Annotated in this window: 44 protein-coding genes and 5 pseudogenes; 18 read left to right on the forward strand and 31 right to left on the reverse strand. The window is 66.3% G+C overall.

Features of this window, described 5'->3' with window-relative positions; genetic code table 11:
- Positions 1-153: 153 nt before the first annotated feature.
- The 3 genes and pseudogenes from HLK59_RS17595 to HLK59_RS17605 all read right to left on the reverse strand — a co-directional run.
- Positions 154-297, reverse strand: coding sequence for a DUF5713 family protein (locus HLK59_RS17595; protein ID WP_206327254.1), 144 nt, complete (start codon positions 295-297; stop codon positions 154-156).
- 125 nt (positions 298-422) lie between these two features.
- The gene (locus HLK59_RS17600) at positions 423-2,717 is read right to left on the reverse strand and encodes a DUF3376 domain-containing protein (protein WP_171142391.1); all 2,295 of its coding nucleotides are present in this window, start codon (positions 2,715-2,717) and stop codon (positions 423-425) included.
- A 213-nt stretch (positions 2,718-2,930) separates the two neighbouring features.
- A pseudogene (locus tag HLK59_RS17605) lies at positions 2,931-3,203 on the reverse strand (transposase); the annotation flags it as partial.
- 505 nt (positions 3,204-3,708) lie between these two features.
- On the opposite strand from HLK59_RS17605, the gene HLK59_RS17610 reads away from it, so the two are divergent.
- The 9 genes from HLK59_RS17610 (at position 3,709) to HLK59_RS17650 (ending at position 14,094) form a co-directional block, all read left to right on the forward strand.
- Positions 3,709-4,767: a hypothetical protein gene (locus HLK59_RS17610; protein WP_171142392.1), complete on the forward strand. Its 1,059-nt coding sequence runs from the start codon at positions 3,709-3,711 to the stop codon at positions 4,765-4,767.
- The gene (locus HLK59_RS17615) at positions 4,764-6,650 is read left to right on the forward strand and encodes a hypothetical protein (RefSeq protein WP_171142393.1); all 1,887 of its coding nucleotides are present in this window, start codon (positions 4,764-4,766) and stop codon (positions 6,648-6,650) included. Before HLK59_RS17610 ends, HLK59_RS17615 begins: the two co-directional genes overlap by 4 nt.
- Before the next feature lie 8 nt (positions 6,651-6,658).
- Positions 6,659-6,982, forward strand: a complete 324-nt coding sequence (locus HLK59_RS17620) for a CU044_2847 family protein (RefSeq protein ID WP_171142394.1) — start codon at positions 6,659-6,661, stop codon at positions 6,980-6,982.
- Between the two features lie 19 nt (positions 6,983-7,001).
- Positions 7,002-9,344 (forward strand): hypothetical protein, encoded by a 2,343-nt coding sequence (locus tag HLK59_RS17625; RefSeq protein ID WP_171142395.1) that lies wholly within the window; start codon positions 7,002-7,004, stop codon positions 9,342-9,344.
- Between the two features lie 48 nt (positions 9,345-9,392).
- On the forward strand, positions 9,393-9,701 hold the full coding sequence (locus tag HLK59_RS17630; RefSeq protein ID WP_171142396.1) for a hypothetical protein: 309 nt from the start codon (positions 9,393-9,395) through the stop codon (positions 9,699-9,701).
- 373 nt (positions 9,702-10,074) lie between these two features.
- Positions 10,075-10,863, forward strand: a complete 789-nt coding sequence (locus HLK59_RS17635; protein ID WP_171142397.1) for a serine protease — start codon at positions 10,075-10,077, stop codon at positions 10,861-10,863.
- A gap of 362 nt (positions 10,864-11,225) precedes the next feature.
- Positions 11,226-11,912, forward strand: a complete 687-nt coding sequence (locus HLK59_RS17640) for a PAS domain-containing protein (protein WP_171142398.1) — start codon at positions 11,226-11,228, stop codon at positions 11,910-11,912.
- Positions 11,913-11,923: 11 nt separating this feature from the next.
- Positions 11,924-12,931 carry an ornithine cyclodeaminase family protein gene (locus tag HLK59_RS17645; RefSeq protein WP_206327255.1) on the forward strand — a complete coding sequence of 336 codons (1,008 nt, stop codon included), beginning with the start codon at positions 11,924-11,926 and terminating at the stop codon, positions 12,929-12,931.
- Positions 12,928-14,094 carry a DSD1 family PLP-dependent enzyme gene (locus HLK59_RS17650; protein ID WP_171142399.1) on the forward strand — a complete coding sequence of 389 codons (1,167 nt, stop codon included), beginning with the start codon at positions 12,928-12,930 and terminating at the stop codon, positions 14,092-14,094. The genes HLK59_RS17645 and HLK59_RS17650 overlap by 4 nt, the downstream gene beginning before the upstream one ends.
- Before the next feature lie 276 nt (positions 14,095-14,370).
- On the opposite strand, the gene HLK59_RS52400 is transcribed toward HLK59_RS17650, so the two are convergent.
- The 5 genes from HLK59_RS52400 to HLK59_RS17675 form a co-directional block, all read right to left on the reverse strand.
- Positions 14,371-14,697, reverse strand: a complete 327-nt coding sequence (locus HLK59_RS52400; protein ID WP_171142390.1) for a polyketide synthase docking domain-containing protein — start codon at positions 14,695-14,697, stop codon at positions 14,371-14,373.
- A 118-nt stretch (positions 14,698-14,815) separates the two neighbouring features.
- Positions 14,816-15,094 (reverse strand): hypothetical protein, encoded by a 279-nt coding sequence (locus HLK59_RS17660; RefSeq protein ID WP_171142400.1) that lies wholly within the window; start codon positions 15,092-15,094, stop codon positions 14,816-14,818.
- Positions 15,094-15,651, reverse strand: a complete 558-nt coding sequence (locus HLK59_RS17665) for a transposase (protein WP_240982475.1) — start codon at positions 15,649-15,651, stop codon at positions 15,094-15,096. Before HLK59_RS17665 ends, HLK59_RS17660 begins: the two co-directional genes overlap by 1 nt.
- Before the next feature lie 53 nt (positions 15,652-15,704).
- Positions 15,705-16,187 carry a winged helix-turn-helix domain-containing protein gene (locus HLK59_RS17670; RefSeq protein WP_171142401.1) on the reverse strand — a complete coding sequence of 161 codons (483 nt, stop codon included), beginning with the start codon at positions 16,185-16,187 and terminating at the stop codon, positions 15,705-15,707.
- A 703-nt stretch (positions 16,188-16,890) separates the two neighbouring features.
- On the reverse strand, positions 16,891-17,850 hold the full coding sequence (locus HLK59_RS17675) for a hypothetical protein (protein WP_171142402.1): 960 nt from the start codon (positions 17,848-17,850) through the stop codon (positions 16,891-16,893).
- Positions 17,851-18,149: 299 nt separating this feature from the next.
- Between HLK59_RS17675 and HLK59_RS17680 the strand changes: the two genes are divergently transcribed.
- From HLK59_RS17680 to HLK59_RS17695, 4 genes and pseudogenes are all read left to right on the forward strand, one after another.
- Positions 18,150-19,004, forward strand: coding sequence for an IS5 family transposase (locus HLK59_RS17680; protein ID WP_171142403.1), 855 nt, complete (start codon positions 18,150-18,152; stop codon positions 19,002-19,004).
- Positions 19,001-19,399: a hypothetical protein gene (locus HLK59_RS17685; RefSeq protein WP_171142404.1), complete on the forward strand. Its 399-nt coding sequence runs from the start codon at positions 19,001-19,003 to the stop codon at positions 19,397-19,399. The genes HLK59_RS17680 and HLK59_RS17685 overlap by 4 nt, the downstream gene beginning before the upstream one ends.
- Positions 19,400-19,798: pseudogene (locus HLK59_RS17690) on the forward strand (transposase); the annotation flags it as partial.
- A gap of 201 nt (positions 19,799-19,999) precedes the next feature.
- Positions 20,000-20,614 carry a hypothetical protein gene (locus HLK59_RS17695; protein ID WP_171142405.1) on the forward strand — a complete coding sequence of 205 codons (615 nt, stop codon included), beginning with the start codon at positions 20,000-20,002 and terminating at the stop codon, positions 20,612-20,614.
- A gap of 53 nt (positions 20,615-20,667) precedes the next feature.
- Here the strand turns inward: HLK59_RS17695 and istA are convergent, their stop codons facing one another.
- Positions 20,668-21,696 carry an IS21 family transposase gene (istA, locus tag HLK59_RS17700; protein ID WP_171142406.1) on the reverse strand — a complete coding sequence of 343 codons (1,029 nt, stop codon included), beginning with the start codon at positions 21,694-21,696 and terminating at the stop codon, positions 20,668-20,670.
- A 235-nt stretch (positions 21,697-21,931) separates the two neighbouring features.
- Here istA and HLK59_RS17705 point away from each other — a divergent pair, with 235 nt between their 5' ends.
- The gene (locus HLK59_RS17705; protein WP_346779751.1) at positions 21,932-22,207 is read left to right on the forward strand and encodes a hypothetical protein; all 276 of its coding nucleotides are present in this window, start codon (positions 21,932-21,934) and stop codon (positions 22,205-22,207) included.
- 10 nt (positions 22,208-22,217) lie between these two features.
- Here the strand turns inward: HLK59_RS17705 and HLK59_RS17710 are convergent, their stop codons facing one another.
- From HLK59_RS17710 to HLK59_RS17720, 3 genes are all read right to left on the reverse strand, one after another.
- Positions 22,218-23,396 carry a hypothetical protein gene (locus HLK59_RS17710; RefSeq protein ID WP_171142407.1) on the reverse strand — a complete coding sequence of 393 codons (1,179 nt, stop codon included), beginning with the start codon at positions 23,394-23,396 and terminating at the stop codon, positions 22,218-22,220.
- Positions 23,393-23,929, reverse strand: coding sequence for a hypothetical protein (locus HLK59_RS17715; protein WP_171142408.1), 537 nt, complete (start codon positions 23,927-23,929; stop codon positions 23,393-23,395). Before HLK59_RS17715 ends, HLK59_RS17710 begins: the two co-directional genes overlap by 4 nt.
- 386 nt (positions 23,930-24,315) lie before the next feature.
- Positions 24,316-24,588: a hypothetical protein gene (locus tag HLK59_RS17720; RefSeq protein ID WP_171142409.1), complete on the reverse strand. Its 273-nt coding sequence runs from the start codon at positions 24,586-24,588 to the stop codon at positions 24,316-24,318.
- A gap of 863 nt (positions 24,589-25,451) precedes the next feature.
- Here HLK59_RS17720 and HLK59_RS51990 point away from each other — a divergent pair.
- Complete coding sequence (locus HLK59_RS51990; protein WP_346779752.1) at positions 25,452-32,063, forward strand: RHS repeat-associated core domain-containing protein; 6,612 nt, start codon at positions 25,452-25,454, stop codon at positions 32,061-32,063.
- A 206-nt stretch (positions 32,064-32,269) separates the two neighbouring features.
- Here the strand turns inward: HLK59_RS51990 and HLK59_RS17730 are convergent, their stop codons facing one another.
- Together HLK59_RS17730 and HLK59_RS17735 are read right to left on the reverse strand one after the other, a co-directional pair.
- On the reverse strand, positions 32,270-33,193 hold the full coding sequence (locus tag HLK59_RS17730) for a hypothetical protein (RefSeq protein WP_171142411.1): 924 nt from the start codon (positions 33,191-33,193) through the stop codon (positions 32,270-32,272).
- A gap of 2 nt (positions 33,194-33,195) precedes the next feature.
- On the reverse strand, positions 33,196-33,741 hold the full coding sequence (locus HLK59_RS17735) for a hypothetical protein (RefSeq protein ID WP_171142412.1): 546 nt from the start codon (positions 33,739-33,741) through the stop codon (positions 33,196-33,198).
- Positions 33,742-33,830: 89 nt separating this feature from the next.
- Here HLK59_RS17735 and HLK59_RS17740 point away from each other — a divergent pair, with 89 nt between their 5' ends.
- Together HLK59_RS17740 and HLK59_RS17745 are read left to right on the forward strand one after the other, a co-directional pair.
- Complete coding sequence (locus tag HLK59_RS17740; RefSeq protein WP_171142428.1) at positions 33,831-34,061, forward strand: hypothetical protein; 231 nt, start codon at positions 33,831-33,833, stop codon at positions 34,059-34,061.
- A pseudogene (locus HLK59_RS17745) lies at positions 34,061-34,332 on the forward strand (hypothetical protein). The gene HLK59_RS17740 and the pseudogene HLK59_RS17745 overlap by 1 nt, the downstream one beginning before the upstream one ends.
- A gap of 126 nt (positions 34,333-34,458) precedes the next feature.
- Here HLK59_RS17745 and HLK59_RS17750 read toward each other — a convergent pair.
- The 5 genes from HLK59_RS17750 to HLK59_RS17770 form a co-directional block, all read right to left on the reverse strand.
- Positions 34,459-35,370, reverse strand: coding sequence for a transposase family protein (locus HLK59_RS17750; protein WP_346779753.1), 912 nt, complete (start codon positions 35,368-35,370; stop codon positions 34,459-34,461).
- Positions 35,371-35,709: 339 nt separating this feature from the next.
- Positions 35,710-36,015, reverse strand: a complete 306-nt coding sequence (locus tag HLK59_RS17755) for a transposase (protein ID WP_171142414.1) — start codon at positions 36,013-36,015, stop codon at positions 35,710-35,712.
- Between the two features lie 94 nt (positions 36,016-36,109).
- Positions 36,110-40,426 carry an NACHT domain-containing protein gene (locus HLK59_RS17760; protein WP_171142415.1) on the reverse strand — a complete coding sequence of 1,439 codons (4,317 nt, stop codon included), beginning with the start codon at positions 40,424-40,426 and terminating at the stop codon, positions 36,110-36,112.
- Complete coding sequence (locus HLK59_RS17765; protein WP_171142416.1) at positions 40,423-41,328, reverse strand: hypothetical protein; 906 nt, start codon at positions 41,326-41,328, stop codon at positions 40,423-40,425. Before HLK59_RS17765 ends, HLK59_RS17760 begins: the two co-directional genes overlap by 4 nt.
- A 60-nt stretch (positions 41,329-41,388) precedes the next feature.
- Positions 41,389-42,651 carry a P-loop NTPase fold protein gene (locus tag HLK59_RS17770; protein WP_171142417.1) on the reverse strand — a complete coding sequence of 421 codons (1,263 nt, stop codon included), beginning with the start codon at positions 42,649-42,651 and terminating at the stop codon, positions 41,389-41,391.
- A gap of 234 nt (positions 42,652-42,885) precedes the next feature.
- Between HLK59_RS17770 and HLK59_RS51085 the strand changes: the two are divergent.
- A pseudogene (locus HLK59_RS51085) lies at positions 42,886-43,231 on the forward strand (transposase family protein); the annotation flags it as partial.
- 28 nt (positions 43,232-43,259) lie between these two features.
- On the opposite strand, the pseudogene HLK59_RS17780 reads toward HLK59_RS51085, so the two are convergent.
- The 12 genes and pseudogenes from HLK59_RS17780 to HLK59_RS17835 form a co-directional block, all read right to left on the reverse strand.
- Positions 43,260-44,448, reverse strand: a pseudogene (locus HLK59_RS17780) (IS3 family transposase).
- Positions 44,449-45,172: 724 nt separating this feature from the next.
- On the reverse strand, positions 45,173-45,946 hold the full coding sequence (locus HLK59_RS17785) for an aldo/keto reductase (RefSeq protein ID WP_171142418.1): 774 nt from the start codon (positions 45,944-45,946) through the stop codon (positions 45,173-45,175).
- Positions 45,943-46,536: an AAA family ATPase gene (locus HLK59_RS17790; RefSeq protein ID WP_346779754.1), complete on the reverse strand. Its 594-nt coding sequence runs from the start codon at positions 46,534-46,536 to the stop codon at positions 45,943-45,945. The genes HLK59_RS17785 and HLK59_RS17790 overlap by 4 nt, the downstream gene beginning before the upstream one ends.
- Positions 46,533-47,138, reverse strand: coding sequence for a 3'-5' exonuclease (locus tag HLK59_RS17795; RefSeq protein WP_171142419.1), 606 nt, complete (start codon positions 47,136-47,138; stop codon positions 46,533-46,535). The genes HLK59_RS17790 and HLK59_RS17795 overlap by 4 nt, the downstream gene beginning before the upstream one ends.
- A complete protein-coding gene (locus HLK59_RS17800) occupies positions 47,135-48,325 on the reverse strand; it encodes a radical SAM protein (protein ID WP_171142420.1) in 1,191 nt (396 codons plus the stop codon). The genes HLK59_RS17795 and HLK59_RS17800 overlap by 4 nt, the downstream gene beginning before the upstream one ends.
- A gap of 23 nt (positions 48,326-48,348) precedes the next feature.
- Complete coding sequence (locus tag HLK59_RS17805; protein WP_346779755.1) at positions 48,349-49,398, reverse strand: nucleoside-diphosphate kinase; 1,050 nt, start codon at positions 49,396-49,398, stop codon at positions 48,349-48,351.
- Positions 49,395-50,417 carry a thymidylate synthase gene (locus tag HLK59_RS17810; RefSeq protein WP_240982472.1) on the reverse strand — a complete coding sequence of 341 codons (1,023 nt, stop codon included), beginning with the start codon at positions 50,415-50,417 and terminating at the stop codon, positions 49,395-49,397. Before HLK59_RS17810 ends, HLK59_RS17805 begins: the two co-directional genes overlap by 4 nt.
- A 252-nt stretch (positions 50,418-50,669) precedes the next feature.
- The gene (locus tag HLK59_RS17815) at positions 50,670-51,935 is read right to left on the reverse strand and encodes an acyl-CoA dehydrogenase family protein (protein ID WP_240982473.1); all 1,266 of its coding nucleotides are present in this window, start codon (positions 51,933-51,935) and stop codon (positions 50,670-50,672) included.
- 52 nt (positions 51,936-51,987) lie between these two features.
- Positions 51,988-52,554, reverse strand: coding sequence for a GAF domain-containing protein (locus tag HLK59_RS17820; RefSeq protein WP_171142421.1), 567 nt, complete (start codon positions 52,552-52,554; stop codon positions 51,988-51,990).
- Between the two features lie 86 nt (positions 52,555-52,640).
- A complete protein-coding gene (locus tag HLK59_RS17825) occupies positions 52,641-53,231 on the reverse strand; it encodes an ATP/GTP-binding protein (RefSeq protein ID WP_171142422.1) in 591 nt (196 codons plus the stop codon).
- A 34-nt stretch (positions 53,232-53,265) separates the two neighbouring features.
- Entirely contained in the window at positions 53,266-53,652 is a 387-nt protein-coding gene (locus tag HLK59_RS17830) for a DUF742 domain-containing protein (protein WP_171142423.1), read from the reverse strand.
- A complete protein-coding gene (locus tag HLK59_RS17835) occupies positions 53,649-54,143 on the reverse strand; it encodes a roadblock/LC7 domain-containing protein (protein WP_171142424.1) in 495 nt (164 codons plus the stop codon). The genes HLK59_RS17830 and HLK59_RS17835 overlap by 4 nt, the downstream gene beginning before the upstream one ends.
- Between the last annotated feature and the right edge of the window lie 17 nt (positions 54,144-54,160).

The following is a 54,160-nucleotide window of genomic DNA, read 5'->3' on the forward strand; positions in this document are numbered from 1 at the left end:
GGATGTGCTCGCGAAACACCCGTCGCTCCGCGGTCAGCCCACCCCCTTGCGGATACCTCATATGACCGGCCTACTGCGAGAACCAACGCTTGTCAGCCCCTGCGACATCACGCCAACAAGGTCAGTAACCGGAAGCGGCCTTCCCGTCCTCGTTCACCAGTCCTGGCCTGAGGTCAGCTTCTCCGCGTCCGCGTCCACGAACCGGTATGCCGACGCGACGAAGCAGAACTCGTCACAGATCCACTCCCGTGCCACCGTCACGAACCGCGAGGATTCCCGATGACTGACGATCTTCACCGAAGTCATCCACCCACGACCGGCACGAGTGTCGAGAACCCTGCATACACCAAACCCGTGACCTGCAACTTCACGATGCACACTGCCCATTGGGTAGTCCGCCGAAATGCAGTTGGCAAAGTTCGTCAGAAGCCCTTGTGCCGCAGCCACCACCGGAGTGGCTTGTGAACATGGGCGAGGATGTGAGCGGGGCGCCGCAGGACAGGCGGGTACTCCAGGTGGGCGAGTCCGTCGGCTGCGGAGTCCACGATGTTGCGCACCAAGTTGCGCCCACGGTTGTCGGGGAGACTCTTCAGGTCGCCGAGGAGTCCGGGCGATGAGGCGTCCAGCATGGATGCCATCTGCGCCGAGAGGGTCTCGCGATTGACCTTCTCGCTCGTGAGCACCGCCAGCTGTGTCTCTCGAATCCAGTCCTCGTTCTGCCCAAGCACATGACCGAGGTGGGCAACGGCATCCAGACGACCGATCAACCAGTCCCAGTCCCGCCAGCTCGCATCGCCGAAGGCACCGAAGTGGGCAAGTTGGGTCCCGTAGAGCTTGTGTTCGGCGCTTTCCCGGGCTTGGGCTCTCAATGGGGTGTTGAGTACGGGCATATCCACATCCGGGCCGAGCCGCAGGAATTCGAACGGCGCAACAGCGCGCGATGGGGAACGGGCTTGGAAGGCACGAGAGATCACTTCGACGTTCAGGGCACATTGCACGACCTCGTCGTGGCCGAGTCCGGGCATGGCCGCCTCACAGTAGGACGTCGAGGCTTCGCCGACGAGCCAGGCCAGGGTGTTGCGCGTACGGAGTTCGTCAATGACTTCGTTGACGATGGCCGCGATGTCCCTGGCCTGGGCCTCGCCCGACTCATCCAGCCTCTCCCGCAGGGTGTCAGTAAAAGCCTGTTTCACGGCGTCGATCCGTGGGAGCCATTTGGTGCTCAGCTCGAAGAGACCTTTGGCTACATTGGCCTCTCCAGGAGCGTCTTCCAGGCGCTGCCGCAGGTCGCGTACGAGCAGGCGAACCGTCCGCTCCGCTCCGGCCACCCCCCACTGCCAATCGTCCTCTGCCAAGCCGATAGCCCCTACTTCTGGCACCCATCGTGGGACTGTGCCGCCTAGGTCTTCGGAAGTTTGTGCTGTTTGCGTTGGTGCCAGGGATGCGGTCGCAACCAGTCGACGAGCGTCAAAGATGCCACCGATGATCCGCCCGCCGCGGTAGGTGGGCAACAGCAGTTGGGCCGTGGCCGTTGCCTGTTCGCGTTGGTCAGGATCGTTGAGCAGGGTGGCAAAGAACTCCTGGCTGTCCACGCCGAGCCCGTCCGCTTGGCCAAGGAGCGATTGAATGGCCTCCACGTCGGTCCGCAGGTCTGCTTCCCGTGGAAGCTGGATCGCCGAGCCCAGGACATGAGTCCATCGTGGTTCGGAATACTGGTCCGCGGCTGGGGTCAGAACACCGGCGGAAGGGACCACGTACGCCAGAAGGCGCCGCACGCGACCGGAAAGCTCGCGCTTGGCAATGGCCTCCAGTACCGGCCCGAAGGGCGCGTTGTCCAGTACACCGCCGTCCATGAGCCACGACGGGCGGCCGACTCCTCCCGTCCGCAAGGTGGCGGGCAACTCCGACTCGCAGACCGGCGCGAAGGCCAGGGGGTAAGCAGCGGAGGATCGTGCGACCGAAGCGAGCGCGTTCGGGAATCCGGTGGCCTGAGCGAAGTCGTCACGGGGAGTGGCTGTGAATACCTCCTCCCAGGGGCGCTGCCCCTCCGCATCAGCTCGGTAGGTGTACTGACCGGCGCGCTTCTCAAAGCAATAGACCCGACGATGGTCTGGGCAGGCCATGGAGTTGCCGAAGGCATCCAGATACAGCTGCGAGTCCGGCCCGGTCGAGGTCGCCGTTACAAACAGGGTGACCGGCGGCGAGAGGCGCGGTTCGTCTGGCTCCTGAATGCTCTTTAGCACTCGGTCGACGGCATGGGCGAAGAAGGTTCCGTCCAGGATCGAGGGACGCGGCCCGGCGCCCGGCCGCGGCAGGAGCTTGTCGAACTCCAAGGCCGCGTCTTCTCGCCAGATATTTTTGAGCTTGGGTGAGGCTGCCTCTGGACCCGATGCGCCTGCGTCGGATGCCGGGTCCAGTGCGGTACCTCGCGCAATCGCAGTGGCCAACAAAGTGCCGTTCAGGCCTCCGGCGCTCGTACCTGCCACCACGTCGACGATGACCCGACGCCGCAGGCCCCCCAGCGGGGAGTCGCACGCACCGCGCCACCGTTTGAAGACCGGCTGGTCGTTCTCACGCACCATCCCAGGAACCACTTGTAGATCGGAGGCGCGCCGCAGTAGATCGATCTCGTGCGTGACCCCGCCCATCCAGACCGCGAGGCTGACACCCCCGTTCATCACCAGCGCAACGCGGATCTCTTCCTCGTGTTCCGACATGTTCACCACTCTGGCTCAGCGGCGCTTGTGCCGCGCGTTGGCCAGCACCAATAGGGTTGGGCTGGCGCTCGGCCCTGGGGCTATTCTCGGTACTTCAGCATCCCCTGTGGAGGGTCACCGTTTGGGTTCAGGCCGTGATTGAGTGAACGCTGACGCCCGCCGCGGGTGCTCGGCCGGCACCGCCGAACAGTCCCGTACAAGCGGCATGTCAGACGGCCCAAACATCGGGGGTTCTGCCCGCAGCATGCCGATGTCGGCCAGGCAGTCTCCGCCGAGTGCGACGGCCAGTGCCACATCCAGCGGGATCTTGCCCGGGTCGTGCACCGCCCGCGTCCTGCGCCAGGGCGCGAGCGCCGCCGATATCGCGGTGTCCAGGCCGGACTTGCGGATTGTCTCGACCAGCAGCACCGACCCGGTCTGTGAGACCGCCCCACGGCCGCCGCCCTCGACACGGACACGCGGGTACGACCCGCTACGCCTCTTCATCTGGAGAGTGCTTCTTTCCTTGCACCTGACAGGCCCCTCGATAAGTCCCATCGTTGCAGGTCAGCAGCACTCTCCACTTATTTGATCAACACCCGGACGGTCCCACTCGCGGCATCCGATCGAGGCATGACTGTTGCCCCGCGCAGCTCCCCGGTCGGCGTCCGTAGCAGCCGTTGCACACACCCCATGATTCCCGCGTCGTCCTCCTCCGCAGCGACCAGCAGCCAGGGCCCTTCGGCCTTGGCGAAGCCGGTGTGGGACAGGGCATGTTGCACAGCGGCATGAGAGTGTCGGGCATCGGAGGCTTCCAGCGGACGCGGAGGGTGGGCGTCCCTGCCGGCAGGGACGCCCTGGCGCGGGCGCAGGGGTCCTTGGACGACGGGGCGCCGGGTCAATGGTCCCGGATTTACGAGCATTCCCAGAGAAGGACGGCCCCTTGACTTACCCCCGAGCGGGCGCGTTGATGGACTCTAACTGCCCTCCGACATCAGTGAGTTGATGCGCAATGGTGGTGCGGAATCTCTTCAAGTTCGTCTCGGTGCGGCCACCGGCCCCGGCGGCGGCCGACGACACCTGCAGCCTGGTCAACAGGACGGCGGGCGATGAGTTCGTGAAAGAAGTCGAGGCCTGGCGCAAGGCGCACCAGGGGACGTCGCTCCGCCAGGCCCGCCGGACTGTCTCCGCCGACCTCATCAGGTCCTCGCAGTACTTTGCCCGTAGCGACGTCTGGAAGGATCTCCGCCCGCTGAGCAAGAACATGCGGGACTACCTCGGCCGACTGTGCCGAACAGAGGGCCAGAATTGGGTGGAGAGTAGAGAGAGCTCAGCCGCCGTGCTGCGCGAACAGGTCCGTGCCCTGATCGACGACCCGGATCGGTTCGCCGAAGCCAAGCGCATCGTATGGCGCAGCTACTACGCGAACGCCCTGGCCCCTGAGATCCGCCCTGGCGACCGCCCCGAACTGCTCGACTGGATACGCATCCTGGCCGCCGTGGAACGGCTCCGCCCGCCCCAGGACGAGGCCGACTGGCGATACGATGCCGAGGGCTGCGCCTGCGTCGCACGGCTGGACACGGCCCGCGTGAACCTGCCGCACGAGCTGTTCGTCGAGCCGCCGGGCGCAACTCCCGTTCCGGAAAAGCCCGACGACTCCCTCGAGGAGGACATCGCCCGGCTCGTCGAGTCCATCGGGCGGCTGCGCGCGGCCCGGCGCAACCTCGACCAGTTCTACCGGCGCAGGATCGGCCGCCTGCGGCTCGACCCGCTGCCGGATGACGACGACGTGGTCCTGCGCCCGCCTTGGTTGCTCACCGGCGACGACGCCGACCCGCTGCGCGACGTGGCCACCGAGCTGCGCCGCCTCGGCCTCCCCTTCGAAGGGGCGATCGTGCCCGAGGTGGCCCAGGTCCTGGACGAGGAGATCGCCGCCGACACGGCCGCGCTCACCGTCCTGCAGACTCGCGTCGAGGTCCGGGGCATCGGCGCGCAGGCCCTGGCCCGGCGCACCGTACGCGGTCTGCACCCGCCCACGGTGGGGGAAACGGCGGGAGAAAGCGCCTCATGAAACCTGCCATCACCCCGCTCGGCATCGGGGACCTCAAGGTCACCAAGCAGCGACTGGTGCGCTACGTTGCGAGCGAGGTGGCCCACATCGAGAACGTGCTAGCCCGCGAGCGCAGGGGCCGAGAGCACCGTCGGCTGCGACAGGTCGAGGAGACCCTCACCCTCGAACACGAGCGGGAGGAGGAGAACCGGCGCGACCTCCAGAGCACCGAACGCTTCGAGATCGAGGCCGAATCGCAGCGGACCATCACCTCCGAGACCAGCCTGGAGGCGGGCCTCGAACTGTCGGCGGGATACGGCCCGGTGCAGCTCAACGCCTTCGCCAAGTTCGCGGACAACACATCCAAGGAAGAGGCCGACACCAACTCCACCAAATACGCCAAGGAAGTCGTGGAGAAAACGGTGTCACGCGTCCTTGAGCGCGCCCGTGAGGAACGCCGCACCCGCACCTTGGAGGAAGTCGAGGAGACCAACACTCATGGATTCCGCAACGATTCGGCGGAGCACGTCACGGGCGTGTACCGCTGGGTGGACAAGGTGTACCGGCAGAAAGTGGTCAACTACGGCAAGCGCCTGATGTACCAGTTTTCGGTCCCCGAACCCGCCGCCTTCTACATCTTCGCGCAGCGGCACCACCACGAGAACAAGGTGCTTCCGACGAAACCGCCAGTGCCGAGCATCTTCGGGTTCGGGGACGGTTCGCCGCTGATCCCGTCGCAGATCTCCCGCGTCAACTACCGCAGCCTGGTCGCGCTCAGTGGAGCAACCGGGGTGGAACCACCACCACCTGCGAGCGTCATATTGACCACCGAACTGTCACGCGAGATACCGACAGCGGCGGGCGGCCTTCCACCGCCTTTCGCCTTCACTCACGAGGGCATCACCATTCCCAAAGGCTATTGGGCCGTGAACGGCTGGTACACGAGGAGCCTTCGTGCCGAGGTCTGGGCGACATTCAACCTCATCATCGGAGGAGACCTGAAGACCAGATCCGCACCTGCGCATTTCGCTCCGTTCGTGTGCAACAACTCGGAGGGAAAGCTGGGAGTCACCGGTGAAGGGGTGGGCGTCCACGCCTTCGCGGTTTCCGTCTTGCTCGAATGCCAGCTGACCCCCGAGGCCTTCCATACATGGCAACTGGCCACCTACCAGGCCATCATGAACGCCTACCGCGAACAACTCCTCGATTACGAGGAACGCGTCGCCGTCACCGAGATCCAGCAGGGTGTCGCGATCGGCGGCAACAATCCGCTGCTCAACCGCGAAATGGAGAAGGAAGAACTCAAACGCGCCAGCCTCACCCTGTGGGCGGGCGGCGCGACCGACCTCGCGGACGGGGTCCAGGACATGGCCACGCATTCCCGGCCCGACCTTCCGCCGGTACTGCTGCGCGACAACGCGGTGGCCAACGCGACCGCCCTCGACTTCTTCGAGCGCGCTTTCGACTGGCGGAACATGACCTACACCCTGCACCCCTACTTCTGGGGCCGGGAATCGACTTGGCTGGACCGGGCCTCCATGAAGAGCACTGATCCGCTGCTCGAACGCTTCCTCAAGGCCGGTGCGGCCACCGTCGTCGTGCCCGTGCAGCCCAGCTTCACTGAGGCCGTGCTCTGGTACCAGCTCACCGGCGAGATTTGGACCGGCGGCCCGGTCCCGGAACTCAGCTCCACCGACGACCCCGACGCCGCGCTCTACAACAGCTATCTGAGCGAGGTCGAGGACGAGACCGACCTCGTCGACATCGACCGCGAGGTGGAGATCGACAAGGACGACCCGGACTCCTGGACGGTACGCCTGCCCACCACGCTGGTGTGGCTCCAGCCCGGACCGGAACTCCCAGACCTGGAACCCGAACCGGACGACAAACTGGTTGAGGAGTAGCGGCCGCCATGGCGACGACGTACCGGAACTTCAGCGACGTACCGGGCCTCCAGGTCGAGGTCGATGACACCGGGGGAGCGGCGGCCGACCCGAGCCTGTCCGGGCTCCTCGACGGCGTGCGCACCCTCGTCGTGCAGGCGGCCGCGCGCCTTGGGGAGCTGCCGCCCGAACAGCGCCCGACCGAGCTGGCCCTGGCGTTCGGCCTCAGGGCGGTGAACGGCGGCTTTGCCGTCGGCCAGGACGCCGAGCGGGCCAACTTCCGTGTGTCCCTGTCCTGGTCGCAGCAGCCCGCCGCGCCGGAGCATGAGATACCGGGCTTCCCCGGTGCGTGAGCCCATGAGTGCCTGAGCCATGTGGACCTACGTGATCCCCCGGAGCACGACGCTCTACGAGGCGGTGCTCACCGAGATCAGGGGCCGCCGTGCGGCCGTGCTGAGCTTCCGGCTCAACCAGTTCGACCACCGGCCGCGCCGCGTCCTGCTGATTGAGGAGGAACGGGTCACGGAGGATCAGCCCCTGCCGTTCGTCTGGGGCTTCTCGCACGGGTCGCACGCGTCTCCTGGATCGCCGCCCGGCCCCCCGGTCCTGAAGGTTGTCGCCGCGCCGGGGGCCTCTGTACAACTCGACGGGTTCCCCGACGCCTGGACCCCCGGACCCGGAATGCCGGACCTGCACCTGTACCGGGTGCAGCATCCCGAAGTACTGCCCCGCCTGGCCTCCGACATCCCCTCGACGCACCTGGTCGGCACATACGAAGTGGCCAAGTACACGGTCATGGGGACGCTACCGGGCGCCACCCCGGAGGATCCGCCCCGGCCCTACTCGATGGCGCTCGACCAGAGCCGACGCTTCGTCGTACGACACGATCTGAACGGCACCGTGATCCACCACATGGACACCGGCGACGAGTGGACCATCACCGTGCCCGCGCTGTCCCGGGACCCCCAGGCCGCGCTCGACGCCAAGGCCCGCTACACCTTCGAGATCGACCTCGACGCCCAGCCACGGCCCGTGCTTCGGCTCGTCACCACACCAGGTGTCACGGTCACCCTCATGTCGCCGTCCTGGCCGCCGTTGTTCCGGTACCCGGGCGAAGAACGGCCCGCGCCGCCGCCCCTCACGTACTCCTGGGAACGCTGGGAGGTCGACCGCATCCGTGACGTGCCGCCCCTGGGCGCGCCGCTCGAACCGGGCGCGGGGTGGCGCGCCGGCTCCGTGGATCTCCCGGCGGAGCTGCGGACGCAGATCCTCGCGGCGCAGCTGGCGTTCGACGTCACGATCGGATTCGTACCGGTCCTGGGCGACGTGGTCGACATTGCGGAACTGCTGTACGGAGTGACCGCCGGCCGCGACAAATGGGGTAGGCGTCTCGACGCCAAGGACCTGGCGTTGCTCGGCGTCGGCGCCGTACTGCCCTTCGTCGGCGGCGCGGCCCTCAAGGGCGCGCGCCGCCTGGTGCGTCATTTCGCCGAGCACGCCGACGACGCGGCCGACCTGGCCCGGCGCGTCCGCGAGGCCGGCCTCAGCGCCGAGGACTACGCGGTGATCTCGAAGATCCAGGCCATGGTGAAGGCCGGAAAGCGGCCACCGCACGAAATGTGGAAGCAGGCTGTCGCCATCCTGGACCGCATCCCTGGCTCCGAGCCTTCCATCGCGACGCTGCTCAACGCGAACGGCAGCGGCTTCGCGCACGTGCAACTCCAGGAAGCGTATGAGCGTTACGCCGCCAGACAGGGCCGCAAGAAGAGGCCGAAGCAGGACCCCGTGGAGTGGGCCCGCAGCGTCACCCACGGCGAGGCCAGAGACCTCTTCGTCACACTGCTCGGAAAGGACTACGCGAAGCTCCGTGCCGTCGGACAGGCGCCTCCGCTGAACCTCCTCGACATCCCCCGCCCCGACGGCTACACCGACGAACTGCTTCAGGCCCACCTTGACCTCGTACGGAAACACCCCCGGCTGTGGGAGCGCCTGGGCAAACTGCTGGCCGAGGGACCGGACGAGGGCGCGGCGAGCATCGGACTGCTGCGTCGAAAGGTGTCGGCGGGCCGCTTCCGCATCCTCAAAGGGAATGTGGCGGAGATCTTCTCTGAGGCCATCCAGCACACCGAACTCAAGCGAATCGCTCAGTCGGACAGGAAATACAGGAGCGCTGTGCTCGTCAGCGGAGTCAAGATCCGCCTGAAGGACGGCAAGGAACTGTCAGCGGCCAAGCTGTTCTCGGACAACATCATCGTTGTGAAGCACGGCAACCGCGTCCAGATCCTCGCGGTCTTCGAGGTCAAGTCGGGCTTCAAGGGCGGGGAAGAAGTCGCCGAACAGATCTTCGAGTGGATCGAGGGGCGACTCACGGACGGCAGCCAGATCGTCTTCCCGAAGGGCACCAAGTTCACCTCGGCCAAGGGACGGAGCTGGACCACCCGGAGCGAGATCGCCTACACGTGGAACCCCGAGAACCCCGACGTTCCCACGATCACCGGCCTGGCGGGCGCCGGTCACCGCCACCTGATCACCGCGCGCGGTGCCTCGGCGCTCGGCGTCGACTCGGGCACGCGGACGTCGTCGAGAGTGACGACCCACCAACTAGACCAGACATCAGTCCAGTTGGACTTCCTGTGCGCCGAGGTCCTGCTCGACCGGACGGCCCTGTCCCTGCCCTTGCCCAAGGGGCCCCTGGTACCGCCCGCGGCGCATTGACCGGGGCCCGTTCTGTGCCGCACCGCGGCCCGGCTCATCGTGCGGCGCGTGAAGCGCCTCAACCCCAAGAACGTTCCTCAGGGCCAGGCCGAGCTGTTCGGTGTCTGGCGCCACCACGTCATCTTCACCGACAGCCGTTTCACCCTCGTCCAGGCCGAGCCGATGCACCGCGAGCACGCCGTCGTGGAACAGGTCTTCGCCGACCTGGAGGACTCCGCGCTCGGCCACCTGCCCTCGGGTAAGTTCACCGCGAACGCCGCCTGGCCGCCACCGCCTACAACCTCACCCGGGCCGCCGGACACCTTGCCTCCACCTTCCACGCCAGGGCACGCACCGGCGCCATTCGCCGCCACCTGATCAACATCCCGGCCCGGATCGCCACCGGCGCCCGCCGCGCCACCCTGCACCTGCCGCAACGCTGGCGCTGGGAAGCCGACTTCACCGACCTGTGGACGACCACCGGACAGCGCATGACCACCTGACCCACGCCACCGCACCGACGGCCCGCGACCAAGGAAGACTTCGGAGACCCCGCACCGGACGGTCACCCGTCGCAACGCGCTGCCCGCACCCGAAAAGCCACCGGAACCCTGCCCGAGATCGAAGATCAGCATTCACGCGGTGGATCGAGGGTCAAGTGAGGCGCGCAAGTGTACGGAGGCCGGGACAGCGGGGCGCTGATTCTCATCTGTGTTGTCCCTGCTACGACTTGATCTGGTCAACTTGTCCCATGTCCGTGGACCAGTCCAGGGTTGTCGAGGTCATGTCCGTTGCCTTCGGGTCCGGCTTCCGTGTCGCCCCACGCCTGGTGCTGACCTCTGGGCATGTCACCGGGCCCGTCAGTGACCGGTCTGTACGGCTGCGCTTCCTCGACGATGACACGGTCGTCGAGGGCCGAGTGGTGTGGCAGCGTGACGACTCCTGGCTCGATGCGGCGCTCATCGAACTGGACGGTGCGGAACCGGCCCCGCGGCCGCCCGTCCGGTTCGGACGGTTCACTGGCAGTTCCCGACGGGCGGACTGCGAGATCTGGGGTTTCCCGCGAGGCCTGAGGCGCCCCTTCCGCGAGGTCGTCCAGCTGGCCGGGACAGTCAACCCTGGCACGTTGGGCATCGGCCGCAGGCACCAGGTCACCCTGTCCGACGCCGTGCCCCGCAAAGGGGTAGAAGCGGACCGGTCCCCGTGGCAGGGAGTCTCCGGCGGCCCCGTCTTCAGTGACGACGGTCTGCTGATCGGGATTGTCGAACACGACCCGGTGGAGTACGACTCCGATGTCCTGGAAGCCGTCCCACTGGCCGAACTCATCCGTGACGCAGGGTTCCGCGAGACGGTTGAGCGACACCTTGACGGCCCGCTCCGACTGGAGTCGGTCGAGTTGGCTGGGCTGCTGGCACAGCCGGTTCCACGGCCCCTGAACTCACCCGGCTTCCTGATCCGGGCCGAAACGGAGGCCGTGCGGTTCCGCGGCCGGACCGGGATCCTGGACGACCTCACCGCGTGGTGCACGATGTCCGCATAACCAGGCGACAGCACATCCACGCCCAACGCCGCCGACCACGACGGCACCAGACGCACCCCCACCGGCGAGCCGACCTCGAACCGGTCCGCCTCCACCGCAGGTGCCTCGGCCTCGCCCTCCGGCTCCGTACCCGTATCCGGACCGGCTACCGCATCGTCCCCGGACAGGATCTCGCTCATCGTCTCCCGAGTGTTCTCTGTCAAGTTCAACTTGTTGGCAGCAGGCCTGCCGTCCTGGAGCCCAGCCTGCTCGTGCACACCAAGGTGCGATTGCTCTCATCGGGGGGTTGAACACGACCCAGAGAATGTCTTAGCATCATTGTCTAAAGATGGAATATAAGTCCAACATAGGAAGAGGCGACCATGGGGCATCCTGTGGCTGGTGGGCCGCAAGACGACCGCAGTGGCTCCGTGGCCGTTGATGCGGCCGAGGGCGATGAGCACCTCATCCGGGAGGCGGAGAAGATCGCTGTGGCGTTGGGCCGCATGTTTCCTGGGCTGTGTGAGGTGGTGCTGCACGACCTGAGGGATCCGCAGCAGGCGATTCGGGTGATCGAGAACAACCTTTCCGGCCGGGAGGTCGGGGATTCGGCCACGGAGCTGGGCCTGGCCCGCATCGCGGATCCGCAGTACCCGAGTGTGATCCAGAACTACCCCAACCAGTTTCCCGACGGTCGGCCGGTGAAGAGCACGTCGATCGGCATCAAGAACCGCGCGGGCCAGTACATCGCGGCCCTGTGTCTGAACCTCGACGTGTCCGTCTTGTCGCCGGTGACGCTGGTGTTGTCGAACCTCGTGGCCACCGATGTCGAGCACCGTGAGCATCCGCTGGAGAACTTGCGGGACCGCAACGTGCGCGAGCTGCGCCGAACGGTGGAGACACTGGCCGCAGAGCGCGGCGCCACCCCCCGGTCGCTGAGTCGGGACGACAAGAAGGCGCTCGTGCGGCAGTTGCAGGGCGAGGGCTACTTCGACCGGCGTGACGCCGCGCAGACCATCGCGGACCTGCTCGGCGTGTCCCGGGCCACCGTCTACAACTACGCCAAGTAAAGGGGCAGTACATGACCGACACCGGACCGGCCGCACACTCCGCACCTGCTTCTCCGCCCAGTTCCGGCCCGCTGTTGGACGCAGAGCGTGGCCTGCTGTTCGTCGCGGAGGAGCAGACGGCTGTGCTCGTGGACGAGGAGCTGGCTCTGGAAGCGGCACGCACGGCTTTCGCCGCGACGGTGGAGGGCGTGGTCTTCCCTTCTCTGGCCGTGCACGGCTCTGATCCGCGCAACCAGTTCACGCTCAAGCCGTCCGCGTCCGCGACGCATGCCGGGGTGAAGATCGGCACCTACTGGCCGGACAACCTGAAATGCGGGCTGCCACGTCACCACTCCACTTTGTTGCTGTTCGACCAAAGGATCGGCCGGATCGCCGCCGTCCTGGAGCTCGGTGCCGCGAACGCCTACCGGACCGCCGCGGCCGATGCGCTCGCCGTCGACCTGCTCGCCCCCACCGACGCCGCCGCCCTTGCCATCTTCGGCACCGGCCATCAGGCAGCCTATGAGGCGCGGGCCGTCGCCCGGGTCCGGCCGATCGGTGAGATCCTGGTCGTGGGACGTGACAAGGGCCGTGCTGCGCTCATGGCTGCCGCGCTCACCGCAGAGGGACGCACAGCACGTGTGGCCGGTGCCGAGGAAGCCTGCGCGAGCGCCGACGTGATCGTCACCGCCACCACCACACGGGCCGAAGACCCACCCCTGTTCGAGGCCGACTGGGTCCGCCCCGGCACGCACCTGTCCTGCATGGGAGCTGACGCCCCCGGAAAGCGGGAGCTGCCACCCGCCCTGTTCGCCCGCGCACGGGTCTTCTGCGACCTGCCCGAGCAGGCACGCCGCATGGGCGAAAGCCAGCACGCACCTGAGGACACCGTCCTCATCCCGCTCGGCGAGGTCCTTACCCAGCGCGCAAAAGGGCGTACCGATGACCGTGACATCACGGTCTTCGACAGCTCCGGAATCGGACTGCAGGACCTGTACCTGGCTCTGGCCCTCCTGAAGAAGATGGACATCTTCCTGTGACCACCACCCCCGCCCCCGCCGCGCAGACCCTGAATGATCCGGACACCCCGTTCGCCGTCGTCGACGTGCACAAGAGCCTGCGCAACATCGAGCGCTTGCAGGCCAGGGCCAACCAGCTCGGGGTCGCCCTGCGCCCTCACATGAAGACAGCCAAGAGCCTCGACGCCGCAGCGCTCCTGAACGACGGCAACACGTGTCCCGTCACCGTCTCCACCCTCGCCGAGGCCGAGGCGTTCGCCGACGGCGGCTACACCGACATCACCTACGCCGTCGGCATCGATCCCCACAAGCTCCCCCGCGTCATCGCTCTCCTGCGCCGCGGCGTCACCTTGCGGGTCCTGCTGGACAGCACCGAGCAGGCCGTCTTCGTCGCGGAAGCCTCCCGCCAGGCCGGCCTGCCCATCCCGGCCCAGATCGAGATCGACTGCGATGGCCACCGCGGTGGTCTCAAGCCCGACGACCCCACCCTCACCGAGATCGGCCGCATCCTGCACGACGCGGCCTGCCTCGACGGCGTGCTCACCCACGCAGGCGAGTCGTACTTCGCCTACAGCGCCGAAGAACAGCGCTTGGCCGCGCAGAGCGAACGCGACATCGCGGTTGCCGCAGCTGAACGTCTCCGTGCGGCCGATCTGCCCGTGGCCTGCGTCAGCGCAGGCTCCACCCCCACTGCTCACGCGGCCGAGGACCTCACAGGGGTCACTGAACTGCGGGCCGGTAACTACATGTTCTTCGACCTGGTGATGGCCGGCCTCGACGTCTGCCAGGTGCAGGACCTCGCCCTGTCGGTGGTCGTCACCGTCATCGGCCACCGCCCCGAGTACGGGTGGATCGTCACCGACGGCGGCTGGATGGCCATGTCCCGCGACCGCGGCACCGCTGTCCAGGCCCAGGACCAGGGTTACGGTCTTGTCACCGACCTGGCGGGCCACCTCATTCCGAACCTGGTCATGACAGCCGCGAGCCAGGAGCACGGCACCCTCACCGTCCGCGACGGCACCGACCTGCCCGACCTGCCGGTCGGCACCCGGCTGCGCATCCTGCCCAACCACGCCTGCGCCACCGCCGCCCAGCACCACGGCTACCACGTCGTCGACAGCAGCAAGGGCACGGAGCCCGCCCCGGTGATCCATGCGCGCTGGACCCGCATCACCGGCTGGTGAGCTGCCCCGGGCCCCTCCCTCTTCACCTCAAGGATCCGCCAGGACCGCCGTGTCGCTTCGAGGCGTACGCGCACGCGGACGAGGCGACGATCCTGCGCGCCGGACCCCGGCCGAGGCGAAGGCCGCCGCGAGGTGTGCCTGCGGCAGCTGACCCGGCCGCTCTTACCCGACCGCGTTCCCGGCGCCGGAGGCGATCAGCAGTCCAAGGAGGGCGAGGACCATCCGCGCGGTGAGGTAGGTGAAGGCGGCTGTGGGTGAGATTGCGGAAGTGGACGATCACATGAGGCCGGACGGCAGCGGGTGTGTGGTGTCTCCGGTGCGGGATTGCGTGGGCAGCATGCGGAGGACGCCGGTGCGGTCGGCGAGCTGCTGGCGCAGCAGACGGTTCTCCGTCATCGACTGGTTCAGGGCGCCGACCAGCGCCTCGACGTCGGTCTTCAGCCGGGCGATCTCTTCGGCGTCGGCGGCCCACAGCTCTTTGAGCTTGCGGACCTGCTGGCGCAGCCGCTTCTCGCTGGCCGGCGTCTGGCCGCGGGCCCGGACCTGGTCGTAGAAGGCGTTCTTCAGATCCGGATGGCGCCGGGTGAGCGCGTTGCGGGGCACCTGTGCCTCCGCCGCGCGCGACGATGGTCAGTGCCCCGTTGGAGTATTCCGGCCGGCCGGCCGCCCAGGATGCGGTCCATCGCCATCTGGATGCCATCGCGTTCATCGGGGGCGGGGCTCATGTGGTTGGCTCCTGGGCGTTGATGCGGTCGTGGACGTGGCGGTCGGCCAGCGCGCGTAGCTGTCCGGCGCGCTGGCACAGCCGGTCGGCGAGCGGGCCGGGCAGTGTCTCGGAGGAGGCCTGCCTCTCCAAGGTCTGGGCGTGCTGGAGGAGTTGGTCGGCGTGGTGGTCGGTGCGTGCGATGTTCGCGCAGGTCGGCTGGCAGCGGTCCAGCCGCGGGGCGTCGGCGACGTCCAGGCGGTGGTACAGGGCCCGGTCGCGGTTGTAGACGCACATTACTGACTTCCTCGGGTTGTTGTCGGCTGCTGGGTGAGGGTCAGTCTGGTGCCGGCCAGGCAGCCATCGATGAGGTCGGGCCGGAGCTGGATATGACGTAAGCCCCGGCGGAGGGTGCGTTCGAGGTGCTCGTCGTCGGTGAAGGCAACGTTGGCGAGCGGCCCGCGCCGTAACAGCGACCAGATGCCCTCGACCGGGTTCAAGTCCGGGGCGTAAGAGGGCAGTTGGACGATCGTGAGCCAGTCGTGCGCGGCCGCATACTCACGCATCCCGGCGGCCCGGTGAGTGTTGAGATTATCCCAGATCAGGACAATGGGAGCCTGGAGTTGAATGTGGGCGCGGACGATCAGATCGCGGTAGTCGCTCCAGGCGAAGGTGTCGCGGCCTTTGCCCCGATGCTTGCGGTGGCGGCGCGGCCTGTAGATCAGCCGGGACGTCTCGCCCGGCTTGTAACAGCACATCGCCGCGATCGACCAGCGGCGCCAGGAGCGGTCCCGCACCCGCACCACCGGCGTGTGCCCACGCCGGCCCCAGGTGCGAGCGCGCGGCGGTGTCATCGAGAACCCGGCCTCGTCCTCGAAGACGATGTACGCACCCAGCGCCGCCGCGGTCATTCCGCCTGCGGCCACACATCCTTCTTCCACAGACCCACCGCCTGCTCGTCACGCTCAAGTGCCGGGCGGGCCGGCGACTGCCAGGACCAGCCGTGCCGGTGCATCAGCCGCCACACCGCCGCCGACGAGCAGTCCAGTCGGAACTTCCGGGCGATCAGCTCTCTGATCCGGGCCAGGGTCCAGCGCTGGTCCTCCCAGCCATGCACGGCCGGCCCCAGCGCCAGTTCCTTCTCCAGTTCGGCGAACTGGCCATCGGACAGCTTGGGCAGTTTCGGCGGCCCCGAGGAGGCGAGCGCGTCCATTCCGCCCTCCCGCCAGGCACGCCGCCAGCGTTCCACCGACCGCTCACTCACCCGCAGATCCTTCGCGATCAGCACGTTTCTCTCACCGCGACCAAACCGCTCGCCCGCCTCGTACCGGATCCGTTCGCGTAACCGCCGCCTCTCGGCGGTCAGTCCGCCACCCTGCGCATACCGCATACCACCGGCCTACCGCAGGGATCACCACCCGTCACCACCCCCGACAACACCCCGAAGAGATCAGTAATTGGCAGCCGAGTCGTCGTGGGGCACCGGGCGGCCAATCACTGAGAGCCACAAGCGGCAGAGCTTTTTCAACCACACCCGGCGCCCCTGGGTGGGTGAACCATACGAAGGGCTCACCGCCTCCCGCAGAACAACGTAGGGATGCTTTTGCATGGCCGAGACTCATCCGGCGCCGGATCGCGCCGGTCTCTCATTCAAGGGTGGGCCGTCTATGAGCTGAACTGGGCGAAGCGAAGAGAGCGTTTTCACACGAAGCGCGCGTGCTAGCGCAGGTGATGGCTCGAACCCGTTCGGGACTTACGCACTTGAGGAGGGCTCGGCGGCCGAGCCCTGGATGATCGCCGTCCAGGGCGGAAATATCCATATCGCGAGTGCCGGAGACCGGTGCACCGTCTGCTGGGGCGGACACGGCGCTCCCTGACCGGGGAGTCATGCTCGTCTCCAGGGTGAACGCGTACTCGCTTTCCTCGTGGAGCACCCTGCCCAGGGCGGGGCGGGGTCCATGGGGAGCAGCCCTGTGGCCGTTCCTGCGTAGCGGTCGGGCTGCGCCGTCCGGCACCGAGGCCCGATGACGGTCACGCTGCGCGAAGTCCCTGCGACTGTATGAGCCGCAGTAGCGCGGAGGCCGTTCGCTGCGTCAGCTCCAGGGGTCCCAGGCGTCGTTGACGCCGGGTTGGGCGTTGTTGAGCATCTGGTCGACCGTGCGGGCGAGGCCGTGGTCCTCGTCCACGTGCGCGATCCACGGGACGCTGTTCAGGTTGTGTGCCAGGTCGTCGGTGGCAAGGGTGTCGAGGGTGGTGCGCAGGGTGTCCGGGACGGGGGTGTCCGTGAGGCAGAGCCAGGCGAGCGCGGCTGGTACTCGAACGTGCGGTGGCTGCGAGGTGTTGGACCACAGAGCGTGAGTCCAGGCGACGGCGTGGATGCGCGTGTCGCCGCCGTGTTCACGGGCGAGTTCGGCAATGGCCAGGACGAGGCTCGCCCGGACCGCCGGAGTCTGTTCTCGCTCCAGGCAGGCGTGCAGGGTCTGAGTGATGCGGCTGGCGTTGCCGCAGGCAGTGGCCAGGGCGTAGCAGACGGAGATGCGGACGCCGGGGAGGGGATCGTCGAGGAGGGGGAGGAGCAGGCCCATGTCGGCGGTGATGGCGTTGCGGGAGGCCTGGATGGACCAGTTCATCGCGTAGCCGCTGCAGTCGTAGAACCAGCCCGGGGGCGTCACTTCGAGGAATGTAGTGCGTGTGCCGTATCCCCAGTGCTGTCGCCGGGCCGCCGCGGTGGCCAGGGAAAGTGTGTCGGCGCGGTGATGCGCGGACGCGTCGGCGGCGATACGCACGAGGAACGGCACAGCCAGCGGGGCAACGGAGCCGACCGTGCCCTGGTGGACCACGCCTGCCCACAGCTGTTCCAGTGCACGCCCGGCTGCCTTAGCGTCAGCGGAGCGCAGCCGGGCCAGGAGCGAGGGGACGTCGTCACCCGAGCCGTAGGCGTGCCCGAAGCGGGACCAGGGCACATCCTCGAAGCAGAAGCCATCCTTGACGTCCTGCGACATGCCCGCGATTACCGCGCGGACGTCGAGCGCAGTGCCCTCGTATGGCTCCATCCCGTGCTCCAACACCTGCTCATGATCGAACACTAGCTCCTCGGCGGTCACACTTCTCCCCTGCAGCGTCGCTGTCCAACAGGACCTGCCTATCACGCAGCACGGACAACGCATACGAGACCAACTACTGCCGCGGAACCACGAAACCCCAGGTCACAGTCACGACCTAGAGGCTTGATCGAACCCGGGACGGTTCAGTGGACGTTAAGTCCGATCTTCCTCGGTTCGTGATCGCTCGATCGTGGGATTGATCGTCGCGCAGGCCGCCAACTAGGCATGTCCATGCTGAGATGCGGGGCATGGAGCGAGAGCCATACCCCAGCGACTTATCGGACGAGCAGTGGTCGTTGATCGAGCCGATGATCACGGCCTGGAAGCAGGACCGGGTGGCACGGTCGGCGACCGGTGATCCCGGGTCCTGTGACCTGCGGGAGGTAGTGAACGCGATCTTCTATCAGAACCGGACGGGCTGTCAGTGGCGCTACCTCCCGCATGATCTGCCGTACTGGTCGGCGGTGTTCTACTACTTCGGCCTGTGGCGCCGGGACGGGCTCGACCAGCGGATCCAGGAACTGCTGCGCTGCCAGGTGCGGGAGAGAGCCCGGCGATTAGAGGACCCGTCCCTCGTGATCATCGACACCCAGTCAGTGCGCGCGGCCGCGGGTGTCCCGAAGACCACGACGGGGCTGGATGCCAACAAGAAGGTGTCGGGCCGTAAGCGGGGACTGGCCGTGGATGTTCTGGGGCTGGTCATCGGTGTCGTGGTGCTGGCCGCCTCCGCCCACGACAACGCCGCCGGCACCGCCCTGCTCGACCAGGCCGCCGAACGCTGCGGGATGCGCCTGGAGAAAGCCCTGGTGGACCAGGGCTTCAAGGACGAAGTCGTCATCCATGGCGTGTTGTTGGACATCGACGTCGAGGTCGTCCGCCGCAACCCCGAAGACCAGGGCAAAGGCTTCGTTCCGCAGCCGAAGCGGTGGATCGTGGAGCAGGTCAACGGCACGTTGATGTTGCACCGGCGTCTGGCCCGTGAGTACGACCACCGGCCCGACACCTCCGCCTCGCGTGTCTACTGGGCCTCGATCGCGAACGTGACCCGCCGCCTCACCACCCCGAGCCCGGCCTGGCGCGACACCCTCGAGCTGGCCGCATGAACATCACCGAGCTCCTGGCCGATCTCCAGGCACGGCACGATGAGACCACCGTCCGGGCCGGTGAACTACGAGACCAGGTCGAGCACTTGACCGCCGCCCTGGCCGAGACCGAAGCACGACTGGCGGACCTGGCCACCACCCGGAAGGTCATCGCCGAACTCGCACCGGCAAGAGAAGACTCTGAACCGCCCGAGACGAATACCGCTTACCAGGCCATCGTGGACGCCTTCAACCAGTACCCCGACCAGGAGTTCCGAGCCCGTGAGCTGCACGAACTCCTCGGCATGCCCACCGACGGGGCCGCCGTCAACGTCACCCGCGCTCGCCTCGGACGCCTCACCCGCCAAGGCTTCCTCACCCAGCCCGGACGAGGCCGCTACCAGAAACGGACTTAACGTCCACTCAGGACCGTCTACACCGCACCCGGCGAGGACGCGGCGACAGAGCGGTTCCTGGAGTTCCAGGAAGCGTGGGGCCGGAAGTATCCGGCGATCGTGAAGCTGTGGTCGGACGCCGGGGTCGAGTTCGTGCCCTTTCTCTCCTTCGACGTCGAGATCCGCAAGGTCATCTGCAGCACGAACGCGATCGAGAGCGTCAACGCCCGCATCCGCAGGTCCGTCCGCGCCCGCGGGCACTTCCCCAACGAGGCCGCCGCCCTCAAGTGCATCTACATGGCGCTGATGAGCCTGGACCCGACGGGCAAGGGCCGCAAGCGGTGGACCATGCGCTGGAAAGCACCCCTGAACGCGTTCCAGATCGCCTTCGAGGGTCGCCTGACCCCGAGCAACAACTGACCACTCAACAACCAAGATCAGCCGTTAAATTGACACAATATTGGATCTTCCACACCCAGCGGGAACGCGAACGCCTCCATCCCCACCCCGACCAGCGCCACTACGAACTCGGAGCCTGAGCCTCAAGCTCACTCAAAAGGAGCCGCACCACCGCCGTTTCCCGTCCAACGGAGGCCATTCAAGCAGCATGATCTGCTACGAATGTCGGGCAAGAATGCACTTATGGGCGACGGATGGTCAGTCGTTGCGGCTGGAGCGGTCAGTCTGCTCGGTGCCGTGGTAGGCGGATTAGCCGCGATCATCGGAACCAAGATCGGGGCGGAAAAGAACGCGGATGCCGTGCTGCAGCAGACAATGGAGCAAGCGCGCACTCAGCGCTCGCAGTGGGTCCGTGGCCAACGCGCTGCAGCCTACGAACGGTTCCTCGGAGTCTGGGACGACTACACCCTAGCCCGCGGGCAGTTCCACTTCGAGCGGCCGCCCACGTACAACAATTTCCAGAGAGTGCAGGAGTTGGGTGGGCGCCTCGGGACAGCCGCCTTCAGTATCCGAGTCGTCGGCCCTGAGAGTGTTGCGACGGCCGCTGAGCAGGTCTTACGCGATGTCACCGCTATGCGCATTTCAGAGGACGTTCAAGCAGAGTGGGACAGTGTCCTCATCCAGTATCGCGAGACCAATGATCCTCAAGTTCAGCAGCGGCTCGTCGGAATCGCAGAAGAGATCCTCTACAGGGGGTCTTGGGATCAAGCGATCGACGTGCTCGCTCAGCGGCAGCGCTTTCTCCAGTCAGCGGCTGAGGCTTTGGACGGCCCTTGATGCTCCGAAGCGCGGGGCTGACTGGCCCGTCCGGTTCAGCACCATGTTCTCACTCAGAAAGAGCCGCACCCAACGGCGATCATTCCATAGCGATCGACCCGCGGCGTGAAGACGATCCCCGTCTCGAACGGCGAGTCGGGCAGGGGCAGCAGAAGCGGTGCCTCGCTCGCGAAGTCCTGGCCGATCGTGCGGATCCGCATGCCGATCCGCCGGTCTTCCTCCAACCGCTCGAACTCCGTGAAGGCCGCGTTCAGATCCTCCAGCGAGTTCACCCGCGGCACCGGAGTGAGGTAGTTTCGGCGGAAGTATCCGACCTGGCCTTCCACTCCGCCCTTCTCATGTGCCCCGCGCAGTCCCGGCTCGCAGTAGAAGGGAACGAAGGCGAAGTGCCGCCTGAAGTCAGCCCACTTCGGGTGTTCCTCCCGCGACCGGCTCTTGTGGATCACCCGAGAGACAGCCGGGGACAGGTTGTCGTAGCGGATCTGGCCGCCCGGGACCCCGCCCAGCACCCCAAACGCGTGAACATGGCCGTCCAGGAAGGCTTCCTGCCCGCACGAAGTGGTGATGCGGTGCACCGCCTTGCCCGAGTAGGCCAGACGGAACGCGAACACGTAACACTTCGTCCGCTGATCTGCCAGATCCACCCATGCCTCGCCGAAGTCGACCTCCGCGTCCATGCCCGGCCGGTTGTGCCGGACAACGAACCCGGCCGCCGGTGTCGCCCGAGCGGCCTCGGCCATCTCGCGCCGACGCCGGGACACGTAGTCCCAAACCGTGGTGTAAGCGACCTCGGCCCCCAGTTCCCGCTGCAGCCGGGTCAAGATCCGCTTCACGGTGTGACGCTGCTTCGGCGGCGCCTCCAGGTCCTGCAGGAGCCACTCGTCGATCGTCTTCTTGAACGGCTCCAGCCGCGGCGACTGCCGTACCGGCGTCTTGCGCGGCCTGGGCGACGGCGAGACCAACGCCTCCCGTACCAGCCGACGATGCACCCCGTACTTGCGTGCCAGAGCCCGGATCGACAGACCCTCCTGCCACGAATCACGACGGATCCGCAGGAACAACTCATCCTTCGACAGGTCCACCGGCCTCGCCCCCTCGTGGCGACCCGACTGCAACAGTCCCACCGCACCAAAGAGGGTGGGGCCAACTCGCCCCGGAACAACCCCTGAACGCCCCCAAGCGCCCTAGCACTGGAGCCAGCTCAAGCCGGAAGAGTGGAGCCGCTACCAGCCGTTAAAGCCAGCCTGCACGTGCTGTCGGTGAGACTGCGCTGGCACTCGTACTGGACGCGCACGGCGGTGGCGGTGTCGGCGGCCCGTGCCGAACTGCGCCGCCAAGGGCGACAGTTGTGTGCGCTGGATGGTGTCCGGTGAGCCGTCGGCCGGAGCATTTCACGGTGCGCGAGGAGCAGTTCTGTCCCAGATCCGCCGCTCGGTCCTCGATCGCGGAGAAGCCCTGTCGGTGCGCGAGCTGGGGGCGGCCCTGGGACTGCGCAGCCTGGCATCGGTGGTCTACCACCTGAAGAACCTGGAACGCAGCGGCGCCCTGGTCCGCGACGGACGCAACTGGAACACCTGCCGGTTGACTCGTTAGCTGTGCCGTCTCATGAGATGGGTGTCAGGGGTGTCAGCGACCCTCGATCGGCGAAGCGGCGGCCCTCTTCAGGGCGGACGATGAAGACTCCGGATCCAGGTGGGTCCTCCACGGATGTTCTGCGCATGCGGGCTGCCCACTCAGGAGTGGGCCACCGAGTGTTGCGGTCCCAACGGATTCCCACGAGGTTGATCGCCGCAAAATCCACGGTTGTGAGGTCGGCGCCAAGGAAGTTGATTGCCGCGTCAGTCAGGTTGCTGCGGGCTTCCATGAGGTCACTGGCGCGGAACCGGGCTTGGACACGAGCACGCGTGACGTCATAGATGAGGCCGTTGGCGAGGTCGAGGCCGGGGGCGAGGCCGAGGGCGCGGGTGAGGGCGCTGGTGGGATCGAGGGTACTGGCGAGGGCGCGTACGAGGTCGGGGTCACGAACGAAGGCACGGATGAGATCACGGACGAGCACACGGGAAAGACCATGAGCGTTGGCGAGTTGCCTGTCGAGAGTGAGATTGGCGGGGACGCCGCGGGCGCGGGCATTGACGCGATCGGACACCTTGAGACCACGCACGAGAGCGAGGGCGAGGTCGAGAGCGCGGTCGAAGTCCACATCGTGGTCGAGCGTGAGCGCTAGGGTCTTGGCGCGTCGGAAGGCGCGGGAGAAGTCGCCGGCACGGTCCAGGTCGCGTACGAAGGCGCGGACGCGGACACCAACGGGGTAGCGGAACGGCCTGCCGGCGCGGTCGCAGGCAGGGTAGATAGCGAGGTCACGGGCGCGAGCCCGGACGATCTCGCGACTGGTGTCACGGACTAGGCCAACGTCACGGACCAGGTCGCTGGCGCGAGAACGCACGCCGTCGCGAGCAGAGGCACGGTCGTGGTCGAAATCGAGGGCAGGGTCGACGTCAGGATCGAGGTCAACATCCTTGAGCAGGTCCGCGACCTTCAGGAGGTTGCGGCGATACCGGAGCCGCTCATGGGGAGACACGGACTTCCAGCGAGACGTCGCGTCAGCCAGACTCAGCACCGTCATGCTGTCATGGGTCGGGTCGGCCGGAGAAGCCAGGCCGGGGCGAGGAGCCTCCAGCGCCGGATCAGGTCCGAGAGACTTGAGGGCCGGTCGGAAGCCGGGAGAACGCCGTGACAACACAGCCAGAACACGGCCCGTGAAAGACTCGGCAGAAATCGTCACGCCGCTCCCCCTCCGCCCGTCAGATCCTGTTGTGGGGCAACGCCCCCGTTCGGCTGTGCATTTCCTGCAGCGCCGCCCGCCTGGACCATGGGCTGCCCAATGCCAGGCTGCTGGAGGTTCTGAGCTTGTTGCTGCGCCTCCTCCACCACACCCCCCAGGGCCGCCCTGCCCGCACTCTTGACCATCAACGGCACCAGCGTGGTGACCTGTTGGACAGCCGACAGCCCACCCAGACCGATGAGGAACGCCACCAGCGGATTCGTGCTCTGCGGATAGGTGGCTCCCACAGCACCGGTCAGGGCTCCACTGACCAGTAGTCGCAGTACTCCAGCAACGCAATAGGCCTTCCAGCCGGGTGCGGGCAGGTGCTCCTCGCCGGGCCGCACATCCGCCCTGCGTTGGGGCGGCTCGACGGTGTCCGACTGGACATTCCACGGCATCTGACGGTGCCATTTGATGGCCTTTATGACATCGACGGCCTCCATGGCGGCGCCGCCAGCCGCCCCCACTACCGCCGCCATGAACCAATCCACGGTAGGAGGTTAGACGGAATCGTGCAGCAGTCCCACCCGCTCACCACAAGGTCGGCACCAAACCTCACAGGACAGGCTGACAAGCGACTTCGAGGATCAGCACACTGACCGCATGCGATACGAGGAGACAGCGAAGCTCACCACCGCGAGAGCCCTGGTTCCAGTGGCCATCCTTGTTATTTCGCCCGTGCTGCTGATAGCCGGAGCGCCTGTCCGTCGCCGATACCTTCGCTACGTCTACCGGGATGAAGCCCCACTGATCCTGGACAAGAAGCAGGGCCGAGTCAGCGTCCACTGGTTCGTGGTCACCAGCCCTCTTCTCGCATGGCTCTGCTGGCCCACAGAGTCACTCGCTCGACTCATCTCACGCCGAGGTTAAACGCGGTTCAACCATCGGCGTTCGGCGAGGCCGCGGCGACGGTGACCTGGGCGGTCCAGGACCCTGCTTCCCGAGGCAGATCCCAGGTGACGTCGATGCGTACGTCGTGAAAGTCGTGTGCGAGTCCTGCCACCATGGCCGCCGCGGCGGCCCGTGCCTCGGCAGGTCCGACGTCGAGGGGAACGTCGGCAAGTTGTCCGCAGAGCATCCCGCCTTCCCTGGTGAGGACACTGTGGCGCCAGCCGTCCGGCGTCGCGATCAGGACGATGCCCGTCGGCATGCCGAAGCGACGTTGCCTCTTCTTCTCCCGTTTTCGCCTGTGGCCGTCGCTGATATCCGTGCCGGGCTTGTTGCCGCCTGCCATGAGCGCCCCCGCTGAAGATCACGTCGTGCTGCGTGAGAGCAGCCTACGAGGCTCTGTCTGCACTGCTGGTGCCGCTTGGAACGACGGCGTCTGGTGTCCCTCTGGCCGTGAGCGGGGCGGCTGAAGTCGTGGCCCGTCCTGTCGCTGAGAGGGGTGGCGCCGCGCGTGGCGGCGGCCTGAACGGCCAGTCCCATGGTTACCGGAACTACGCGGACGCCGTCCCGCTCGTCTTCATCACCCTGGCGCGCTTGCGGGAGCCGGGAGCCGGGGCCTAGGCGTCGTCGTCATGGGCTTCTGCCCGAATCTCTTGTGCGGCGAGGGCTTTGTGGAGGCTGGGTGGTTGGTGTCTGGCGGGCGTGATTGTTTCACCGGGTAAGCCCGGTTCGGACCGGTTGTAAGGGTGCTGACCTGGGCTTATAAGGCTGTGATAAAGGTCACCGGCGATGGTTCTGTATGCCCGTTTGGTCCTCTGTTCACAGGTTGTTCATGGGAGTTACCGTCTCGCTTCACTGATCAACTACCGGGTTGAGTCGGCGCCGTCGTGCTGGGGAGCACGGCCGGTTCCGCCTGGGCGCTGAGCAGTCCTGTTTGTGTTTCTCGGTTCGTGGCTCCTGGCCGTTTGGTGCGCGGGGGTTGTGTGGGGGGTTCGGGTGGCTGCTCGGCGTGCGCGTTGGTTGTCCGTGACGGTGGCGGGCGCGGTGTTGGCCGGTCTGTTGTCGACCGGGTCGGTGGTGAGCCCGCCTGCTGCGGTCGCCGCTTCGGAGGATTCGACGCCGTTGGTGCCGTCGCAGTCGTTGGGGACGGTTGCGGCGCAGGAGGCGGAGGAGGCCGGGAAGGCGCTGCCGGAGCCGAGCTGGCCCAAGGCCGCTGAGGCGACGGTTGATCTGTCCCAGGCCGGGCCGGGGGAGCCGGGCACGGTCACCGCGCAGTCGGCGGCCACCCCGAGCGAGACGGCTGAGGACACCGCGACCGAGGTTGCCGAGGTGGTCGAGGTGGCCCCCGCACCCGCGCCCGAGGGTGCTGCCGCTCAGCTGACCGGCGCCCGGCTGGCCGCCGATGACACATCTCCCACACCGTCAGACACCACCACTGCCGCGGACGCTGACGCGGCGGCCCAGACGGCGAGCCCGGAAGCCTCCGCTTCCGCCACCAGTGAGCCGGGCACAGACGCCTCGGTACAGCCGTCGGAGTCCGCTTCTGACGAGGCCACCTCTCCGGCCGATGATCCGGTTGAGCCGGGTGCGGGGTTGGTGTCGCCGGAGCAGGTGGATGTGCGGGTGCTGGACCGCGAGGAGATCGCTGCGGCCGGTGGTGTGGGTCTGGGGGTGCAGGTGACCCGCACCGACGGCGTGAGTACGCCGGGTCGGGTGCAGGTAGCGATCGACTACTCAGGTTTCGAGTACGCCTTCGGGGGTGATTTCGCGTCCCGGCTGCGGCTGGTGAAGGTTCCGGTGTGTGCGTTGCAGACCCCGGAGGCGGAAGGCTGCACGGACCGCGAGTTCGTCCCCGTCGACAACGACACCGCGGCGGGCACCCTGACGGCGACGGTGACGGCCGAGCCGGACAGCGACGGTCTGTCCACGCAGCTGGGCGCGGACTCGGGCTCTGCTTTCCTGCTGGGCACCGGTTCGTCGTCGGACAAGGGCGATTACCGCGCCTCCACGCTGTCGCCGACGGGTTCGTGGGAGGTGGCGACCGGTTCGGGTGCGTTCTCCTACAGCCTGCCCGTCAGCCTTCCCGCCCCGGCGATGGGGGAGGCTCCCTCGCTGGGGATGTCGTACAACTCGCAGTCGGTGGACGGGCGGACGTCGGCGTCGAACAATCAGGCGTCCTGGGTCGGCATGGGCTGGGATCTGAATGTCGGCTTCATCGAGCGGCGTTACCGCAGCTGCACGCAGGACGGCCTGTCCGGTATCGGTGACTTGTGCTGGGACTCGCCCAACACCGCGGAGGAGCCCGACGGTGCGGTCTACGTCATCAGCCTCAACGGTGTGACCTCGACGCTGGTGCAGGACAACACCGGCACCGGCTCCTACCACCTGCAGAACGACCCGGGCTGGCGGGTGCAGCACCTGAGCGGCGGGCACGGTGCGGACGACGAGTACTGGGTGATCTCCACCCAGGACGGCAAGCGCTACTACTTCGGCTGGGGCCGCTCCGAGCGCACCAGCGCCGCCACCTCCTCCGTCTTCACCGTCCCCGTGGTCGGTAACAACACGGGCGAGCCGTGCCACGCCACCTTCCCGGTGCCGTGTTCGCAGGCCTGGCGGTGGAGCCTGGACCGCATGGTCGATGCGAACGAGGTGGAGTCGGCCTACTTCTACGACAAGGAGACCAACTACTACCGCTCTGTGGCCGACGTGGACCAGGCCCGCTCCTACACCGCGAGCGGCTACCTGACGGCGATCGAGTACGGCTGGCCGGCCCAGATTGCCGGCTCCAAGCCGACCGGCAAGGTCGTTCTGTCGCATGTGGGCCGGTGCGTGGAGCGTATGCAGGAGACCGACCCGCTGCGCGACGCGGTGGACGCCTGCCCGTCGATCAAGACCACCCCCGGCTCCTACCCCGACGTCCCGATCGACCTGCTGTGTGACGGCACGTCGGCGGACTACAACTGCGCGGGCAAGACGTACTATCCGACGTTCTTCAGCAAGGACATGCTGTGGGACATCGAGACGTTCGTGCTCAACACGGGCATGAACGGCTGGGACCGGGTGCAGGAGTACCAGACCAAGCATGCCCTGCCCAATCCGGACGGCACGATCGGCAAGACGCTGTGGCTGGACTACGTCCAGCGCAAGACCTACGGCACGGGCACGGACATCGTTCTGCCGGTGATCAACTTCAACGGTGTCGACCTGGACAACAAGGTCGGCTCCACCGAGCTGAACTTCCGCCGCCTCAACACGATCCACGGTGATCTGGGCGCGACCACCACCGTCTCCTACGGCTCGCCCAACCCGTGCAGCATCGATGATTTGCCCACGCAGGCGTCGAACACGAAGGACTGTTTCTGGCAGAAGTGGACCCCTGAGGGCGAGACCGATTCCCGGTCCGGCTGGTTCAAGAAGTTCCTGGTCACCAAGGTGACCGTCGATCCGACGGTGACCGAGAGCCAGGACGGCGCCCCGGAGATGACCACCAGCTACGACTACCAGGGCGGCGCCGGCTGGCGCTTCACCAACGACCCGCTCACCGCGGATGCGGACGAGACGTGGTCGGACTGGCGCGGCTACCAGCGCGTCGAGGTCACCACCGGCACCGGCGCGGTGAAGCACTCCACCTTCCATTGGCTCTACCGCGGTCTGGACGGCGACCGCACCTCCAAGGACACCAGCGACACCCGCTCGGTGAAGGTCTACGACGGTGAAGGCACCGCCTACACCGACTCGCCCTGGCTCCAGGGCAAGACCATCGAAACCTCCAAGCGGGATGACACCGGCAGCTCGCAGCAGCGGGTCTTCCACCACTACTGGGACCACAACACCGCCCAGTACGAGGGCCTGCCCGACGCCCGTTTCGTCCGCGAGGACGAGACCACCACCCTCACCAAGATCTCCACCGGCTGGCGCACCCACGTCGTCCAGAACGAATACGAGTCCGCCGAACCCGCCTCGGGCACCTACGGTCTGCCGCTGCGCACCGACGACCAGGGCGAAGCCGGCGTCGCCGACAACCGCTGCACCACCTACGGCCGCGCCTACAACACCGACCTGTACGAAGGCACCAGCATCCAGCGCTGGACCGTCCTGGGAGACGAGATCCGGCACTACGCAACCGTCGGCAGCGGCTGCGACGGCCGGACCTCGGCCAACCAGGACGGCTACACCGTCACCCTCTACGACAACGCCGCCGATGTGGCGGGCAACAAGCCGGTCGACGGCAACCGAACCGAGACCCGCTCCCACGCCAGTGCCAGCACCACCGACTTCGTCAAGGCCAAGGCCGGATACGACGACGCCGGCCGGGTGATCTGGACCGAGGACGCGGACCGCAACCGCACCACCACCACCTACAGCCCGGCCAACACCTGGCCCCTCGACGGCATCACCACCACGACCCCCAAGCCCGGCAACGCCGTCACCGACCTGCGCCCGGCCCTCGCCTCCACCGTGTGGACGTCACGTTTCTGGGGCGTGCCGTATCAGACCAAGGACGCCAACGGACAGACCACCAAGGTCACCCTGGATGCCGCGGGTCGTCCCACCGAAGTGGCGAAGCCGACTGAGACCGGCACCTCGCCCTCGCTGAAGTACAGCTACAGCATCCCCACCTCCACCAACAGCGGCGGCGTCCCGGACTCGGTCGACGGCTTCCCCCGGGTGGCCAGTCACACCCTGCAGTCCGGCACCACCTACCTGTCCTCCTACGCCTACACCGACGGCCTCGGCCGCGCCCGGGAGACGCAGTCTCCGATCCCGGACGACGAGGATGTAGCGAACCGGCAGGTCGCCATCACCCGCTACGACACCTCGGGCAATGTCACCGGCGCCTCGGCGGTCTTCCGTAACCAGGGCACCGCGGGCTCCGGCGGACCGGTCAGTCCGAAGGTGGAGGACCTGCCGTCCTACACTGATCTGACCCTGGACTGGGCAGGCCGTACCACCATGTCGCAGATCCTGTGGAGTGACGGCACCACCAGCCGTGCGTCCAACGAAGGCAAGGTGCTGACCGCCTATCACGGCGACTACACCACCGTCACCCCGGCCGCCGCCAAGCCCGTCGACACCTACACCGACGTGTACGGGCAGACGTCCAAGGTCGTCGAGTACAACGGCGCCTCCAGCTTCATCACGCTCTACGGCTACACGGCCAAGGGCGCCCTCTCAAAGATCACCGATTCGCGCGGCAACATCACCAGTTACACCTACGACTGGGCCGGCCAGCGCACCCGAACCGTTGACCCGGACGCGGGCCGAAGCGACACCACCTATGACGCCAACGGCCGCATCGCCACCGTCACCAGCAACTACAACCACCCCCTGCCGGGCAGTTCGACGGTCGCGACCTACGGCTACGACAACCTGGGCCGCAAGACCTCGGTGTCCAGTGCCGGCACCGAACTGGCCTCCTGGTACTGGGACGGCGTCTCCGGCGGCAAGGGCCAGATCACCTCGACGACCAGCCGGGACACCAGCGGCAACCTCTACACCACCAAGACCGGCAGCTTCGACGACCGCGGCCGCCCGCTGAGCACCACCGTCAGCATCCCTGCCGCCGTCACCGGGCTCGCCGGCGACCACACCACCAGCTATACCTACGACGCCGCCGACCACGTCACCTCGGTCACCTACCCCGAGGCAGGCGGCCTCGACGAAGAGACCGTCACCAACACCTACGACGCCTACGGCCGCCCCAAAACCCTGACCTCGCCCTGGCAGACCTACATCAGGGGCACCGGCTACGACCCCTATGGCCTGCTGACCGACCGCACCTACGGCCCGTCCGGCACCACCACCAGCGACGTCACCGCCCATCGCAGCTACAGCTACTACTACGCAGGCGGCACACGGTGGCTGCGAGGCATCACCACCACCGTCAACTCCGGCCTGATCACCACCGAGAAGCAGCAGGACCTCTACACCCACGACCGCGACGGCAAGATCCTCAACATACGCGAACAGGCATCCGGCCAGACCGCGCAGTCGCAGTGCTTCCGCTACGACGACCAGGCCCGCCTGATCACCTCCTACACCCGCGCCGAGGTCAGCGGCTGCTCCGCGTACACCGCCTCCGACTTCACCGGACCAGACCCCTACGAGACGGACTACAACTACGACCGCATGGGCAACCTGCAGTCCGTCACCGACATTGACGCCGCCGGCAGCGCCACCGTCCGCGACTACCTCTACCCCGGCTACGACGACGCCGGCACCTGGACCAACACCACCGAGGCCGTTGCCCGCCCCCACGCCGTCCGTAAGATCAACACCATCGCCGCAGGCGCCACCACCGCGACCGAGGACCTCACCTACGACAACGCCGGCCAGATGGTCAAGCGCGTAGAGCCGGGCAAGACCACCGACTACGGCTGGACCAAGCTCGGCCAGCTCGCCACGGTCAAGACCACGACCTCCGGCGGCAGCGCACTGACCCGCTACGCCTACGACGCCGACGGCGCTCTGCTGGTTCGCACCACCCCCCAGGAAACCGTGGCGTCCATCGGCGGCATGGAACTGCGCACCACCGACGGCACCACGGTCACCGCAACCCGCTACTACACCAGCGGCGCCACGACCGTGGCCATGCGCACCACCCAAGGCAATACCGCCATCAACGGCAAGGTCACCTACCTCATGGGTGACACTCAGGCCTCCACCCAGCTCGCCGTCGACGCCACCACTGGCACCACCACCCGCCGCCGCTACACGCCCTTCGGTGACGAACGCAACGGCACCCTGCCCACCGGAACCGACAACGGCTTCCTCGGCAAAACCGAAGACACCAGCACCGGCCTGTCCCTCCTTGGCGCCCGCGCCTACGACCCCGAACTCGGCCGCTTCCTCAGCCCCGACCCCATCAGCGCACCGTACGACCCGCAGAACCTCTCCGCCTACAGCTATAGCGCCAACGACCCCATCAACTACGCCGACCCGTCCGGCCTGTTCAATGTGCCCGCCGCCGGCGGCGGCGGCGCAGACGAGCCTGACCCCGTACCAGTTGACGACAGCGAGTCTGGTGGCAGTGGCAGTGGCAGTGAGGGTGGGGGAGACATTGACGAACAACCACCAGCTTCAGATGGCTCCGGTGGCTGTGGATCATGGGTAATCCTCTCTGCCCTATGCCAGGATGCTGGAGAGCTATTCTATGGCGTAGTCAGCAACGTCCCCCACTTGGCTGAATACGGTGGTTGGCTCTTCGACGGCGATTGCCGAAATGGTGGTGGCCCCGGCGAACCGGGCTGTGACTATGGTGCCCAGTTCGATAAATGGGTAGCCAGCCATGGCTATGACACCAGCAGCGACTCATATCGAGTTCCCACCGCACTCGCTGCGATTTTTGGTCATCGCCCAGGAGCCCCAACTCCCAAATTTAAAGGCTTCCCAAATACTTCGAAGCCGATCGTAGGCCGCTTGCCTGATTACGGCCAAACCTCGCTCTATGCGATTGTTAGCTCTAGAGGAACTCTCATCAAGTGGGGGATATCGGGAAACCCGGTCGGTCGTTATTCAAACCGGCAAATATCCGAAATGGGCGGGGCGCGCATGCAGATCGTTAAGAACTTTGACACAAGGCGTGACGCCCTCGATGCAGAGCGATACATGGTTGAGCGGCACCCGGGTCCTGCCAACTACGAAGACCACAGAGGTGCTGTTGCGCCTAGTCAGTCGTGGGTCAAGGATCTCCAGTATGCAATTGGCGGCGGTCTCTTCAGGGATCTTGGACGCTAGCAGTGACTGTACGGCCGGGTGCATCCTCGGCCGTACGTCGTCAGATACTTCCGGCTGGTATTCTTCGTCTGACACGCAGGTGTCGATTGAATCTTGCGTAGCCTAGAGAAGGTGAAGTATGTCTGTTCTGGGTGGTGCTTATTGCTTCATCGAAAATGAACGCGGGGAGCGCTACGATAACCCTTCCGAGGACTTGGTCTTTGAGTTCATCGATGCCCTGAGCCTGCGCGATAATGGGTCCTTCGTTGTGGAGCCGGTAGAGAGTTCTGCCGATTGGTACGTTTCGGTAGCATTGCTTGAAAGTGGCGATTTTGAAACTGTCTATCGTTGCTCAAGTCGAGGCGAGCATCGAGTGGTAGTTGGAAATTCGCCATCCGAAATTGCTTATGATGTGACCGTCTGGATTTCGGGACTTCCGAGTTCATTGAAGAATCGTCGCGCTGTGTGAGCGCAGTGGCTGAGAGCGAGGCCTGCTCCTGCCGCAGCGCGTCATCCTGCGCGAGTTCGGCCCGCGCCTTCTGCGCTGCTGCGGCCAGTCGCTCGGCTCGCTGGGCGTGATTGTCGGCGAGGCTGCGGAACTGGCCGAACTCCGCTACGGCCTGGGCGTGAGAGGGGACGGTGAGCGGGGTGGTGGCTAGGGTCCCGCAGGCCTCGATCACCTTGCCGCGGTGGACGTCGCGCTCCTCGAGCGCGCGCTGGTGGGCGCGGATCGCGGATCGGTGGGCGTCGCGCTGTGCGTCGCTGAGCAGACCGGCACGCATCCGCTGGCCGCGGTCGGCGATCTGGGCGAGCTGGCGCCAGTCCGCACCGATGGTGTCGAAGTCGGCCACGGGGGCGCCCTCGGAGGCCCGGAAGTGGGCTTCGGGGGCCTGCACGCGACCGGTCAGCCGTTTTAGCGCCCGGTCCGTGTCGCTGATGTCGGAGCGGACGTCGTCACCCAGCTCACCCAGCTCGTCCTGGAAGCGGGAGATGTCGCCGCGGATGTCGCGCAGTTCGTAGTCGAGATCGTCGACCTGCCCCAGCTTCGAGCGCAGCGAGTCGACCTCGCTTTCCAGGTCGGAGACTTCGCTCTCCAGGGACCTGGTGCGGCTGTCGAGCCGGTTGACCTGGGGGCCGTAGTGGTCGCTCATGCTCACGCCTTCGCCCCCTTCGCGCTGGTCCCCGTCTCATCGAGCACGGCGCTCCAGAGGAGCGCCCAACCGATGAGGATGGCGATCAGGAACCACAGGCTGATCACGCGCAGGCTGACCAGGACGACCAGCACGCCGACGGCGTGCAGGCCGATGGCCACCTTGCGGCGGAACCAGTGCCTGACGGCGTCGACCGTCTGGAAAGCGCCGGCCACCGTCGCCGCCAGGTGCGGGACCAGCAGCACGAGCCACCACCCGGAGTGATCCCAGACGAACACGGCACTGATGAGCGCGGCCGCGACGACAGCCTGCCCGACCCAGGACCAGCGCACGATCCGCGTACTGAGTCGGCGCGCGGGCTCAGCCAGCCGTGCGGGGAGGGCCTTCTCGAACTCCACCAGCTTGCCGGTGACGCTCACCAGACGGGCATACTCCGCCGCGAACTGATCGTCACGCGGAGAGTGCTTCAGCACCTCGGCCCGGCGCTCGCCGACCTTCTCCCGCAGCTGCCGGTACTGCTGCTCTAACTCCTGCTCTGCGCCGCCCATGAGCCCCCACCCCGCAATATGACGATGACCGTACGTACCCCTCCCCACGACAGCCCTGATTAGTGATCAAAATCGGCCGACCGCGACGGCTGTCTCCTGAAGGACAAGCCGTCAACCCCGCCGACCACGGCCGACAGCCGTTGGATGCCGCGGCCGCGCTGCGCGGGCATGCGGCCCAAACGCGCGTACGGGCCGACCAGTTCGCCGCGGTCCTCGAGGACATTGCCGCCAACGGGCTGCCCGACCCCGAGCAGTGCACCCCGTGGGAGGACCTGCACGAACGGCACCTGGTCCGCCTTGCAAGGCCGGCCGTCGCCTGATGCGCCTTCACCACCGCGGCCGCCGCGCCCGGATCGCGTTCTCCGACGCGGCCGCCAAACAGCTGGAAGCCATCACCGACGAGGCGGAGCTCCACGCCCTGGACCGCGTCCTGGTCGTGCTCTCCGTCGACCCCGACATCGGCGAACCGCTCCCCGGCACCACCAGCGGCCCGCACCTGCGCGAGTACAGCGACGACGTAGACAGGTCCGCGTCCTGTACTTCGTGACCGCGCTGCGCACGGTGGTCGTGGTCGCCTACATCGAGGTGTAGCGGGGCACCCGTGCGGCGCTGGCAGCGCGGTGAGGCAGTCGGTGGAAACGCCTTTCAGAGGGCCTTGCCTAACGAGCTGGTGCACGAGTAGCGGTGAGACGACGAGAACCTCGGTGAGGCCCGTGCTTACGTTTGACCAGTCGAGTGCAGGTCCGCGGTCTGCTGGTGGGAGAGCAGGCCGGCGACGGCCTGGACGGTGTCGCTCATGTGCTCGCGGCGGCCGAGGTGGCGGGCCAGGGCCCGCCAGTTCTTCAGATGGGCGATGCCGTGTTCGACTCGGATTCTGCGTGAGGAGTGTGCCTTGCGCTGGCGCTCGTATATCTCCTCGTACCAGTCGGGGGCGTTCTTCTTGAACTTTCGGTGCGGTGGTGTCACCACCCGGCCTCCGGTTTGAGCGCCCAGGCCCTGGTAGCCAGCATCGGCGAGGATCTCGACCGCGGGCCTATCGGCCAGCAGCGTGACCAAACCCAACTGGCGGGCATGGGTGATGTCCGCACAGCTCGCGGGCCGGGTCGGGCTGCACCACAGCACACGGCCTTCGCCGTCCGTGACCACCATCGACTTCACAGCGTTCTGCTTGTTCTTGCCCGAGATGAACCTGTCCCGGTCCTTGCGTCCGACGGCGGGCCGCCGGACACGGATCTCGGTGCCGTCGATGATGCCGGTCATCCCGCTTGAGCCGAGGTGCTCGACGACGTCGGCCAGGGTCCGCAGCCGCACGCCGGTGCTGACCGTGCAGCCTCGCCCGGCGAGCAGAGGGCGCACCTCGTTGACAGCTCGGGTGATGGTCGAGCGGTCAACACCGAACCAGCAGGCCAGCACGTCGTGAGTGGCTCCATGACGAAGGTGAACGACGGTAGCCAACAGGCGGTCGACAAAGACGAACTGGTGTTTCGGCCCGCCGCCCACTGCCCGCTCGCGCGGCCGAGAGGCCAGCTTGGCCTGGTGTCGCTCATGCCACAACGGACCTATCTCGGCGACGAGTTCAGCAATCACATCGCCCGTCAGGCCAGTGATGCGACGGTTGCTGATGATCACTGCACGAGTCCTGTTCCCCACCACCCGACCATGATCAACCATTGCAGGCTCGACGTCTCACCGCTACTCGTGCACCAGCTCGTTAGCCGAAGGCCTCTTCAGCCCGACGCGTACCAGACATCCGCCCTGCGGGCACGCGACCACCACTACCCACGAGCACCCGGACCGCCCGCCGCTCTGATGTAAGGCGTCGATCGCCATGCAACGTTCAGGCATCACGGAGCGGTAGTCGAATAGCACGAAGGAAGGAACTGAGGGTCCCCACTCGGTGCCGCTACGAAGGAATTAGAGCAGCGTTGTGGGTGGCCTTCTCCGCCTCGATGAACGCGTACACTTCACTCATCGATAGCTCTCCTTCGGGAAGAAGACCGCCGCTTTTCGTAGCACCTTGATCGTCTCTGCCTGCTCGGCGGCCAGCCTCCGCAGCCGGCGCAGCTCTTCGCGCTCGGACGTCGTGAGCTCTCCCGGCGCCCCCTGCCCACGGTCGATCGTGTCCGGCTTGAACCAGTTCCGCAGTCCCTCGGCACTGACCCCGATCTCCCGGGCCACGTCGGTGACGGTCTTCCCGGAGGAGCGCACGAGCGCGACCGCGTCCCGTTTGAACTCCTCCGTGTACCGCCTGCTGTGGTTGCTCTTGCTTCCCACCTGGCACTACTTCCTCTGGAACCTCATGTCCCAGTCTCCAGGTGTCCAGGATCAAGGGGAAGGCTCAGGCTCCGACGACCGGACGATTGCGATGTCAGTCCCTTACGAGAACCAGGACGTCATTGGGGTCGAGACCACCGCGTTCTCTCTCTCCCATTGCGATGAGGCCAAGAACTACCTGAGCGAGCGGCCGGGTCGTAGTGTCCTCGACAGTTCGGCGCAAGACGACAGATACCAGCTCGATCACCGCTATGGCAACCGCCTGCTGGTTGAATGCCATGGATCGATCAAGTAGCGGGGTGATGATCTCGAGAGCGTCAAGCGCTGGGGTCTCTCGGTCTACGTCCCCGATGACGTTGGCGAGAAGACCAGCTGGGTCCTCAGATGGCCGAACGTCACCGAGAGCCTCGCTTAGGCGCCGCTCGAGGAACGTCTCGAACGACCGGGCGGCATTGAGCATGACGCCCCTGGGAGCCCAAGTCTGTACTAGATCGCGGATTGCGCGAGTGACGATTTCCAAGCGTTCTTCGAGATGTGGAGTGAGTGACAAGGATAGCCCAGTGTCGGTGTCGAGCTCTGCACAGTTCGGGGGATCCTCGACCAGCTGTCCAAGCCGATGTAGCTGCGCCGAGTTGAACAACGCCTTGAGGCTCGGAGCTTGTGTGCCCGGCTGACGGTCATCAGTGGGCGCAGAGAGCAGCCGGACACAGGAAGACAGATGCCCTCTGATGAGTGCTCCGAACCTCGGGCCTGGATGGTAAGGCCAAGGCGTTGCTCCTCCCACCCAGAGTTTCGGTCGCTGGGTGTCGCCAAACCACACCGATGCGTGAGACAGAGAGGCACCTAGTAGGGATTGCGACGAGGACAATTCGTTGGCGGTCGGTAGCCTATAGGCCGTCCCCTCATCGAATAGCGCGTTCAGCCACTCAAGGAACCGGCCAGTATCACTAGCCCACAGGCCGAGGGCTTCCCCCTCGGGCTGCGAGCGATTGTAGTGCCGGCCCGCGGCGCGTTCGTCCTCAACGAAACTTTGGTAAAGGAACTGGTTGATCGGTCGAACACAGAGTGCCGCGCCGCTCTCCAGTCGGATTTGATCCTGGAGATTTCGGTTGGCAACGACACCGGTCACCAGCCTTCGTCGTGCTCCATCTACGTCGTTGGCGACAGGCCCAGTGCCGGCCTCAAGCAATGCATCGAGACGTCTCCGGACTTCGGGTGCGACTTCCCGGGCCTCGTCCGCGCAGTCGAATGCCAAGCTCAGGGCGGGAACGGTCGCTGTATCCAAACAACTTACAATCACAGGGGTCGCGTCAGCCGCCGCTGCCCAGAGCAGCGTGGTCTCCCTCCACCATGAGTCTCCCACTGAGTGAACGAGTGTTTCCAGCCCTGACTGGGATGCTCGGAGTTGATTTGCGGCGAGATACTCCTGCAACGTGAGGTGAGCGAAGGCGTAGATTCCCTGTTCTCGTTCCAGGAGTAGACCGCTCCGCCCGATCTCCGTCAGGAAGTCCGATGCAGTGACGGCGCCTCCGCCTAGTCGCGCTAGCGGCGCGCTGATCACGGATAGCGCGGCCTCCATGGGAATGTCACGGCGCCGCTGCTGCATCATGTACAGCGCGAGATGCTGGATCACATGTTCCTTTTGGTTTCCCCCCAGGCCCGTCGGGTTCGCGATGTTTTTTGCCTCTTGCCGGCGGTGCAGTAGGACGTCGCACATTTCGGCGTAGAGTTCGGCCCGGCTTCCAGGGAGTGCCCCTCGATACCGGTGGACGTTCGCGATCATCGTGAGCAGCAGTGGGTTCGACGCGAGGTCATGGAGCGCAGGCCTGGCCCTCAGGCGTTGCAGTACGTCCTCGGCATCCCGGTTGGACCGTTCTTGTACCCATGTGTCCTCGGCAGCGTAAGCCCGACTCGTGATTGCGTAATACCAGCGGTGAACGAAAGCATCGATCTGTTTGTCGTCCCACCGCAGCAACTGAAGGACCTCGGCCTTCGACAGCGGATTCGATACATAGCCGTGGGGACGGGAGGTGATCAGGAAGGTGTTGCCGGGATACCTGTCGATCTGGCGCTGAGTCCATTTGACGACGCTCCTGCGGTCCCCCTCGTCAGCAACCTCGTCCAACCCATCGAGCAGCACGACACACTGGCCCCGGTTGAGACGGCTTTCCAACAGGTCGGACTGCCCCGCCCCACCCAGCCAACTGACCGAGGCCGCCATCGTTGCGAGAGTCGGAGGTTCATCGACGGTCATTGCCGTCGCATGATCCCTGAGAACGAGCAATACCGGCAACGGCGAGCGCCGCCAGAAAGCCCCCGTATCGCTCGATAGCGAAAGTGCGATGCTGCGCAAGAGAGTTGTCTTGCCAGTTCCTGGCCCGCTAATCAATGCAAAGGTGCCGGTCCTGGTCAGGAGGTCGGAGAGAGATAGGCGAGTACCTGAAGCGACCGAGTTGCCGAGGCTCGCCTCTGCCGCAGCGGCGGGTCGCGTGCTTAGCGCCACATCGACCATGACTTGTTGAGACCGCAGGACAAATTCTCCCTGCGTGGCGATACCGATGGTCTCCATATCGGCCATTGCCGTGCGCAACCTCCGACGATATCTTCGCTCCATCGCGCCTAGTCGGGTGAGCGCTCTTCCGTTCGGACGGGCAAGCAAAATGAGGGGGATCTGGAGGGAAGCCAGGAGGATGCTGGCGTAGGTTGGCCCCCCTACAGGATGAATGAGAAAGGTTGTGGCTACGCCGAGGACTCCGATGCTCCATGCTGCAAGGAACCACCGGCGCGTCCTGGGTGTCCACCTTCTTGCAAGTACCTCATCTGCCTCGGACGCCGACCGGTTGAGGCGACGAACAAGTTTCTCCACCGGCTCTAGGTCCGCAGGCCTCTGGTAGACCATGACTTCGTTCACCTTGCCGCGAAGGACTTCAAGGACGTGCGGCCCGGCGTAGCCCAGGACGACGATCACGAATTGGGCCTTCCAGCCGAGAGCCCGGGTGAGATCAACGTTATTCACTGCCTCGAGCCCGCTGCGAGTGAACTCTGCATCGAACTGCGCGTCGACGATCTGGATGAGTAAGCGAGGACCATGCTTGCTTACCACGGCATAATCAGCGCGCACGCCCTTTTCGTGCCACTCCTGTTCGTAGTCCAGCCCCGCCTCTTGTAGCAAACGCTCGAGGGCACGCTCAAGGATCTCTCTGCTGGGCTGCTCCCGATCTGTCGCGGCTGCGACGAAATCGCTGTCGATCTGTCCGCCATCGTGCTCGGCGCGTTCGTGCACCACCCACGCGAGTTGCAGGAGTTGGCGGATGTTGCCGCCACTCAGTGACAAAAGCATCTGGATTGCTCCTGGCTCCAACCTTAGTGGCTGTCCTGATTGGCCTTCGGTATAGGAGCGCAGGAGGCTGCCGGCGTCGGATGGGTTGAGGGGCTCGATGCTCAACACGTTGGCGCCGAAGCGTTGTTGAAGATCAGGGGGAAATGCGTTCCATGCTTCGTTGTTTCCGAGGAGAATGAACATGACCTGCTCGCTCGGCAAACGTTCAACAAGTGAGTGCAGGACGCCAATATTGGGGATATGAGTGCGACCTGCGCGGTTGCGTACGAGTCGCTCGCACTGATCGATCACGATGATCAGCGGTTGTGTAACCCGCGCGCAGATGGCTGCGAGAAGTTGCAGCCCGAAACGGGCGCGAGCGGGATCAAGGATTGGACCCTCGACACCTAGACGGCTGGCTGTGACAAGATCGATTTCCCGGCCCACAAGCCAGTCGTAGGCCTGCTGTTCGAGATTTGGATTGAGGAGCGCATCCAAGGCCCGCTCAAAGTCGGCACTGTCGGCGGCGACTTTGGCGAGCTCCTCCGCTTGCACTTCCAGCACTTGCCCCGGCTCGACGAGCATCGCCCGATACAGTGCGGGAACTTTCTCCGGATCCCGCCTCGCCGCATCGATCAGGTCGGTCTCCTCGACCGAACCCCTTGCCTTTTCTGTGGCCAGGACGCTCCGGAAGCGCAAGGCGAGCTCGCGGAGTTGAGGCCTGCCGAGCTGGCTCATGAGTCGCTGGTAGACCGAGAGGAAATCGTCGTCTTCTGCCTTGTGGTAGAGCCGGATCACGCCCGACGTTGTCGTACCGGAGGAAATCCGGCCGAGCGCGAAGCGGACCGTGTGCGTCTTTCCAGACCCGTGAGAGCCTCGTACGAATACAGCCTGTCCTTGATCACCAGCCCCGTTCTCAAATTCCGCCAAGTACCGCTCGATGGCTGCGGCCAATTGTCGAACGTGTGGCAGCTCATAAGTCGGTCCTGTCGTCTCCCAGTCCGTCAACGCTGAGTCGAGGACGTGCTCCTCCATGCTTGAAGTGCTCTGTGCGGAGAACGGGTTGCGAGGCATCGGCGTGGGCTCAGTCATCGGCGATTCCACTCGTTCATCGCATGCACCGTCTCGACCAGCCACTCATACGACATCCTCAGCATCGCGGGGTCAGCGGGGACGGGAGTACCGTTCGGTACACTGAGTCGGTAGTCGAGCAACTGGGACAGCTTTTTTAGGGCTACTTTGATAGGCAGCGGCTCCCTACTAAAGACCGTTTCCAGGCCTCTCCTGTCGAACGGGCAGGCGTGCTCGACGGTGGCTTGCTGCCAACGGCCCTCAGCCAGCATCCTGATCTGTTTACTCACCAGCGGGCTCAGTCGAACGATGTGTGCGTCGTCCGGCGTGAGACCGACCAGGTCGGCAGTGTTCGCATGATCCCCTTCCTGATGAGTGAAGACCACGATTCCGGGCGCAGTCTTGAACACAACCCGAGCCGCGCTGAGCATGGGAGCAGCTGCAAGTCGCTCGATGAGGACGCCGAACCCATACGGTCCAGCTTTTTGCCCGGACAGCTCGACTACCAGGCTCTTGGCGAGACCTTGGAACTGTGGCTGATACGTGGGCCGAGCTATTGAGGTTACCTCGTCGATTCTCTGCTCAAGTTTTTCCGTGAGCTTAAGCCCTGCAGCGTGGATTTCGACCTTTAAGTGAACAAGAATGTTACTTAGAAGCTCGAATGAGTCGAAAGTGTCCAAATCGATCTCGCCGACTACGAAGCGATTGTCGAGCCCGCGCGCATGCCTGTACATGTCCAGTACGCAACGGGCCATGGATGTTCGGCCGGTGAAGTCGCGGCCTGACACCACCACGAACGCCGGTCGCTCACCGGCGATTGCTTCGTTGAGATAGTGGCGCAACGGCCCAGTGTCGAGGAAGCCGTCGAGTTCAAGACGGTCGCGGCCATCGGGCTTGGCGGTTAGTGGGGCGAGAGGACGCACCGTGTATGGATTACAGGTCAGGCCAAAGGCCTCATATGCTGGTTGTCGTGCTGGCATTGGTCAACCACCGAGCATGGTGATGTAGTCGACCAGCTCGCCCGTTACCTCGCCGAATGAGGATTCGGAAAAAATATCTTCGAAGTAGGGTTCGAGGCCATAGAATTGGTGAACGCCCTCTTGGGCTAGTTCGGCCAGCTCGGTGCCGTGGCGGCGCGTGAAACCATCAGTGTCATCGGGGCGTAGTCGGTCCTGATATACCGCTTCGAGGTCGGCCAGAAGGTCAGGACGGGCGACGGATGCTCTGTAAAGGGCCGGGCTCTGGATCCGTAGGACGATCAAGCGGAGGAGAAGGTCGAGGCGCGGGACCTGTCGACCAGGAGCGTCCCGTGCTACGGCGTGAGTAAAGATAGCGAGATTGACGACACGCTTGATGTGGCGAGGGTTTGGATAAACAATCTTCTGGAGAAGTTCAATATGAGGGGCGAGGTCCGGAGGTAGATTGAGTCCTGCGATGAATGCGCCAATGGTGGGAGCGTTGAATGTGGAAAGATAGAGAGGTAACTGGATCATCTTGTCCAGGTACTCGTTGCCGATCTCAATGACCTTCTCTGTCGTGAATCCGAAATCGCGATATCTAACAGCGACACCGCGGTCAACTACGTCCTTGGCAATGGCCATTACAACAAAGATATTGCGGAGATCGAAGAAGAGCTTCATTGACTCCAGCAGGTCCACAATTTCGTCCGGTTCGCAACGATCCAAGTCGTCGATGAGAATGACTAGCCGAACGCCGCTCTCAGCCAGCCGGTCTGCTTCGGCCTGGAGAGTGGACCTAAGCCGCCGCATCTCGCTTTCCACCAAACCGCGCGCTTTGGAGTACTCTTCAGCGGCGTTCTTGATGTCGTCGAGTTTGACCGAACCACCGGATACCTTGCCCAGAACGATGTTCGCAGTCAGAGTGCTGATTACGCTGCCCAAGCGGCGCACCGTCTGGCTGAAGCGCTGGGATCTGTCGTCGCTGAGCGTGTCCTGCAGAGTATGCAGGAGAGGCAACAACATGTTCGGCTCGTTGCGATAGACCCAGGGGTTAAAGTCGACACGAATGGTCCGTTCGGGATAGTCCGCCTCTAGAGTCTCAGCGATCATGCGCAACAGGCTGGACTTCCCGCTGCCCCACGGTCCGAAGATGCCAACCGTGAACGGGGTCTCGGTTGCCTCACTCACGATGACCCTCGCCAGCGGACCTACGTACTGGATGAGGCCCAAACCGTCCATCGCACGTCCCACGGGAGCGTCGGAGACGAGCAGGCGCTCAGTTGTCATAGGTGCCCCTAGTTCCCGGAGATGGCCTCGGCCGACGCAACAACTGTGCACGACGGAGTGTCATCGCGCCTGCACTTTCAGATCAACCAAAGGTCTCGAATTGGTTGCCTCGTAACCTTGTTACGGCGCCAGAACCGTTGCTTGACCCCTGAGAAGGCTCCCGCCTTGGGTGTGTCAATTTAGCGGCCCTGTCTCAGATTCGGTGGTGACGGAGGGTTGTGACGCGTCGTTGACATTGGCGTGAGGGGTGTCAACGAGCTTGTTCAGATGGTGTTTTCGGGCCTGTGCCCGCTGGTCATAGATGACATGGTCGACGAGGGTGAGCGGATCTTAGCGCGGGCGCGGACGTCGCAGGACATGGCGCCGTGTCCGGTGTGCGGGGTGCCGTCGGGCGGGTGCACGGCTACCACTGGCGGACTGTGGCTGGCGTGCCGGTCGACGGGAGGCGGGTGGTGGTCCATGTGCGGGTGCGGCGTCTGGTGTGCCCCACGCGCGGCTGCCGACATACCTTCCGCGAGCAGGTGTCCGGAGTGCTCGATCGATACCAGCGGCGCGCCCCCGTCTGACTAGGCAAGTCAGGGGCCTTGACCCGGAATCTTGGACACGGGCTATGCGATTTGGGCCAGGGTAGTTGATGTTGTATCGAGCGTTGTCTCGTGGGCGATGGGGCTGCGTTGTCCGAGGCGGGAGTGACGGCGTCGGGTGTTGTAGCGGTTGAGCCAGCCGAATGCGTCGAGGCGGGTTTCGCGTTCGCTGGACCAGGTCTTGCGGCCCTGGAGCGTCTCGCGTTTGAACGTCCCGTTGAAGGACTCGGCGAGCGCGTTGTGTGCCGCGTTGCCGATCGCGCTCATGGACTGGCGGACGCCGGCTGTGCGGCAGGCGTCGGCGAAGGCCCGGCTGGTGTACTGGGCGAGTTCAACCAGTCGTTGCAACGTCGGGTTGTTGCAGCGAGCGTAGCTGCTCTTCGAAGACCTCGGCTGGTGTCCGCCAACCGAGGACCTTGAGACGTCGGTGCGCATGTGGTCCGCGATGGCCCAGCTGGCCAGGCGGCGTGAGGCGAGGTCGATCACGGTGGCCAAGTACAGGCACTTCCCGCCGTCCAGCGGGAGATAGGTGATGTCGCCGACGTACTTCGTGTTCGGCTCGCTTGCCGTGAAGTCGCGGCCGATGAGGTCCGAGGCCGTCGCCGCTACCGGGTCCGCAACAGTGGTGCGATGGCTGCGGCGCAAGCGCACGCCCGCCAGACCGGCGCCCCGCATCACCCGTGCGATCCGCTTGTGGTTGACGCGTTCGCCCGCCTCGCGGAGCTCGGCCGTGATCCTGGGGACGCCGTACGTGCCGTCCGACTCGCGGTGCACGGCCCGTATCCGGGCGGCCCGCTCTGCGGCCGTCCGGCGCCAGTAGTAGAAGCTGGAGCGGGCGATGCCCAGGATGGTGCACAGCCGGTTCACGCCGTACCGGCGCTGATGGTCGGCAACGAACTGGTAGCGGTTCACCAGCGCGTCTCCCCGGCGCAATACTTCGCCGCCTTGCGTAGGATCTCGCGCTCTTCCTCCAGCTCACGGACCGTTTCCGCTGAGCGGCGTTCTCCGCCGCCAACGGCGCCGGCGGCTTGGTCGGCACCTCTGCCCGGCGCCCCGGGGCCGGCTCGCTCCAGCCGCCCGGACTCAGTTCCGCAGGATCTCGGGATTGATCCCCAGATCGGCGGCGACCTGCCGGATCGTCGCCTCGGGCCGGCGACTGGTCCAGCGCGACCGGGTCCGCCTTGAACTGCGGCGGATAGTTCTTCGTGACCACGAGATGTCCGTTCTCAGACCCTCAGGATCCAGTGTCTCGTGTGTCCAGGATGAAGTGTCAAGGCCCCACCGCGTCTGCCGAATACGAGACCAACTACTACCGCGGAAAACGAAACCCCAGGTCACAGTCACGACCTAGAGTCTTGATCGAACCCGGAACGGTTCAGACTCGGCAGGGCCCCTACCATCTGGCGCGGTCGACTGTACTGAGGAGTTCTGCAGCGTGAGGTCCGCGGGGGCTCCGGAGCGCACTGTGCCGTTATCGATGCAGGCCGTTCTGCCTGTGCCGAGGGCCTGCAAGCTGACGAGAGTTCTCAGCCGGGCACTGGGGCACACCTTGTCGATGAACTCCAGCGTGGGCACGATGCGCACATCGGCTCGGGGATCACGGTAGGCGAGTGTCTCGACAGCTGCACGTGTCATAGGTGTGGTGGCGAAGACATGGACGACAACCTTTCGCCGCCGTGTCTGCACCCTGTCCACGGCGACGCGGCGGAGGCGTAAAAGTCCTTCGGAAGGGCTCTGGAGGACGTGCTGGGCTGCCGTCTCAAGGGACTGCCTGTCGAGGACGCCGCCGACGGGCAGTATGAGTATGCCGCGCAGGTCGGCAACGGCAAGGCAGTCAGCGCCCACTGGCACCAGGAGTGCGACGCCGACGAGCGGCGGCCTCCAGTCCTCGTATGCGGCCCGACGCTGCTCAGCTATCGCGACGGTAGCGGGCGGCATCAGGTCACACGGCCTTTGACTGCTGCCACGATCTCGGCGAGGTGGCTGGGCTGGCTGGTGCCGGGGATGGGGGCGATGTGGCTGCCGTGGTCGAGGAGCCAGTGGAGTGGAGCGGCGGGCCCGTTGGCGCTGGCGAGGCGGCCAGCGCCCAGCGGTCGGTAGGCCACGTACGGGATGCCGTGTTCCTGGCACACCTCGACAGTGGGATCCAAGGGCTCGTCGACGTTGAGGACGTTCTGTACTGCGGCGATGGGCAGGTAGTTGCTAGCTCGGAGGATGTCCTCGGGGGTGACCTTCGACAGGCCGATGTGCCCGATCTTTCCCTCGTCCTTCAGCGAATCCAGGACGGCGAGTTGGTCTTCGAGCGCCACCTGCGAGTCGATGCGATGCAGGTAGCAGAGCTCCAGTCGGTCGACGCGCAGGCGTCGAAGGCTCGCCTCGACACAGGCTCGCAGGTAGTACGGGTTCCCGAGCGGTATCCACTGGCCTGGCGCGGGGCGGGCCAGGCCGACTTTGGTGGCGATCAGCACGTGCTCCGGGTAGGGGGAGAGCGCGTCACGGATCAGCTCTTCGACCGTGTGTGGGCCGTAGGCGTCGGCGGTGTCGATGTGGCTGATGCCGTAGGTGTCCACGGCCTGGCGGAGGATGCTGAGCGCGGTGTCGCGCTCTGGGGGGTCTGCCCAGGTTCCGGGACCGGTGAGGCGCATGGTGCCGAAGCCGAGTCGGGACACGGTCTTGTCGGCGATGGAGATGGTCCCTGCGGGCGGAGTCATGCGGAGACCTCCGCCAGGCAACGCTGGACGGCGATCTCGACGGCGTGGGCGTGACTGTCGGGGTCGCTGGTCACGAGCTGATGGGGGATGTTGTCGTTGGCCAGCAGGCGGTGCGCGTGCTGGTCGACGAGGCGCCGGAATCCTGCGTCGTCAGCGTGGCCGGTGTCGGCGGGCGCGCTCTCGTCGAGCACGGTCGCGAAGAGCAGGTCGTACTTGGGTACCTGCGTGGTGGCGAGGGCCAGGAGCCGTTCGCGTTCGAGTCGGGGTGGCGTCTGCGCCCGGAAGGCGCACGCGGCGTACCAGTAGGCGATGGCGTCGAGTGGGACCCTGTCGACGAGGACGACTTCGCCACCTTGGGCGACGGCGCTGACCTCGTCGACGATGCCCTGCGCGACGATCCACTCGGTGGACAGCGCGGTGTGGTGGTGCATCTTCGGCAGGCCGGCCTGTGCCGCGCGCTTGCCGAGGCGGCCGGTGCGGGCCACGGTGAGGCCGTTGCCCCGGAGTTCCATCTCGATGCGTTTGCAGAGCGTTGTCTTGCCGGTGGAGTGCGTGCCGAGCACGCCGATGCGGATGGGGCGGGTGGTCACCACAGGGTGGGATCCTTGTCTGGTTCGGGGGCGCCGGGCAGGCCGGGCGGCACGGCCGCCGCGACCAGCTGGTCCCAGGTGTCGTAGTGCTCGGCCATGGCGAGCAGCAGTTGGGCCGTGGCGTAGGCGTCGTATGTTGCGCGGTGTCGTCCTACGCGCGGGGCCTGTGACAAGTCCGGTTGCACGTGCTTGAGCAGGGCGTCGAGGGTGTATTTGGGCAGGTCCTTGTATGTGGCTTTGGCCAGGCGAAGGGTGTCGATGACTCCGGCTGGCTCCCACGTCGGGAGGTGACGGCGCAGCTCCCGGTAGTCGACGTGGGCGTGGTGGGCGCAGATCCAGTGCTGGCCGAGGAAGGCGCGGACGGGCTCGGCGAGTTCTGCCCATGCCGGTTGGCCGGCGAGGGCCTCGTTGGTCAGGCCGTGGATGCCGGCCGCGCGCGCTGTGACCGGCCGTTCGGGGCGGATCAGCCACGCCCCGGCCGTCGCGGTGTGCGGCCGGCCGGTGCGGATGGGCAGCGCGGCGATCTCCACGAGGTCGGGCGGGGTGGTCCCGTTGCCTTCGACATCGACGACCAGGAGAGAGGGCCAGGAGTCATGGTTCATGCTGGATAGGGTCCGTTCTCCGCCTCCCAGCCGATGGGGGCCCGGCCGTGCTGGCGGTACAGGTGAGGTTTGGCGCGGTCGTGGCACTGGTAGCCGAACCCGTGCTGCAAGTAGTAGCGGGGCGGCTCGTCCAGTCCCTCGACGACGATGGCACGATCGTTGATCTCAACGTCGCCGATCGCGCCGAGGGCGCGCGCCGCACGGACGACCTCATCCGGGTCGGGTTTGACCCATGCCCCGGCGCAGCGGGCGACCTGCTCGCGCGGGCAGATGTCGCACAGCTCCCGCACCCCGTAATGGCCGTTGTAGTCGGCCTCGCCGTGCGCGTAGGCCACCCCGCAGCTGGTCTTGCGGAACAGTGTCCCCCACGGCGCGGCCCCCGGCTGCTGGGCCGCGTCGAAGGCGGCCAGGATCCGCTGCTCGGCCTGCTCCGGCATGATCTTCCGCCGGGCGGTGTCGTCGTACGGGACCGGCAGACCGTGCCCCTCGTAGTAGTCCTTGATCTCGTCGCGGAAGAACAGGCCCGTGAACACGGTGGCGTGCGCGTGCAGGGACAGTTCACGGGCCCGCTCGATGTGCTCGTCGGAGTCGTTGAGGCCCGGCACGATCGGACGCCAGTACAGGATCGTCCGGTACCGCTCGGCGTGCTCGTAGAGCATGCGCAGGCTGTCGGCCGCATGCGCGGAGTTCACCGGCTCGATCGCCGGGTCCTCGATGCCGGAGTGCGTCACCAGGACCGTGATCCGCAGATTCTGGAAGGAGTTCAGGACGGCGCAGTCCTCCGCGTCCACGCGCCACCGTGTGATGACCAGGATGTGGTTGGTCAGGCCGCGGTCGTCGAGCTGCTGGAGCACGGCGAACAGGTGCGGTTTGACCACCGGCAGCATCGGGTCGGTGGCCCGGTTGAACAACTGGATCGGCGTGCGGTGAGGACGGAAGTAGGGGTGGCTGACCAGAGCCTCGACGGCGGCCTCGTCGGTCATCAGACGCTTCGGCGTCTTCATTTCGAAGTTGTCGAACAGGTGGCGGACGCAGTAGCCGCACTCCAGAGGGCAGCCGATCACGTGGTTGAGCGACAGGCCTGACTTGCGGTACTCGATCACGTCGGCGAGCTCGGGCTTCAACGCGCCTATCTGCTCCGTCGTGAGGAGCGGAAGCGAGCGGCGATGGACGGCGGAAACGGTCAAGGGGATCTCCAGGGCCGGAGTGGTCAGCGGTCGGCGGGCGTGGGCTGAAGCGGAATGGGGGTGGGGACGGCGAGCAGGCTGCTGCGATGGGCGCCGAACCAGGTGCCGAAATCGCGGCGGGCGGCGCCGGCGTCGTCCGAGGTGTGCATGAGGTTGTGCACGAGACGCTGCTCGGCGAGGGCACGTTCGAGGCTGTCGTTGCCGAAGTCGCCGCGGACCGTGCCGGGCGCGGCCCGGGTCGGATCGAAGTGGCCGATGAGCTGGCGCAGTTGGTTGTGGATGCCCGGCTCCCCGTAGGCGAGCGCGACCGACACGGGCTTGCCCGCGTACGCGTCGTCCAGGCCGGCGGGGATGTCCCGGCCGGGGAACCAGTCGGCGTCGACGAGGAGATCCCAGTAATGCACGTGAGCCTGCCAGGCCTGCACGATGACGTCCCGGCGGCTGGCGACGGTACAGCCGACGGCATCAATCCGTTCAAGGACGGCATCCACCAAGCCGCGCTCCACCGCATCCGGCTTGCACAGGATCACGGAACAGCGGTCGAAGTCGGGGACCGGCGGGCGGCGGCCGGGCCCATACCATGTGCCGTACTCCCGGCGGGCGCTGTCGGGATCGTCGCTGGTGTGGATGAGGTTGCGCACGAGGCGCTTCTCGACGTCCGCGGCGGCGACGCTGTCGTCACTGAGGTCGCCGCGGATCGTGCCCGTCACCGCCCGGGTCGGGTCGGTGTGCCCGATGACCTGGCGCAGCCGGGCGTGGAGGCCCGGTTCACCGTGCGCGAGCGCCACCGTGACCGGCCGGCCCGCGAACGCGGCATCGATGCAGGACGGCAGATCGAGCCGCGGCCTTCGGCCGGCGTCGGCGAGCAGATCCCGGTACACGACGTGCGCCTGCCACGGCTCAGCAATCACGTCCAGGCGACCGGAGACGGCGATGCCCGCGGCGGAGATCATTGCGAGGACCCGGTCGACCAGGCCACGCACGACGGCGTCCGGCTTGCACAGGATGACCGCCCAGCGCTCGAAGTCGATGCCCTCGACCACGGCGCCGCTCATCGGCCGCCCGCCGCTCACCGGACACCTCCGGCCACCGCGGCGGCGCAGGCCGGCCACTTGCATTCCATGAGCCAGCGAAGACCCGGATCGAGCACCGCCAGGAGCTCCGGATCGGCGGCTGCGGTCTTGTCGTGCCGGATCTGCCGGTACAGCTCGAACAGCATCACCACCTGCTGCCAGTACGGGGCCAGATCCAGGCCCTGGATGTGCTCGGCGGTGTAGCGGACCTGGTTGGTGCGCAGCGCCTCCTCGTGCACCAGGACGTTCGCGATGGTCGCGCCCTCGGTGCTCGCCGGCATCGACGGGAACGCGAAGGCGGGCACGGTGCGACGGGATTCGGCTTCGGCCAGGACGCGCTCGACGCGGGCGGCGTTGGTGTCGTTGACGTGGGCCGAGCCGATGACGTGGGTGTACGTGCCGAGCTTCAGGCCGAGCTGGATGGCCGCGTACTCCTGGATCATCGTGAACGAGAAGACATCGGAGAGCAGCCCGCAGTCGAGGTCGTTGGCCCGCATGCTGCACACCATGTGCAGCCGTCCGCCGCGCGAGAGCAGGTGGAGCCCGGCCAGGCAGGCGACGTCGGGGTTGTCACGGTCGGCGAGTTCCCTCGCGGCGAAGACCGGCAGATAGGCGCGCTTGCTGTCGGGTTCGTTCAGCAGCAGCTCCACCACCCGGTCGAACTGCGACTGGTGGCCCCGGGCCGGGCTGAACAGGGCATGCCCGTACGCGGACCCGCCGAGCCGGATGCCGTCGGCGCTGCTGGCACGCATGGACGGCGCGTAGTAGACGATCATTGCCAGGTCCCGGCGACCGGCGAGGTACCAGAGCGCTTCGGCAAACTGGAAGACCGGATTGACTCTGCGTTCGGCTAGGTACGGGAGACGCTGTCGGGGGTCGGGCAGGCGGAAGCTGGCTCCGGTCACTTCGCGGGCTGCGTTGCCGCGGGCGTCGATCCGGTGTTCCGGTTCGTTTGTGGCGAGCTGCAGCAAGGCGAGGTACGCGCCCTCGACGCTGCGAAAGGCCTGTGCTGTGAGCAAGACACCCTCCTGTTCCGGGGATGATGGTGTGCGGCCTGGTGGTTCGTACGGGCGCCCGGCGCGGGGGCGGAGGCGGCGTCTTCTCTAGGGGGAGGAGAAGCCGCACCGTCTTCCCCGCGCCGGGCTGGTGTCTCGCGCTCAGCCACGGGGGGTGCCGAGCGTGAGACGTTGGGCCCGCGCACGGTCCTTGCGATGCACGAGGTAACCGCGCGCGGCAATGCGGATGAAAACGGGGGCCGTGCGCGGGAGTTCCTAGACGCTTACCGGCTCGTCGGTCACCGGGGGCTGGGCGCGGCCGGAATGCAGCACCGACCACGGGATGCGCGTACCGACGTCCTCCTCCTTGCGGAGGAGGTTCTCCGCGAGGCGCCGACGCTGGACCTCACCCGTCCCTGCGGGTGCGTAGGTGGTCTGCATGTCCCGCCAGAAGCGTTGGAGGGGAAAGTCCTCGTCCAGGCCGTTGGCGGCATGGAGTTGCATGGCGTCGTCGCCGGATTCGGAGGCGAGATCATGGCCGAGCGCCTTGGCGGTGAGCAGTTCGTCGTCGCAGGGCAGGCCGCGGTCGAGCATGTCGACAGCGTGGTAGGCCAGGATCTTGGCCATGAGCACCCGGGAGGACATCCGGCCGATCCGGTCCCGTATGACGCTCAGGTCGGCGAGTTTGCCCTCGTAGCGGGGCCGGTTGCTGACGTACCGGGCAGTCAGCGCGACCGCGGTCTCGTGCAGGCCCAGGGAGACGGCGGTGAGATTGGGGCGGCCGTACAGGATGCTGCTGGACTGGGCGACCTCGAAGCCCTGGCCCACCTCACCGAGCACGTCGGTGGGGGCGATGCGTACCCGGTCGAAGGTGATCTGGCCGTAACTGAAGCCGCGCAGCCCGAGCCTGCCACTGTGCCGAACGAGAGTGACCCCTCGCTGGTCTTCCCGGACGAGGAACGCTGTCAGGGCGCGGGAGGTACGGGTGCCGGCCGGGGAGGTGCGGGCGACAACGACGTGGAGATCCGCGATGTGGCTGTTGCCCACATGGGCCTTGATCCCGGTGAGGACCCACGCCTTGCCGTTCCACTCGGCCCCGGTTGCCATGCCACCGATGTGACCTCCCTGGTCCGGCTCGGTCACGGCGATCGACATCAGCGTGCGGCCGTCTGCCACACGCGGCAGCAGCGCGGTGTGCTGGTCCTCGGTGCCGTAGTGCAGGAGCGCGGCGATGGGGATCAGGCCGGCCTGGAGGATGGCCGCGGTGGCACCGGAGACGCGGGCGAGACGGTGGATCAGGATGGTCTTGGCGACATGGCCGGCCTCCATGCCGCCGAAGGCCTCGGGCACGGTGACGCCGAACCAGCGGCGCCCCGCAAGCAGCCGGGCAACCTCCCGGTCCACATGGTCAGGGGCATTCTCCATGTGCTCCACCCGGGGCTGGATCTCCTGGGCGGCGAAGTCATCGACGGCCTCCCAGAGGGCCCTGTGGGCGGGGGTGAGGAACCGGTCGAGGGTAGTCGGGGTGGTGGGCATGGACATGGGTGGGTCCCTCTCCCTCAAGGCTCACATGACGGCTGCGGCGTGAACGGGATCAGTGCGCGGGTGCTTGGGCGGTGAGGGTGTGCACGACTGTGCTGCCGGTGTCCTTGACGATGTCGAGGAGCTGCTGGGCCTGGCGGAGGGGGCGGGGTTCGGGGTCGATGACGCAGACCGTCCCCCACGCGATGCCGGTGTCCCAGTCGATGAGAGGTGCGCCGAAGTAGGAGCGGATGCCGAGGGCGTCGGTCACGTGGTTGCCGACGAAGCGGGGGCTGGCGTAGACGTCGGGTAACGGGAGAGCTTTCCGGCGGGCAATGACTTCCGGGCACCAGCCATGGCGGCGGCTCATGCTGCGGCCCACCGGGATCAGCCCGCTGTCGTGGGGCGGCTGGTGCAGGCCGATGAACGTCTGCTGGGGCCAGAAGATGTTGACGAAGCCGTAGGCGAGCCCGGTCCGTTCGGCCATCTCGCGCGCGAGGTGGTCCATGTGATCGTCGGGACCCGGGGCGATACCGAAGCGTGCGATCACCTCCTGGCGGCCCTGCTCCACGGCGATCAGTTGCGCGGTGGTGGCGCTGATCGATGCGGGTTGGTGGGGCAGTAGGCCGTGCGGCGCCATCACCGCCTCCCCAGGGGAGGACAGCGGGCGTCCACGGGTGAGGCCAGCGCCAGCGGGGGACGGCATGAGGGGGTGCTGGTGTGTCATCAGATATCCAAGGGGGCTGGAGTGGAGAGGCAGGCGAGGGCGTGGTCGACCAGGGCGACCAGGGAGGCCGCGACTTGGGTGGCCTCCCGGGCGTCGCACCGCATCACCGGGATGTCGGGGGCGATATCGAGGGCCTGGCGGACATCCTCGTGACGGAACAGGACGGCGCCGTCGAATGGGTTGATCGCGATGATGAACGGCAGTCGGATCTGTTCGAAGAACGACACCGCCAGGAAACTGTCCTCTAGTCGGCGGGTGTCGACGAGGACTATGGCGCCTACTGCTCCGCTGCACACGTCGTACCAGAGGTGGGAGAACCGCTGTTGGCCGGGCGTGCCGAACAGCAGCAGCTCGAAGGGGTGCGGGTCAGTGAAGCCGACACGGCCGAAGTCGAACGCCACCGTGGTGGTGGTCTTGGACGCTACATGGTCGAGGCGGTCGACCGGCAAGCTCGCCTCGGTCAGCCGCTCTTCGGTGCTCAGCGGCGGGATGTCGCTGATGGCACCGACCGCGGTGGTCTTCCCTGCCCCGAACCCACCGGCGATCACCACCTTGAACACCGTTCGGCCTGCGCCATGCTCGGCGTGCATCTCCGCCGAGGGATCATGAGTTCGCGCGTGTGGGCTATTCATCGGGCCACTTCATCGCCAGGGCGGCGCGCAGCCGCAGGAGCAGGGTGTGGTCGGGATCGGACGCTGCGTCGGCTGCGCCCGGCACGAGGACGTGGGTGGCCATCAGGTCGCTGATGAGGATCTTGGCGGGGGTCAGGCCGCAGCCGAGGGTGCCGGCGAGTTCGGCGACCGACCGCGGCCGGGTACGGCACAGGGCCGTGATCCGTCCGCACTCCTCCGGCAGCCCGGGGCCCGGGCGTCCGGGGCCGGGGTGCATGACCGATTCCAGGCGCAGGCGGTAGCGCGGCTGGGTACGGCCCCGGGTGAGTGCGTAGGGCCGGACGAAGGCTGTCGTGTCTGGATCGGCCGCCACCGACAGGCGCCGCAGGGCCGGTGTCATCGTGTGGTGTCGGCCGGGCGGGTACGGGCCGGGGTGAGCATGTGGGGTGCGAACGCGGTGACCAGGCGTCCCATCTCGAAGCCCACGGTGCCGGCATCAGCCTGGGGGGTGGTCACCACGCACAGCACGGTGTCCACGAACTGCTGCCCGATGCCGTTATGGCTCGTGAACGCGGCGCTGCGGCCAGCGAACTGAATGAAGATCAGCGAGTCGGGGCGTTCGATGATGATCTGCTTCGGCAGGTGTTTCTCGTGCCGGGGTCCGGTGATGCTGCCGCCCAGGGAAGCCAGTCCGCACACGGCCGCGGCGAGTTCGTCGGCCCAGTCCTTGTCGATGTCGCTGTCGAGTAAGTCGACGCCGTCGCGCGAGGCCAGCACCGCATGGGTGGCGCCGGCGACCTCGTTGACGAACTCGCGCAGCAGCCAGGCCATGGACTCCCGGTGCTCCCCGGTGCCGTCAGGGGTGGTCGTCGGTTCGCTGTGCGGAAGCATGCGTGGGGCTCCAAAGA

Origin of the sequence: Streptomyces sp. S3(2020) (genome assembly GCF_013044505.1) — a bacterium.
Lineage (GTDB): Bacteria > Actinomycetota > Actinomycetes > Streptomycetales > Streptomycetaceae > Streptomyces.

Bases quoted from the DNA above. Each gene is read 5' to 3' on its own strand.
- HLK59_RS17600 (WP_171142391.1), bottom strand. From the start codon at position 2,717: ATGTCGGAACACGAGGAAGAGATCCGCGTTGCGCTGGTGATGAACGGG.
- HLK59_RS17610 (WP_171142392.1), top strand. From the start codon at position 3,709: ATGGTGGTGCGGAATCTCTTCAAGTTCGTCTCGGTGCGGCCACCGGCC.
- HLK59_RS17615 (WP_171142393.1), top strand. From the start codon at position 4,764: ATGAAACCTGCCATCACCCCGCTCGGCATCGGGGACCTCAAGGTCACC.
- HLK59_RS17620 (WP_171142394.1), top strand. From the start codon at position 6,659: ATGGCGACGACGTACCGGAACTTCAGCGACGTACCGGGCCTCCAGGTC.
- HLK59_RS17625 (WP_171142395.1), top strand. From the start codon at position 7,002: ATGTGGACCTACGTGATCCCCCGGAGCACGACGCTCTACGAGGCGGTG.
- HLK59_RS17635 (WP_171142397.1), top strand. From the start codon at position 10,075: ATGTCCGTGGACCAGTCCAGGGTTGTCGAGGTCATGTCCGTTGCCTTC.
- HLK59_RS17640 (WP_171142398.1), top strand. From the start codon at position 11,226: ATGGGGCATCCTGTGGCTGGTGGGCCGCAAGACGACCGCAGTGGCTCC.
- HLK59_RS17645 (WP_206327255.1), top strand. From the start codon at position 11,924: ATGACCGACACCGGACCGGCCGCACACTCCGCACCTGCTTCTCCGCCC.
- HLK59_RS17660 (WP_171142400.1), bottom strand. From the start codon at position 15,094: ATGTGCGTCTACAACCGCGACCGGGCCCTGTACCACCGCCTGGACGTC.
- HLK59_RS17665 (WP_240982475.1), bottom strand. From the start codon at position 15,651: ATGACACCGCCGCGCGCTCGCACCTGGGGCCGGCGTGGGCACACGCCG.
- HLK59_RS17670 (WP_171142401.1), bottom strand. From the start codon at position 16,187: ATGCGGTATGCGCAGGGTGGCGGACTGACCGCCGAGAGGCGGCGGTTA.
- HLK59_RS17675 (WP_171142402.1), bottom strand. From the start codon at position 17,850: ATGGAGCCATACGAGGGCACTGCGCTCGACGTCCGCGCGGTAATCGCG.
- HLK59_RS17680 (WP_171142403.1), top strand. From the start codon at position 18,150: ATGGAGCGAGAGCCATACCCCAGCGACTTATCGGACGAGCAGTGGTCG.
- HLK59_RS17685 (WP_171142404.1), top strand. From the start codon at position 19,001: ATGAACATCACCGAGCTCCTGGCCGATCTCCAGGCACGGCACGATGAG.
- HLK59_RS17695 (WP_171142405.1), top strand. From the start codon at position 20,000: ATGTCGGGCAAGAATGCACTTATGGGCGACGGATGGTCAGTCGTTGCG.
- HLK59_RS17720 (WP_171142409.1), bottom strand. From the start codon at position 24,588: ATGCCGACGGGCATCGTCCTGATCGCGACGCCGGACGGCTGGCGCCAC.
- HLK59_RS17730 (WP_171142411.1), bottom strand. From the start codon at position 33,193: ATGAGCGACCACTACGGCCCCCAGGTCAACCGGCTCGACAGCCGCACC.
- HLK59_RS17735 (WP_171142412.1), bottom strand. From the start codon at position 33,741: ATGGGCGGCGCAGAGCAGGAGTTAGAGCAGCAGTACCGGCAGCTGCGG.
- HLK59_RS17760 (WP_171142415.1), bottom strand. From the start codon at position 40,426: ATGACTGAGCCCACGCCGATGCCTCGCAACCCGTTCTCCGCACAGAGC.
- HLK59_RS17770 (WP_171142417.1), bottom strand. From the start codon at position 42,651: ATGACAACTGAGCGCCTGCTCGTCTCCGACGCTCCCGTGGGACGTGCG.
- HLK59_RS17785 (WP_171142418.1), bottom strand. From the start codon at position 45,946: ATGACTCCGCCCGCAGGGACCATCTCCATCGCCGACAAGACCGTGTCC.
- HLK59_RS17795 (WP_171142419.1), bottom strand. From the start codon at position 47,138: ATGAACCATGACTCCTGGCCCTCTCTCCTGGTCGTCGATGTCGAAGGC.
- HLK59_RS17815 (WP_240982473.1), bottom strand. From the start codon at position 51,935: ATGTCCATGCCCACCACCCCGACTACCCTCGACCGGTTCCTCACCCCC.
- HLK59_RS17820 (WP_171142421.1), bottom strand. From the start codon at position 52,554: ATGGCGCCGCACGGCCTACTGCCCCACCAACCCGCATCGATCAGCGCC.
- HLK59_RS17825 (WP_171142422.1), bottom strand. From the start codon at position 53,231: ATGCACGCCGAGCATGGCGCAGGCCGAACGGTGTTCAAGGTGGTGATC.
- HLK59_RS17830 (WP_171142423.1), bottom strand. From the start codon at position 53,652: ATGACACCGGCCCTGCGGCGCCTGTCGGTGGCGGCCGATCCAGACACG.
- HLK59_RS17835 (WP_171142424.1), bottom strand. From the start codon at position 54,143: ATGCTTCCGCACAGCGAACCGACGACCACCCCTGACGGCACCGGGGAG.